This is a genomic window from Rhodobacter viridis (assembly GCF_003217355.1).
Taxonomy (GTDB): Bacteria; Pseudomonadota; Alphaproteobacteria; order Rhodobacterales; family Rhodobacteraceae; genus Rhodobacter; species Rhodobacter viridis.
The window spans coordinates 1-54,706 of the sequence record NZ_QJTK01000016.1 but is presented as its reverse complement, the minus strand read 5'-3'; the positions used below and the strand labels follow the sequence as shown (position 1 = coordinate 54,706).

Here is a 54,706-nt window from a genome sequence, read left to right as displayed (position 1 = left end):
TCGCACGACGATCGCCTATCTGTGCTCGCCCGCCAATCCGCAGGGCTCGGTCGCCTCGCGCGACTATCTGGCCCGGCTGCTGGCGCTGGCGGAAAAGCATGATTTCCGGCTGTTCTCGGATGAATGCTATTCGGAACTCTGGCGCACGGCCCCGCCGCCCGGCGCGATCGAAGTGGCCGCCGAGATCGGCACTGACCCCGAGCGTGTAGTGATCTTCCATTCGCTGTCAAAACGCTCGAACCTGCCTGGTCTGCGCTCGGGCTTCTGCGCCGGTGGCCCCGAGGCGATGAAGCGCATTCGTCAGCTGCGCGCCTATGCCGGCGCGCCTCTGCCGCAGCCGATTCAACGCGTCTCGGAACGCGCCTGGGCCGACGAGACGCATGTGATCGAAAACCGCGCGCTTTACGCGGAGAAATACGCCGATGCCGCGGAAATCTTCAGCGGTGTCAACAGCTTCCGTTTGCCAGAGGGCGGCTTCTTCCTGTGGCTGCCGGTCGAGAACGGCGAGGAAGCGGCATTGAAGCTTTGGACCGAAACCGGGGTGCGCGTCCTGCCGGGGGCCTATCTGGCCCGCGATGTGGATGGCGAAAACCCCGGCAAGGGCTATATCCGGGTGGCTCTGGTCGCCCCAAGAGAAGAAACGCGGCGCGGGCTGATCAAGCTGCGCGACTGCCTGTTCACGTAAGGAGGGTTCAGCATGGCATCCTTTCAAGCTCGGCAACGCGAACCGCTGCTCGACCAGGACACGCAAGCCGTTCTGGAACGCCGCGGGCGCGAGCTTCTGGGTGTGGTCTTCCTCGTGCTCGCCGTGGCGACGACGCTGATGCTGGCCTCCTATTCGCCCGAGGACCCGAGCTGGATGGCGGTTTCCGACGCGCCGGTGCAGAACTGGTTGGGCCGGATCGGGGCGGGGATCGCCTCGCCGCTGATCGTGATCGTCGGTCGCGGCGCCTGGCTTTTGCCGGTGTCGCTGGCGATCTGGGGCGTGCGCCATGTTCTGCATCGCGGCGAAGACCGCGTGACGGGGCGGATGGTTTTCCTGCCGATCGCGATCGCGGTTGCGGCGGTCTATGCGGCGCTGCTGGTGCCGGGGGCCGAATGGGGCCGTGCCTATGGTCTGGGCGGCAATTTCGGCGACATGATCGCGGGCTCGCTTTTGGGGCTTTCGCCGGTCGAAGGCTCGATCGGGCTGAAGCTGATGACCGTTGTGATGGCGCTGATGACACTGCTGATCACGCTTTTCGTCACCGGTTTCGACCGGGCCGAACTGCGCGCCGCCGGACGCTTCATGCTGCTTGGAACCGTGTCCAGCTATGCGGCGGCGATGACCGCGCTGGGCAAGGGTGCCTCGGCTTCGGTGCGGATGGCGCGGGATGCGGCCGAGACGGCGCGCGAACGTCGGGCCTCTGCGGCGGCTTTTGCGCAGCAGCAGGCGGCGTGGCAGGCGCAGCAGGATTGGCAGTCGGCGCAGGACCGCCCCGCGCCGCAGCGAGCCGATATCGTGCGGGCCGCCGTGGCCTCGCGCGTGCGGCGGGCAGCCGAGCCCGAGCCCGAATATCAATATGACGACTACGACACTTACGCCCCCGAGGCGGAACTGGTCGAGCCGATGCAGGCCTGGCAGATGCCCGAGGCCGAGGCCCCGTCGCAAGACCGGATCAAGGCCCGTATCCTGCAGGCGGTGAAGACCCGCGCGACCGTGCCCACCTCGGCGCCGATGCCCGCCGCGGCTGCAGCGCCGATGGCTGCGCCGCAGATGCGCGCCGAGCCCGGCCTTTATGCGCCGCGCATGGTCGCTGAACCCGTCTATGCGCCGCAGCCCGAGGCGCCGGTCGATCCGGCTCCGGCCTCGGTTCTGGCGGCGGTTTCGGCCCGGCTGGCTCGTGGCCCGAAGACCCCGGCTGCCCCGCTGAAGCGGGTGGAGCCGCCGCTGCAGGCGCGTCCGCGTTACATGCCCGGCACCGCCTCGGCGGCCCCGCCGGTCACCGCCCCGTTGATGGCCGTGCCGCCCGTGATGGCGCCGCCGATGCAGGCGCCGCAGGAACCGGACTGGTCGCAGCCGATGATGTCCATGCGCCCCGTCGAAGAGGTGACGGTCGAAGAAACCTGGGAAGAGGAGGCTTTCGAGCGCAACGTCTTCTCCGATCTCGGCGAGGATCAGCCGCAGCCCGCGCCGATGCCGAAGATCTCGGCGCAGCGGGCCATGGTTGCCCCGCCCGCGCCCGAGCGTCGCGTCGTGGCCCCCACGCGCAAGCCCGTCACCCCCTCGAAACAGGCGATCGCCGAGGAACAGCCGACCCTGCGCTTCGATGCGCCGGAAAAGCCCGCCTATGAGGTGCCGCCGCTCAGCCTGCTGACCAACCCGGGCACGATCCAGCGCCACCAACTTTCGGATGATGCGCTGGAAGAAAACGCCCGGATGCTGGAAAGCGTGCTCGATGATTATGGCGTCAAGGGCGAGATCGTCTCGGTTCGGCCCGGTCCGGTCGTCACCATGTACGAGCTGGAACCGGCGCCGGGGCTGAAGGCGAGCCGCGTGATCGGTCTGGCCGATGACATCGCGCGCTCGATGTCGGCGCTTTCTGCCCGCGTCTCGACCGTTCCGGGCCGCTCGGTGATCGGGATCGAACTGCCGAATGCGCATCGCGAAAAAGTCGTGCTGCGGGAAATCCTCTCGGCGCGCGATTTCGGCGACAGCAACATGCGGCTGCCGCTGGCGCTCGGCAAGGACATCGCGGGCGAGGCCGTGGTGGCGAACCTGGCGAAGATGCCCCACCTGCTGATCGCCGGGACGACCGGCTCGGGCAAGTCGGTGGCGATCAACACGATGATCCTGTCGCTGCTTTACAAGCTCTCGCCCGAGGAATGCCGTCTGATCATGATCGACCCGAAGATGCTGGAACTCAGCGTCTATGACGGCATCCCGCATCTGCTGTCACCCGTCGTCACCGACCCGAAAAAGGCCGTCGTGGCGCTGAAATGGGTCGTCGGCGAGATGGAGGAACGCTACCGCCGCATGTCGAAGATGGGCGTGCGCAACATCGAGGGCTACAACGGCCGCGTCCGCGAAGCGATGGACCGGGGCGAACTTTTCAAGCGCACCGTGCAGACCGGCTTTGACGAGGAGACCGGCGAACCCGTCTTCGAGACCGAGGAATTCCAGCCGCGGCCCTTCCCCTATATCGTCGTCATCGTCGACGAGATGGCCGATCTGATGATGGTCGCGGGCAAGGAAATCGAAGCCTGCATCCAGCGTCTGGCGCAGATGGCGCGGGCCTCGGGCATTCACCTGATCATGGCGACGCAGCGTCCCTCGGTGGACGTGATCACCGGCACGATCAAGGCGAACTTCCCGACCCGGATTTCGTTCCAGGTGACCTCGAAGATCGACAGCCGCACCATTCTGGGCGAGCAGGGCGCCGAACAGCTGCTGGGCATGGGCGACATGCTCTACATGGGCGCCGGGTCGCGCATCACCCGGATCCACGGGCCCTTCGTCTCGGATGAGGAAGTCGAGGAAATCGTCAGCCATCTGAAGAGCTTCGGGCCGCCCGAATACATGTCGGGCGTGGTCGAGGGGCCGGACGAGGAAGCGGCGTCCGACATCGATGCGGTGCTGGGCCTTGGCGGTGGAGCCAACGATGCGGAAGATGCGCTTTACGATACGGCGGTGGCGATCGTGATCAAGGACCGCAAGTGCTCGACCTCCTACATCCAGCGCAAGCTGGGCATCGGCTACAACAAGGCCGCGCGACTGGTGGAACAGATGGAAGAGCAGGGCGTGGTCACGCCCGCCAACCATGTGGGCAAGCGCGAAATCCTCGTGCCCGAACACTGAGGGCGCAGGAAAGTGATGCCGGCCCCGCGCGATGTGACCCGCGCGGGGCTTTTTCTTTGCCCGATCTGCGGTAAGTTTGCGCCATGACCCTGATGCGTTACGCCCTTGCACCCGTCCTCATGCTTGCCCTTGCCGCCCCGGCCTGGGCGGACAAGATCCCGCTGGCCGATATCTCGGCCTATCTCAACGGGCTGACGACCGCCGAGGCGCAGTTCACTCAGGTGAATTCGGACGGCTCGAAAGCGACCGGCAAGCTTTACATCAAGCGCCCCGGCCGGATGCGGTTCGAATATGCGAATGACGATACGCTGGTCTTGGCCTCGGGCGGGCAGGTGGCGATCTTCGATCCGAAATCGAACCAGATCGCCGAGCAATATCCGCTCAAGCGCACGCCGCTGAACCTGATCCTGGCCGACAAGATCGACCTTGGACAGGCGAAAATGGTCGTCGGGCATGAGGAAGATGGCGCCAATACCGCGGTGGTGGCGCAAGACCCGGAGCACCCGGAATATGGCTCGATCCGGCTTCTGTTCTCGGCCAATCCGGTGGCGCTGCGGCAATGGGTGATCACCGATGATGCCGGTCAGAAGACGGCGGTGATCCTTGATCAGCTGAAACCCGGTGTCGATCCGGGCTCGCTGATGTTCTCGATTTCGGCAGAGACGGACGCGCGGAAGAAGTGATTCGTGCTCAGCCGCCGCAGGAATTCAGCTGAGCGCGATACATCTCGGCGCGGGCGGCGACCTTGTCGGCGACGGCCAGAAGCCAGCCCTTGTCGTTGTAGCTGCCATTGGCATAGCCGCTGCGGCCCTCGTGATAGGCGAGATATTGCGCCCGCGCGTCCCATTTCGAGATGCCGAGCTTGTCGGACGAGCCGTCCATGTACCAGCCCATGAAGTCGGTCGCATCGGTGATCCGGGTGCGCTTTGCGCCCCAGGAGTTGGTCTCGCGTTTGTAGTCTTCCCAGGTTGAATCGAGCGCCTGACTGAAGCCATAGGCCGAGCTTTGCCGCCCGATCGGGATCACGCCAAGCGCATAGCGGTGCGGGGTCTTGGCATTGGGGATGAACTTGGATTCCTGATGGATCGTCGCCATTTGCACATGCACCGGCACGCCCCAGCGCCGTTCGGCGCGACGCATGGCCTTGAAATAGGCGGGCTTTTCGCGCTCCAGCAGGCAGGCGTTGTCAAGATTGCGCGGCGCTTTGCCCCCGCCGCCACAGGAGGCAACGGCCACGAGGACGGCCAACATCAGGATTTTTTTCATGTCTGCTCTGCCCGCTCGGCTTTGTTTTGCGACATTCTAGGAAATTTCGGCCCGCAACGAAAGCGAAACCGTGTCGCGATGCCGTGAGAACTGTTGGGCGTGAATCCACAGATTGTTTCTTGTCCGGTGCAGGGGTGCACATGGACAGACCCTGCCTGAAGGTTTAGAATTTATGACCGGGGGTTACCATGCAGACCACGCTTGCCAAATATCACATCGGCCAGATTGTTCGGCACCGCAAGCACCCGTTCCGAGGTGTCGTATTTGACGTGGACGCGATGTTTTCCAACACGGACGCCTGGTACGAGGCGATTCCCGAGGAGAGCCGCCCCGCGAAGGATCAGCCCTTCTATCATCTCCTGGCCGAAAACGATCAGACCTATTACGTCGCCTATGTGTCGGAGCAGAACCTTGTTGCCGACAATTCGGGCGAGCCGGTCGATCACCCCGATCTGAGCGACCTTTTCGGGGATTTCGAGGACGGTCGTTACCCGCTGCAGTTCCAGCTCAACTGACGTTGCCCGGTTTCAGCGGCAGCCGGAACGCCAGCAGGTTGCGACCGTTTTCACGGTGGTAGCCCAGATCCTCCACCAGATCGCGGATCAGGAACCAGCCAAAGCCGCCTTCGGGCAGGGTATCGGGTTCGGGACGCCGGGAATCGTCGATGCCGAGGTCGAGGCAGGAATGCGGCAGTTCCACCCCGTCATCGCTGATCGAGCAACTCAGCCCGCGGTGGTCGCGCACCAGCGACAGGGTGATCGTGCCATGCCCGCTGTCGCCATAGCCATGCTCGACGATGTTGTTGAGCACTTCCGCCAGAACCAGTTCCAGCGTGCCCGCCTCTTCTTGCGACAATTGCCGCAGGAACCGCGCCAGCGCCGTGCGCAGCGCAAAGCGAACCGACAGGGCATCGGCTTCGAAGGAATGGTGAAAGATCTTCGGCTCCGGCCTTGGTGTCTCGGTCGACGCGCGATTGGGTTGCGAACGATCAGCCAACATGGCGCAGCCCCGCCCGAAGTGCCGCTTCGACGTTCTCATGCATGGCAAAGACGGAATCCATGCGTGTCAGCCGGAACACCCGTTCGACATTCGGCGTCAGCGCCGCCAGTTCCAGCCGCCGGTCCGGCGCCAGAGATTTCATCACCGCCACAACCGCCCCCAGCCCGGAACTGTCGAGGAATTCCACTTGCGACATGTCCAGCACCACCCGCCCCCCCGGCTGGGTGGTGACTTCGCGCATGCGTTCCTTGAACCGGATCGCGATCGCGGCGTCGAGGCGTTCCTCGTTCACCGAAACGACCAGTGCGCCTCCGCGTGATTCCGCATAAAGATTCATCTTGCCTCTCCGGCCTCGAAGGATTTGCGTCAGCCTAAGGGCGAAAGCTTACCAATCCGTATCTGGCGGAAAGAATGAAGGAAGACCCATGACCTTTGATCCCGCGACGCTCGCACGCACCATCAAAGCCCTGACAGAGGGGGAAACCGACGAGGTGGCGTTGATGGCCACGCTCGCGTGCGAAATTCACCATGCCGATGACCGCTTCGACTGGACCGGCTTTTATCGCGTCACCGAACCGGGCGTACTCAAGATCGGCCCCTATCAAGGGGGGCATGGATGCCTTGTGATTCCGTTCACGCGCGGCGTCTGCGGCGCCTGTGCGCGCGAAGGCCGTACCCAGCTTGTCCCCGATGTCGAGGCCTTTCCGGGCCATATCGCCTGCTCCTCCTCGACCAGGTCCGAGCTGGTGATTCCGGTCTTCGGCGCAGGCGGGCGGCTGATCGGCGTGCTCGACATCGACAGCGATCAACCCGATGCCTTCACCGAGGCGGATGCAAAAGCGCTTGAAGCGATCCTTGCCGAAGTCTTCGGCACGCTCTGAAGCTTGACGCCGCGACCGCTCCGCGCCATGCCGGGCCGATGACCGAGCACCTTTATTCCCCGCCCGCGGAGCCGCCGCGCATTCTTCATGCCGATCACGAGATCCTCGTGGTCGACAAGCAATCCGGGCTGCTTTCGGTGCCGGGCAAGGGGGATCACAAGGCCGATTGTCTGATCGAGCGGCTGAAGGGCGCCTTTCCACAGGTGCTTCTGGTGCATCGGCTCGACGGTGACACCTCGGGGGTGATGGTCTTTGCGCTGACCGCGCATGCGCAGCGGCATCTGGGGCTGCAATTCGAGAACCGGCAGACGAAGAAGCACTATCTGGCGCGGCTCTGGGGGCATCTGGAGCCGAAGGCGGGCCGGGTCGACCTGCCGCTCTGCGTCGACTGGCCGAACCGGCCGAAGCAGCATGTGGATCATGAAAACGGCAAGCCCGCGCAGACCGACTGGAAGGTGCTGCGCCACGATCCCGATGGCACGACGCGGGTGCGGCTCAATCCGCTGACCGGGCGCAGCCATCAGCTGCGGGTGCACATGCTGGAACTGGGGCACCCGATCCTGGGCGATCCCTTTTACGCCACCGGCCCCGCGCGCGATTTTCCGCGGCTGATGCTGCATGCCGAGAGCCTGCGGCTGCGTCACCCGGATGGCGGGCAGTTCATGACCTTCACCGCGCCCTGTCCGTTCTGACGCCGGACATGAAAAAGGCGGCGGGAGTGGACCGCCGCCTTTTTGATCTGTCGCGAGGCTCAGGCCTCGGTCGTGTCGGCCGCCGGGACGGGAGCCGGAACTTCGCGCGGCTCGCGGGGCGGACGCCCGATCACTTCGCGCAGCGCGTCGAGTTCGATGAAGTTGTCGGCCTGACGGCGCAGTTCATCCGCGATCATCGGCGGCTGGCTGCGGATCGTCGAAACGACCGAGACCCGCACGCCCATGCGCTGCAGCGCTTCGACGAGCGGGCGGAAATCGCCGTCGCCCGAGAACAGCACCGCATGGTCGAGCCGCGGCGCGAGTTCCATCGCGTTCACCGCCAGTTCGATGTCCATGTTGCCCTTGACCTTACGCCGACCCATCGAGTCGGTGTATTCCTTGGCGGGCTTTGTCACCATCGCGTAACCGTTGTAGTGTAGCCAGTCCACGAGCGGCCGGATCGGCGAGTATTCCTCGTTCTCCAGCAGTGCCGTGTAGTAGAACGCCCGAACCAGCTTGCCGCGACGCTCGAATTCCTGACGGAGCAGTTTGTAGTCGATGTCGAAGCCGAGCGCTTTCGCCGCGGCGTAGAGGTTGGACCCGTCGATGAAAAGGGCCAGCCTTTCGTCCTTGTAAAACATTATAAGTCCTTTCGTCGTGGCTCCGCGGCGCGGCGTCCGGAGTGGTTGACGGGGAAAAATAATTTTACCCAATACGCCGCAAGAACCAGTTCAGCAGCGCTTTCTACCAAGCGCGGGGAGGCCGAGATATCTGTCTTTATGGATAGTACCACATTTTTGATAGCGCTAGGGGCGAATCTTGCAACGATGGCAGGCAAACCTCCGCAATCTCTGGTTGCGGCGCTCAAAATGTTGCCCGCGGAGGGGATTCGGCTGCGCGCACTCAGCCGATTCTGGCGCTCCCCGGCTTTCCCGGCTGGAGCGGGGCCTGATTACGTCAATGCCTGTGCCGTGGTTTCCGCCGAAATGCCCGCCGAAGCCATGCTGGAGGCCCTGCACCGAATCGAGGCGCGGCTCGGACGGCAGCGCGACAAGCGCTGGGCGTCGCGCGGGATCGACCTTGACCTGCTCGGCAACGGCGAGTTGATCCGCCCCGATCCCGGCACGGAAGCCGCCTGGCGCAGCCTGCCGCTCGAGACCCAGATGCAGCGCGCGCCCGAGACGCTGATCCTGCCGCATCCGCGTCTGGCCGACCGGGCTTTCGTGCTGATTCCCCTTGCCGAGATCGCGCCTTTGTGGCGTCATCCCGCCATCGGAAAGACGGTTTCCGAAATGCTCGCTGACCTCGACGCGGCCGAAAAAGCTGCACTCGTGCCGTTTTCTGCTCCATTCGACGGGCAGGGCGGCTTGTAAAGGCCCCGGGAAGGGGCTAGATGGGGGGTTCACACCTCCCCCTTCGTCTGGAGTTGCCGATGGCCCGCGTGACGGTTGAAGATTGCGTTGACAAGGTTCCGAACCGCTTCGAGCTGGTGATGCTTGCTGCCCACCGCGCCCGTGAGGTTGCGGCCGGGGCGCCGATCACCATCGAGCGTGACAACGACAAGAACCCGGTGGTCGCGCTGCGCGAAATCGCCGAGGAAACTCAGCTTGCCGACGATCTGCGCGAGCGTCTGATCGAAAGCAACCAGACCCAGATCGAGGTCGACGAGCCGGAAGAAGACGCGATGGCGCTTCTGATGTCGGGCGAGATCGACCGCCCGCGTGTCGATGACATGGACGAAGAACGCATGCTGCGCGCGCTGATGGATGCGCAGGGTCGCGACTGAACGAGGGTAACGAGCGCGGATGATCGATGTCGAAGACCTGATCGCGCTCGTTCGCAACTACAATCCTCGCTGCAACGCCGATCTGATCCGTCGCGCCTATGCCTATGGGCTGAAGATGCACGACGGGCAGTTCCGCCACTCGGGCGAGCCCTATTTCACCCATCCCGTTGCCGTTGCCGCGATCCTGACAGAACAGCGGCTGGACGATGCCACCATCGTCACCGCGCTCTTGCATGACACGATCGAAGACACGCGCTCGACCTTTACCGAGGTCGAGGGGCTTTTCGGCACCGAAGTCGCGGAACTGGTCGATGGCGTCACCAAGCTGACCAACCTGCAACTGGGTTCTTCGGCCAGCAAGCAGGCCGAGAATTTCCGCAAGCTCTTCATGGCGATGTCGAAGGATCTGCGGGTCATTCTGGTGAAGCTGGCCGACCGGCTGCACAACATGCGCACGATCAAGAGCATGCGGCCCGAGAAGCAGGCGCAGAAGGCCCGCGAGACGATGGAGATCTTCGCGCCGCTCGCAGGCCGGATGGGCATGCAGTGGATGCGTGAGGAACTGGAAGACCTTGCCTTCAAGGTGATCAACCCCGAGGCGCGCACCTCGATCATCCGCCGCTTCGTCTCCTTGCAAAAGGAATCGGGCGATGTGATTTCGCAGATCACCGCCGATATCCGCAACGAGCTGGAAAAGTCCGGCATCGAGGCCGATGTCTTTGGCCGCGCCAAGCGCCCCTATTCGATCTGGCGGAAGATGGAGGAGAAAAGCCTCACCTTCTCGCGGCTGTCCGACATCTACGGTTTTCGCGTCATCACCCGTTCGGTTCCCGATTGCTATGCCGTGCTCGGGCTCATTCACCAGCGCTGGCGCTCGGTCCCCGGTCGGTTCAAGGATTACATCAGCCAGCCGAAGACGAACGGCTATCGTTCGATCCACACCACGGTGTCGGGCCGCGATGGCAAGCGGGTCGAGGTGCAGATCCGCACCCGGCAGATGCATGAAGTCGCCGAAGCCGGGGTGGCCGCGCATTGGTCCTATCGCGATGGCGAACGGGCGCTGAACCCCTCTGCCGTCGATCCGGCGAAATGGCTCGCCTCGCTCACCGAACGCTTCGCCGAGGGCGATCACGACGAATTCCTCGAGAACGTCAAACTCGAGATGTATTCCGATCAGGTGTTCTGCTTCTCGCCCAAGGGCGATGTGATCAAGCTGCCGAAAGGCGCGACGCCGATCGATTTCGCCTATGCGATCCACACCCGGATCGGCAATTCCTGCGTTGGTGCCAAGGTTGACGGCATTCGCGTGCCGCTCTGGACGCGGCTGAAGAATGGCCAGTCGGTCGAGGTGATCACCGCGGCCGGGCAGCGCCCGCAGGCGACCTGGCTCGATATCGTCGCCACCGGTCGCGCCAAGGCCTCGATCCGCAAGAGCTTGCGCGAGGAAGACCGGACCCGCTTCGTGAAGCTGGGGGCGGAACTGGCCCGCGTCGCCTTTGAACATGTCGGCCGCAAGGTCTCGGACAAGGCGTTGCGCACCGCGGCCAAGACCCTTGGTCTGCCCGACGAGACCGAGGTTCTGGCCCGTCTCGGCTCGGCCGAGCTGACGGCGCGTGAAGTGGTCGAAGCGCTGTACCCGGAACTGGCCGCCCGTGGTCCCGAGACGGTCGATCCCGGTCGCGCGGTGATCGGGCTTGCCGCGGATCAGACCTTCCACCGCGCCAAATGTTGCCAGCCCCTGCCGGGCGAGCGCATCGTCGGCATCACCTATCGCGGTCAGGGCGTGGTGATCCATGCCATCGACTGCCCCGCGCTCGAAGAGTTCGAAGAGCAGCCGGCGCGCTGGGTCGACCTGCACTGGCACGAGGGCAGCCACCCGCCAGTCTATTCCGTCGCGCTGAAAATCACGATCTCGAACGACGCCGGGGTGCTGGGACATATCTGCACGTTGATCGGCGCCCAGAAAGCCAATATCTCCGACCTCAATTTCATCGATCGCAAACCGGACTTTTACTCGCTTGTCGTAGAAGTCGAGTTGCGTGACGCGGAACATCTGCACCGGCTGCTGACGGCCCTTGAAGCCGAGACCGATGTGGCGCAGGTGCAGCGCTGGCGCGATCTTTCGCGCAGACCCTGAGGGAACGGAAGGCAAGACGTGGTTTTCAAACGGCGGGAGAAGCGGACCTGGGGACAGTCCACGCGGGATCTGTTCTGGCCGCGCAGTGGCTGGGGTCGGTCGGTCAGCTATATCCGGCATCGGCTGAACCGTTTGCCCGATCAGCCGCACCGGATCGCCCGGGGCGTCTTTGCCGGGATTTTCATCTCGTTCACGCCGCTTTACGGCATCCATCTGATCGGCGCGGCGCTGTTGGCACGGCTCTTGCGCGGCAATGTGCTGGCCTCGCTCTTTGCCTCGCTCGTCGGCAATCCGCTGACGTTTCCGGTGATCGCGGTGGTGGCGATCAAGCTTGGCCATCTGATGCTGGGCCAGACCGCCGATCCGATGCTGGCCGATGGCCTGATCCAGATCTTCGCCGAGGCGCTGGCCGATGTTCGTCACAACCTGATCGCCGCCTTCACTGTCGAGGAGACGCATTGGGCGGGCATGGCCGATTTCTTCCGCGGCATCTTCTGGCCCTATCTTCTGGGCGGTCTGCTGCCCGGCCTCGCCTCGGGGCTCGCGGGCTATTACATCTCGCTGCCGCTGGTGACCGCCTATCAGACCCGCCGCCGTCAGCGCATGAAGGAGCGCTCGGCCAAGCTGCGGGCCAAGCGGGCGCAGGCGGCCGAGGCGGCTGATCACGTCCCGGATAACGGCTGAGCGGCATCTTCCCTCGGACGTCGTGCTTCGTCATAGTGATGCCATCTGACCGGAGGTTCCCATGACCCGTTCCCTGCGCCTTGGCGTGAACATCGACCACGTCGCCACCGTCCGCAACGCCCGCGGATCGGCCTATCCGAGCCCGCTGCGCGCGGCGCTGATGGCCGAGGCGGCCGGGGCCGACGGCATCACCGCGCATCTGCGCGAAGACCGCCGCCACATCCGCGACAGCGACATGGCGGAACTGAAGGCGAATCTGAAGATCCCGCTGAATTTCGAAATGGCGACCACGGCCGAGATGCAGCGCATCGCGCTCGCCACCCGGCCGCATGCGGTCTGTCTTGTGCCGGAAAAGCGGCAGGAGCGCACGACCGAGGGCGGCCTCGATGTCGCGGGCGATCAGGCCCGGCTGACCGCCTATATCGCGCCCTTGCGGCAGGCTGGCGCGCGGGTGTCGATGTTTGTCGGCCCGGATCTGCGGCAGATCGAGGCCTCGGCCGCGATCGGCGCGGCGGTGGTCGAACTGCACACCGGCCATTACTGCGATCTGCATTACGAGGGCCGCTTTGCCGAACGCGATGCGGAACTCAAGGCGCTCGAAAAGGCCGCGACGCTGGCCGCCAGCCTTGGGCTTGAAGTGCATGCGGGCCACGGGCTGACCTATGAAACCGTCGCACCCGTCGCGGCGATCCCCGAGATCAAGGAGCTGAACATCGGTCATTTCCTGATGGCCGAGGCGCTCTTCATCGGGCTCGAAGCCTCGATCGCCGAAATGCGCCGCCTGATGGACGAAGCCCGCCGCTGAGTCTCGATACCGGAGCCCGTCATGCCGATTCTGCGCTACGCCCTGATCGTGATCCTGATGACGCTGATCGTCTCGGGCATTGCGGTGCTTCTGGAAACCTATGCCCAGATCCGGCTCGGCATGGTCGGCGGCGGGGCGATCCCCGTCTTCATGACCGCGTTGATCGAGGGGCAGCTTTTCTGCAAGCGCACGGGCGGCCTGCCCGACCGTGGGCAGACATTGCGCTTTGCCGGGATGGCGACGGCGATCAACCTGATGCTGCTCGGCCCGGCTCTGGTGCTGATCTCGCTTGGCGATCCCGCCCTGCTGACGATGCTGCGGGGCTTCGATGCGGTGCTCTGGTCGGTCATCCTGGGCGCGGTTGTCGTCATCACCTTCCCGGCCTCGTATTTCTTCTACCGTCAGGGGGCGGCGAGCCAGCACCGCGCGATGGCGCGGCAGAAGGCCCGGCAGGGCGGGGCGAAATGATCCTCGGCATCGGCTCGGATCTGGCCAATATCGAGCGCATCGCCGGTACGCTTGCGCGCTTTGGCGACCGGTTCCGCCAGCGCGTCTTCACCGAGACCGAGATCGCCAAGGCCGAACACCGCGCCGATGTCGCGGGCACCTATGCCAAACGCTGGGCCGCGAAAGAGGCCTGTTCGAAGGCGCTCGGCACCGGGCTCGCCATGGGCATCTCGTGGAAGGACATGTCGGTGACGAACCTGCCGACGGGTCAGCCGGTGATGCATCTGACCGGCTGGGCGGCGGATCGGCTGGCGGCAATGACGCCGCCCGGCCATCGGGCCGTCGTGCATGTGACGCTGACCGACGATCACCCCTGGGCGCAGGCCTTCGTCGTCATCGAAGCCCGCCCCATTTCCCCCACGATTCCTTGACTTGGACCCGACATCGGGCCAAGGAAGGCTTGGTTTAAACAAGAGGCAGAGCATGGCCAGCAAATCCGAAGGCGGTATCGGCGAAATGGCCCGGACGCTGTTCTGGGCGCTTATCATCGCGGGCGTCTTCCGCACGCTGTTCTTTCAGCCGTTCTGGATCCCGTCGGGCTCGATGAAGGATACGCTGCTGATCGGCGACTTCCTCTTCGTCAACAAGATGGCCTATGGCTATTCGCGCTATTCCTGCCCCTTCTCCAGCGCCGATTTCTCGCCCTGCCCGATCGAGGGCCGCATTCTGGGTGGCGAACCGCAGCGCGGTGACGTGGTGGTGTTCCGCCATCCGATCAAGAACGTCGATTTCATCAAGCGCCTGATCGGCCTGCCGGGCGACCGGATTCAGGTCGTCAACGGCGTGCTGCAGATCAACGGCGCCCCGGTCAAACTGGAAGACGCGGGCACCTTCTCGGAAGTGTTCGAGCCGCAGGGGCCGGAAAAGCGCTATCCGCTGTGCCGCAACGAACCGGTCGGCGAGGGTGGCGATTGCCAGTCGCAGCGCTTCTTTGAAACGCTGCCGAATGGCGTGCGCCACTCGATCCTGAATACCTTCGACGGCGCGCGGGCCGACAATACCCCGGTCTTCGTCGTGCCCGAAGGGCAGTATTTCATGATGGGCGACAACCGCGACAATTCCGAGGACAGCCGCTTCCCGCAAAGTATCGGCGGCGTCGGCTTCGTTCCGGCGGAAAATCTGGTCGGCCGCGCCGATCGGGTGATGTTCTCCTCGGCGGGCAATTCGCTGTTCTTCTTCTGGACCTGGCGGGCGGACCGCTTCTTCAAGGGGATCGAATGAAAGTCGCGGCAGACCTCTCTGCCTTCATGGACCGGCTCGGGCATCGTTTCACGACGCCCGAGCTTCTCGTTCGGGCGCTGACGCATTCCTCGCTCGGCTCGCCCACCCGGCCCGACAACCAACGGCTGGAGTTTCTGGGGGACCGGGTACTCGGCCTCTCGATGGCCGAGGCGCTGTTTCACGCGGATGATCGCGCTTCCGAAGGGCAGCTTGCGCCGCGGTTCAACGCGCTCGTGCGCAAGGAAACCTGTGCCGCCGTCGCCCGCGACATCGACCTTGGCGCGGTGCTGAAGCTGGGCCGGTCGGAAATGATGTCGGGCGGGCGGCGCAAGGAAGCGCTCTTGGGCGATGCGATGGAGGCGGTGATTGCCGCCGTCTATCTCGATGCCGGGTTCGAGGTGGCGCGGGCGCTGGTGCTGCGGCTTTGGGCCGGGCGGATCAGCGCGGTCGATCACGATGCCCGCGATCCGAAGACGGCGCTGCAGGAATGGGCGCAGGCCCGCGGCCTGCCGCCGCCGCGCTATGAAACACTGGGGCGCGAAGGCCCCGACCACGCGCCGCAATTCCGCATCGCCGTGGTGCTCGCCTCGGGCGAGACGGAAGAAGCAAAAGCCGGGTCGAAACGCAACGCGGAACAAGCCGCAGCGAAGGCCCTTCTGGAACGGTTGGAGAGAGGCGCATGACCGAAGAAACGCACGCCGGATTCGTGGCGCTGATCGGCGAGCCGAATGCAGGAAAATCGACGCTGCTCAATCGCATGGTGGGGGCCAAGGTCTCGATCGTCACCCACAAGGTGCAGACCACCCGCGCCCGCATCCGCGGCGTCTGCATGGCGGGGCAGGCGCAGCTTGTCTTCGTCGACACCCCCGGCATCTTCCGCCCGCGCCGCAGGCTGGACCGCGCCATGGTCTCGGCCGCCTGGGGCGGGGCTGCGGATGCCGATATCGTCGTTCTGCTGATCGAGGCGCATCGCGGCCTGACCGAAGGCGCGAAAGCGATCATCGAGGCCTTGAAAGCGCGCGAGGGCTCGCAGCCGGTGGCGCTGGCCATCAACAAGATCGACCGCGTCAAGGCCGAACGCCTGCTGGCCTTGGCCGAGGAAATGAACGGGGCCTTCCCCTTTGCCAAGACCTTCATGATCTCGGCCGAAAAGGGCTATGGCGTCGATGACCTGCGCGACTGGCTGGCGTCGCAAATGCCCGCGGGCCCGTGGTTCTACCCCGAGGATCAGATCGCCGATCTGCCGATGCGGATGATCGCGGCGGAAATCACCCGCGAGAAACTGACCCTGCGCCTGCACGAGGAACTGCCCTATCAGCTGACGGTCGAGACCGAACGCTGGGAAGAAAAGCCCGACGGATCGGCCCGGATCGACCAGATCATCTACGTCAGCCGTGACGGTCACAAGGGCATCGTCCTTGGCAAGGGCGGCGAGACGATCAAGGCGATCTCCACCGCCGCGCGCGCCGAAATGGCCGAATTCATGGGGCGCCCGATCCATCTCTTCCTGCAGGTGAAGCTGCGCGAGAACTGGCAGGAAGAGGCCGAGCGCTACACGGAAATGGGGCTCGACTTCAAGGACGGCGACTGAGGATGCAACCGCGTCTGCGTGCCGAACTTTGGGTGCGTGCCTATCTCAAGCGGCTGGAGTTGAACAATATTCCCGCCTTCATCGCGGCGCGCGGTCAACCTGACAGTGGCGCCGTGATGGTCAAATGCGCGACGCTCGACGGGCTGGCGAAGCTCTACACCCGGACCTTCGATTTTGAGGCCGATTGCGACGTCTGGTCGGTCCTCACCGAAGGCCCCGAGGCCGAAGTGGATGCCTCGATCCGCAAGCAGCGCAGCTTCGACCCCGATCTCTGGGTGGTCGAACTTGAAGCCCGGCACGGCCGTACACTGCTCGATGAAGACGGCCTCAAGGACTGAGCCCGCCTTTCCCTTTTATCTTGCCTCAAATATCCTGCGGGGGCCCGGGGGTGCAAAACCCCCGGCCTTCTTCACGGGCACCATGGACTGGCAAGACAGCGGCACCATCCTTTCGATCCGCCTGCATGGCGAAAGCTCGGCGATCGTCGAGGTGTTCACCGCCACGCATGGCCGGCATCTGGGCGTCGTCCGGGGCGGCGCCTCGCGCAAGATGGCGGCGACGCTCATGCCCGGCTCGCATGTGGCGCTGAGCTGGCGGGCACGGCTCGAAGACCACCTTGGCAGCTTCACCGTCGAACCGCTCGCCTCGCGCGCAGGCGCGCTGTCAGACCGCCTCGCGCTGATGGGGCTCAATTCCGTCTGCGCACTGCTCTCCTTCGTGCTGGCCGAACGCGAACCTCATCCGCGCCTATACGCCGCCACCGAACCGTTGTTCACCGTGATCGGGCAAGCGGCCGAGGGCTGGGTGGTCGATTATCTGATCTGGGAAACCGCGCTGCTCGACGACCTCGGTTTCGGCCTCGACCTCAGCCGCTGCGCCGTCACCGGCACGCGCGATGATCTGGCCTTTGTCTCGCCACGCACGGGCCGCGCGGTCAGCCGCAAGGGCGCGGGCGACTGGGCGCCGAAACTGCTGCCCTTGCCGCTGTGCCTGCTGGGGCAGGGGCCTGCGACCTGGGCGGAAATCGGGCAGGGCTTGACCCTGACCGGCCATTTCCTGACCCGCTTCGCCGAGGAGCACAGCCGCAAGGCCCTGCCCGAGGCCCGTCGCCGTCTGATCGAGGCGATCGCCCGTCAGGGCTGAGGCCGCTCGTCCAGCTTCAGTTGCAGGAACAGCAGATCGAGCCAGCGGCCGAATTTCTGCCCGACCTGCGGCATCAGCCCCACGGCGGTGAAGCCGAGCCGTTGGTGCAGCACGATCGAGGCGCGGTTTTCGGCCTCGATTGCCGCGACCATCACATGCAGCCCCTGCGCCTGGGCGCGGTAGATCAGCGCTTTGAGCAGCGCCGCGCCGCGCCCGCCGCCGCGCAGATCGGCGCGGACATAGACCGAATGCTCGACCGTGCCGCGATAGCCGTCAAAGGCGCGGAACGGGCCGTAGCTCGCATAACCGACGACCTTTGCCCCTTCCTCCAGCACCAGCACCGGGAAGCCCGCCTTCTGCCGGGCCTCCATCCATTCGATGCGGTTGAGCGCATTCACCTCGACCTCGTTCCAGATCGCCGTCGTCGTGCGCACGGCGTCATTGTAGATCGTGGCGATCGCTTGCGCATCGTCGGGGCTGGCGTCGCGGATCATCGGGCACTCCTGAAGAAAACGGGGCCCGAAGGCCCCGCGTCACCGTTTCGAAACGCGCTCAGCCCAGCAGGCGGCGGGCGATCACCTGCGCCTGAATTTCCGCCGCGCCCTCGAAGATGTTGAGGATGCGGGCGTCGCACAGGATGCGGCTGATGGTGTATTCCAGTGCGAAGCCGTTGCCGCCGTGGATCTGCAGCGCATTGTCCGAGGCCGCCCAGGCGACGCGGGCGCCGAGCAGTTTCGCCATCCCGGCTTCGACGTCGCAGCGATGGCCGTGATCCTTTTCCCAAGCCGAGAAATAGGTCAGCTGCCGCGCGATCATGATTTCGACGGCCATCATCGCGAGCTTGCCACCGACGCGGGGGAACTCGATCAGCGACTTGCCGAATTGCTTGCGGTCGATCGCATAGCGCATGCCGATTTCGCAGGCGGCCTGCGCCACGCCGACGGCGCGGGCGGCGGTCTGGATGCGCGCCGATTCAAAGGTCTCCATCAGCTGCTTGAAGCCGCGGCCGGTCTCGCCGCCCAGCAGGTTCTCGCCCTTGACCCGGAAGCCGTCGAAGCCGAGCTCATATTCCTTCATGCCGCGATATCCCAGCACCTCGATCTCGCCGCCGGTCATGCCGGGGGTGGGGAAGGGGTTTTCGTCGGTGCCCGGGGTCTTTTCGGCCAGGAACATCGACAGGCCGCGCCAGTCGGTGGTGTCGGGCTCGGTCCGCGCCAGAAGCGTCATCACATGGGTGCGCTGGGCGTGGGTGATCCAGGTCTTGTTGCCGGTGATCACCCAGTCGTCGCCCTCCTTCACCGCGCGGGTGCGCAGGCTGCCAAGGTCCGAGCCGGTGTTCGGTTCGGTGAAAACGGCGGTCGACAGGATCTGACCCGAGGCGAGGCCGGGCAGCCATTTCTGTTTCTGCTCCTCGGTGCCCCCGCACAGGATCAGTTCCGCCGCGATTTCCGAGCGCGTGCCCAGCGAGCCGACGCCGATATAGCCGCGCGACAGTTCCTCGGTCACGACCACCATCGAGGCTTTCGACAGGCCCAGCCCGCCGTATTCCTCGGGGATCGTCAGGCCGAACACGCCAAGGTCCGCCAGTTCCTCGATGATCTCCATCGGGATCAGCTCGTCCTTCAGGTGCCATTCGTGGGCGTTCGGGATCACCCGTTCCTCGGCGTAGCGGTGGAATTGCTCGCGGATCATCTCGAGCTCTTCATCCAGCCCCGAGGTGCCGAAAAGGGCCCGGCCGTGGTTGTCCTGCATGCAGGCCACCAGCGCCATCCGCGCCGCATCGGTGTTGCCCTTGGTCATCAGCGTGCGGGCGGCCTCCGAGGGGGTCCAGCTCACGCCAAGGTCGGACAGACGCGCGGTTTCGATCTGGCTCATCGGGATGCCGCCAGCGATCTGGTTCAGATATTCGCCAAAGCCGATCTGCAGGATCAGGCTCTCCATCCGCCCGAAAGCGCCCGCCTCGGCCACCCGTCCGGCCCAGCCGCGCAGCTGGATCAGCGACTGGTTGTAGGTCGCCAGCCAGGCCAGCGCATGGGCGGTGAACTGGTCCTCTTCCAGCGCGGCATTCGAGACCTTGCCGCCGCGGCTCACTTTCGCCTTCAGCGCCTCGGTCGCCTCGGCGGTCAGGGCGGCGATCTCGGGAAGCGTCGCTTCGGTCAGCGCAAGCAGGTCGGCAAGAAGGATCGTATCGGTCATGTCAGCCCCATCGACGCCGGGATTCGGCGGTTTTCTGCAGTCGCAGCCTGCTTAGGCATTTTGCAACTGCAGCGCAATAATAATTCGCGAAGGGCGCAGGGCAAGACCGAATGTGTCGTGACGAAATTGCGCCGCTCAGGCCGCCACGGTGCTGCGCCGTTGCCGCCGCCCGGCCGCCAGCGCTTGTGCCTCAAAGGGGGCAAGCGGGCGACGGGCGGGGAAAGCATGCACCGGCAGATCCATCCGCGCGACGAGATCGGCAAGACAAGTGGTCCGCGCCAGCGCCGGATTGCGGGCGAGCCGCCCGATGCTCAGGCTTTCGACGCGGCAGCCATCGGCGATCAGCAGATGATGGCCCTGAAGCAGCAGCCCGTGCCAGGTCAGCACGCAGGGCCGGTCGGGTTGCTGGGCGCTGATCCCGTCCACCAGATGATGCACCGGCACCAGAACTTCGTCTTCGCCGAAGAGGTATTCGACCGCCGCGCCACGCATCGCCACCCGATGCTGCGGCGAGAGCCACAGATCGCGGGTTTCCCCGAAAGAGGGCGCGCAGAGCCGCACCGGGCGCATGCTGCCAAGCGCGGGCAGGGCGATCCGGCCCGACCACAACAGCGGTTGCGGTCCGGCATCGACGGTCATCACCAGATCCCCGGCCTTCAGGCTGGCGGCGGGGCGTTCGCCCTCGGGCGTCGCGATCGGGGTCGCGGGAGCGAAACAGGCGCTCGGCCCGACCGGCTGAATGTGGCTCCCAAAGGCCAGCCATTCGACGCGCGGCCCGATCTGCGCCGGGCTGCGGCCCTTGGCGAGCGCGGACAACTCGGCCCGTGACAGGGCCATTGCACCTTGACCCACGCGCTGGCGCAGTTGCCCGCCGTCGATCGCTTCCAGCGTCAGCCGGGTTTCATCAAGCTTGCAGTCCCAGCTGAAGCACAGCCGCATCCGCCCGCCCGCCTGACAATCGGCCGAGATGTCCAGCGTCAGCGCCTGCACCGCCGCACCTTGCCGCTGCACGAGGTTCAGCACCCCCTGCGCATCAAGCGAGATCGACAGGAACCAGGTCCAGCCGGTCTGATCGCCCAGATGCAGCAGCGGCATCGGCCCGGTCTCGCCCTGCATCAGCGCGAATTCGAGCATCAGGCTGCCTCGGCCCAGAAGCGCGGGCAAAGCGCGTTCCGAAAGCCGCACCGGCCCGCGACCGGGCAGATGCGCCGCAAACCAACCATGTTCCAGCATCATCGCCCCCTCAGATCACCAGCTTGCGCATCATCTGCGACTCCAGGGTGCGCAGCATCCGCGGCGCCCCCGGTTCGGCGGTGACGGGTTGGGTGTCGCCCGGTGTCGGGCGCGGACCGGGGCGGAAACATTCCACCGCCATCCCTTCGGCAAAGATCATGTGCGAGGCGTCGAAGACGATGCGGACATAGTCCACCGCGCCGCCGGGAACCCGCGAGACCATCTCGCCATCGACGAGGGTGCGGGCGGCGACCAGAACTTCGGCCTCGCCAAACAGCACTTCCAGAACCGGATCCCGCACCAGAACGCGCTGGTTCGGGGCAACCAGCACTTCGCGTTCGGCACCATGCGCTCCGGCGGCAAAGCGGATCGGCGCCTGCGCCCGCAGCGCGGGCAGGCGCATCCGCTCGATGCGCACGATCGGCTGCGCGCCGGCATCCTGCGTTTCGACCATGTCGCCGGCTTTCAGCGTTTCGACCCGGCGCAGACCGGCGAGCGTCGAGATCCGCGTGCCCGCGACGAAGCCTTCGTGCAGCTTCGGGCGCTCGACCAGCGGTTCGAGATCCTTCACCGGTCCCATGCGCTCGCGCAGCGCCGAAACCATCGGACCCTCTCCGAAAATCGACCGCGCGATCTGCACCGCGGTCACCGAGGGATCCAGTCCCAGAACTCTGCCAAACGCCATCTCTTGCCCCATTCACCTGCGGGCAAAACATCATCGAGCCGGGAAACTCCCGTCCGTCTCGGCCATCCGGCCTGTCTGGGGGTGGGCGATTCTGCCCTGCTCGTGTGCCCTGCCTCGGGTCGTCTTGATTTTGTTCAACCGTAAGTCAGCTTAACCCCGCTTGGAAACGAAATTTTCCGTGAGGCGGGGTGATCGAAGCGGAGGTGACCCGGGCGCAACACCCAGGGTTGAGGCCCGCGTCCTCGGGCATTGCACGGGGGGGAAAGCGGGGCTAATCCAAGGCATCGCACAGGAGCAACCGATGACCCTCGACCCCGTTCAACTCACCGCCGATCTGATCCGCTGCCCTTCGGTCACGCCCGTCGACGGCGGCGCGCTGGTGTTGCTGGAACGGGTGCTGTCGGCGGCGGGTTTTGCCTGCACGCGGGTCGATCGCAACGGCACGCCAAACCTGTTTGCGCGCTGGGGCGCGAAGGGGGTGAAGACCTTCGGCTTCAACGGCCATACCGATGTCGTGCCGGTGGGCGATGCGGCCGCCTGGACGCAGGACCCGTTTTCCGGCGCGGTGATCGACGGGGTGCTGTGGGGGCGCGGCGCCACCGACATGAAATCCGGCGTCGCGGCCTTTGTCGCCGCCGCCGTCGATTTCGTCACCACGACCCCGCCCGAGGGCGCCATCATCCTGACCATCACCGGCGACGAGGAAGGCCCGGGCAAGGATGGCACCGTCGCGCTTCTCGACTGGATGGCGGCCGAGGGCGAGGCGATGTCGGTTTGTCTCGTGGGCGAGCCGACCTGCCCCGAGCGGCTTGGCGACATGATGAAGATCGGCCGTCGCGGCTCGATGACCTTCTATATCGAGGTCGAGGGGGTGCAGGGCCATTCCGCCTATCCGCACCGGGCGAAAAACCCGCTGCACGCGCTCGTTGACCTGCTGGGCCGGATGACGGCCGAGCCGCTTGACCGCGGCACCGAGCATTTCGAGGCCTCGACGTTGCAGATCACCACGATCGATTGCGGCAACCCCGCGAACAACGTGATCCCGGCGAAGGCGCGGGCGACGGTGAACATCCGCTTCAACGATGCCCATAGTTCGACGAAGATCGAGACTTGGGCCCGCGGTCTGATCGCCGAGATCGAAGCCGAGACCGGCACAAGCGTGACGCTTTGCACCGAGGTCTCGGGCGAAAGCTTCCTGACCCCGCCCGGCGAATTCGTGGCGATGGTCAGCCGCGCGGTGGTCTCGGAAACCGGCCTTGTCCCGGTGCTCTCCACCTCGGGCGGCACGTCGGATGCGCGCTTCGTCAAGAACCATTGCCCGGTTCTGGAATTCGGTCTGGTCGGCAAGACCATGCATCAGGTCGACGAACGGATCGAGGTCGAGCAGATCACCCGGCTGAAGGCGATCTACGCCCGCTGTCTGCGCGATTACTTCGCATGAAGATCGTCGCGACCACCGATCTGACCGCCGTTCATGCGCTGCGCCGCGCGGTCTTCATCGAGGAACAGGGCGTTTCCGAGGCCGAGGAATGGGATGATCTCGACGCGCAGGCGATCCATCTGCTGGCGCTGGAGGGCGACACGCCGCTTGGCACGGCCCGGTTGTTCGTTGCGGGGCCCGAGGGCAAGATCGGCCGCGTCTGCGTCGATCGCGCGGCGCGCGGCACCGGGCTTGGCAAGGCGCTGATCCGCGAGGGCTGCACGCGGCTTGCGGCGCAGGGCTGTGCCCGCGTGACCTTGGGCGCGCAGGTGCAGGCGATGCCCTTTTACGAAAGTCTTGGCTTTCGTGTCTGCGGCCCGGTCTATGACGATGCCGGCATTCCGCACCGCGAAATGGAAAAGGCGCTGCTTTCCGGATCGTGAAGCTTTGCGAAAAATGCGGTCAAGCTTCGAATTCGAAGTTTTCGAAGTCTATCTTTAATCTATTGGGTTGAATCATCCGGGCTGGCAAAGGCTTCGACGAGGCGTCCATGTCTGGGGATCTGGCGCAGCTGCGCATCATGTTCGACGGGTTTCCCGGCGCGGCTTTCGTCTTGTCCCGAACGGCGCAGGTGCTCTGGGCCAATGCCGAAGCGCATCGCTGTTACGGAGAGTCCGATTTCGGACCCGAGCTGATCTCTCGCCCGGTCGCGGAGGTGCTGCCTTGCGAGCTTGGTGCCCGCATCACCCGCATTGTCGATGCCGGGCGCGCTGTCGGGGCCGGGATGTCGCAGCGATTCCGGGTCGATCTGGAGAGCGACGAAGAGACCCCGCCCTGTGCCGATGTCACGCTCTGGCCCATTGCCGGCGCGCAGCCCGAGCAGCTCTGGGCGCTGCAGATCCTCGAGACGGTGCCGCGGCTTGGCAAGGAATGCGGGGCGATGCCGGGGGCCTTACGCTGCGCCGCCTCCGGCGCGCGCAAGGACTTCGATCTGGTGCGCGATCGCGCGCTGGAACGTGCCGACATCCTGCGGATCTCGACCGAGAACAGCAATGTCGTGCCGTGGTATCGCTTCCCTGAACGCGGGGTGGGGCGGATCAGCCCGCATCTGTCGACGATGCTTGGCTACCCCGCCGATTTCCACATCGACCTGCCGGTTTTGAACAGCCTGATCCATCCCGAGGATCTGTCGCGGGTTGCCGAGGAATTCCATGATCTGATGGCGGGCAAGATCGACGCCTTCTGCCATGATTTACGCCTCAAGCGGGCCGATGGCGGCTGGACCTGGATCACTTCGCGCGGGCGGCTCGTGGATCGGGCCGAACAGGGCCTGCCCGCGATGATCTGTGGCAGCCTGACCGATATCAGCGAACGCAAGGCGCAGGAGGCCCGGCTTGCCGAAGCTCTCGCCGAGGCCGAGGCCGCCCGTGCTGCGGCGCAGGCGACGGCCGACACCCTGACCACGGCGCTGATCTGCGGGGAAACGGCCGTCTGGTCGGTCTGCGCCGCGCTCGGCGAAGCCTGGATGCCCGACGAATGCTATCGACATATGGGGTATGAACCGGGGGACTTCGTCCCGAACGACGCGGGTTGGCGCAGCCTGCTCCATCCCGACGATCTGCCCGAGGCCATCGCCAAGATGGAGGATCTGATTTTCGATCGCGCGCCGGTGTTCACCTCAGAGCATCGGTTGCGCCACAAGGACGGCAGCTATCACTGGTATCGCACCGTCGCGCGCAAGATCGACCGTTCCGACCGCGGCCTGCCGTTCCTGGTCAGCGGCGGTTTCACCCGCATCGATGAGGCGAAGGCGATCGAGGCGCGGCTTTCCGCGGCGCTCGACGAGGCGCAAAAGCTGCGCGACCGGGCCGAGGAGCGCGGAGAACTGCTGCGCACCTCCGGGCTCTGCGCGGGGGTCGGCCATTTCAGCGCCAGCCCGGATCTTGACGAAGGCTGGACCCCGGACGAGACCTACCGGCTTTTCGATCTTGACCCGGGGGCCTTCCCGTCGACCGACGCCGGCTGGCGCAGCCGGATCCATCCCGAAGATCTGCCCGGGGCCGTCGTTGCGATGGAGCGGTTGAAGGCGGGCGAGACCGACATTTACAACCATGAGCACCGCTGCCTTCATGCCGATGGCAGCTATCATTGGTATCGCGCGGTCGCCCGCCGTGTCGATCGCTCCGACAAGGGGCTGCCCTATCTGCTGGCGGGGGCGATCATCTCCATCGACCAGTCGAAGGAAAACGAGCGGCGTCTGGCGGAAGAGGCCGACAAGGCCCACAAAGCGCGCGCGCGACTGGATACCCTGGCCGACAATGCGCCCGGGGCGCTGTTCGAATATCGCCGCAATGCCGACGGCTCGATCTTCATGCCCTATTTCAGCGCCAAGTTCCCGACCATGCTCGGCGTCTCGCGCGCGGCCATCGAGCGCCGCGGCGAGACGGTGTTTCAGAATGTTCCGAAGGACACCTGTCACGAGCTTTTGGAGCGGATCGAGCGGTCACGAACCGATGGCGCGCCCTTCGAGGCGCGGTTCCCGGTCGATCTGCCCGATGTGGGGCGGCGCTGGTTGACCGTCTCGTCCCTTCCTTTCGCGCAGGAAGACGGGGCGACGCTCTGGTTTGGCACGATCTTCGATGTCACCGAACAGGTGCGGATGACGCAGCAGACCGAAATCGCCGCCGAAGCGGTGCGCCGTGCGCATGACCGCATGGTGACGATGGCCGAGAACTCGCCCGGCGCGATTTTCGAATGGCAGCGCGAACTGGACGGGCATTTCAAGTTCAACTTCATCTCCGCGGCGCTTCCCGGCCTGCTCGGTGTCTCGCGCGAGGCGCTGGAGGCCGACGGCGCCACCGTCTTCACCCATATCCCGGCCGACGACATCCCGCAGGTCAAAGCCGCGGTCATGCAATCGGTCGAGACCCTGACCCGGTTCGAGATCCTGCATCGCATCACCCATCACGCGCGCGGCTTGCGCTGGCTGCATGTCTCGGCCAGCCCCTTCCCGCAGGAAGACGGCACCATCATCTGGTACGGCAATGCGATGGATGTGACCGAGCGGATCGAGGCCAAGCGCCGCGAGGAGCAGACCGCCGAGGCGATGCACGAGGTGCATGAACGTCTGGCCTCGATTGCCTCGATCGCGCCGGTCGGGCTTTACGAATTCCGCCGCTTCCCCGATGGCAGTGCCTCTTTCCCCTATGCGAGCCCCTATCTCGAGGATCTTCTGGGAATCGAATTCGGGCTGTTCTCGCAATCGATCGCGGTCGAGGATCTGTTTGCCAACGTGCAATTCGACGAGCTGCCGGATTTCCTGACCGGGCAGGGGGCGGGCCCCTCCAATCTCGACCTGTGGAACCAGCGTTTTCGCGTCAAGCACCCGACGCGCGGGGATATCTGGCTGGCCAACTCGGCCACCTCCAAGGGGCAGCCCGATGGTTCGGTGGTCTGGACCGGGGCGCTGCATGACGTCACGGCCGATGTCGCGCGCGAAGCTGAATTGCGCCGCGCGCATCGGCTGGCCGAGGAAATGCGGGCCGAGAACGAACGCCAGGCGCTGCATGACGGGCTGACCGGCCTGCCGAACCGACGCAGCTACGACAATGTTCTGGCCAAGCGCATTTCCGAAGCGGCGGCCGGCGGGCCGCAGGAATGCGTGCTGATCCGCGTCGATCTCGATCACTTCAAGCATGTCAATGACACGCTCGGTCACGAGGCCGGGGACATGGTGCTGCAACGGGTGGCCGACGTGCTGCGCGCGGAACTGCGCGGCGGCGATTTCGCGGCGCGGATCGGCGGCGACGAATTTTCGATCATCCTCTCGCCGGGGCAGTCCGGCAGCCATGCGCGCGAGGTGGTCGAGCGGATGCAGGCGCGCCTCTCCGAACCGCTGATGTTCGAGGGGCGGCAATGCCGGTTCGGCGCCTCTTTCGGGATTGCCGAGACCGAGGATATCGCCGGGATGGGCACCGAGATCCAGCTTTTCGCCGATGCCGCGCTTTACCGCGCGAAAGAGGGCGGGCGGAGCCGGATGGAGTTCTTCACCCCCGAGTTGCGCCAGAACATCCTGTTCGACCGCAAGCTGGCGGGTGAAATTCAGGAGGGGCTCGAGCGCGACGAGTTCATTCCCTTCTTCCAGTCGCAGGTGGCGTCGTCGGATGGGCGGCTGACCGGGGTCGAAACGCTTTTGCGCTGGCGTCACCCCGAACGCGGCCTGCTGGCGCCGGATGCCTTCATGCATGTGGCGCAGCAGTTGCGGCTGGTGCCGGAGATCGACCGGGTGATGATGGAGAAATCGGGCGAGGCGCTGGCCTTCTGGCGGGCGCAGGGGCTGCATGTGCCGAAGATCAGCTTCAACGTCTCGGCCGGGCGGATGCATGATCCCGATGTGGTGCGCGCGGCGCGGGCGATTTCCGATGGCGAGACCAAGGTGACCTTCGAACTGCTGGAATCGATTCTGGTCGAGGAGGAAAGCGAGGTGTTCCGTTTCCACCTTGATGCGATCCGCGATGCGGGGATCGAGATCGAGATCGACGATTTCGGCTCGGGTCATGCCTCGATCATCGGGCTGATGCAGATCGCGCCCTCGGCGCTGAAGATCGATCAGCGCATCGTCGCCCCGGTGGCGCGGGATCCGCGGTCAAAGAACCTTGTGCGGGCCATCGTCGAGATCGCCGAGACGCTGGGCATCGCGACGGTCGCCGAGGGGGTCGAGACCCGGGCGCAGGCCGATATCCTGCGCGATCTGGGCTGCGACGTGCTGCAGGGCTATCTGTTCTCGATGCCGCTTTCGGCCGAGGATTTCGCGCGGTTCTGCACGCTGGAGGCGCGCCGCGCCTGAGCCGCCCTTGTCGCGGGCAGCGGGCCGCCGCATAGTCGGCCCATGTCCAGCCTGCGCCGCCCCCCGCCTGCCCATCCGTTCCATGTCATGGCAAAGCCCATCGGGCCGCGCTGCAATCTGGCCTGCGACTACTGCTATTACCTTGAAAAAGAAGCGATGTTTCCGGTGGGCCATCGCTTCCGGATGGACGATGCGGTGCTTGGCCGGTTTGTCGCCGATTACATCGCCAGCCAATCTGCGGCGGGCCTGCGCGAGATTTCCTTTGCCTGGCAAGGGGGCGAGCCGATGCTGATGGGGCTGGAGTGGTTTCGCCGCCTCGTCGCGTTGCAAACCCGGCTCTGCCCGCCCGGGTATCGGATCTCGAACCTGATCCAGACGAATGGCACGCTGATCTCCGAGGCCTGGGCCAGCTTCTTTGCCGAGCAGGATTTTCTCGTCGGTCTCAGCCTCGATGGTCCGCCCGACATGCATGATGCGGCGCGGCCCGACCGGCGCGGGCGGCCGTCGTCGTCGTCGGTGTTGCGCGGGCTTGACCGGCTGCAGCGGGCCGGGGTCAGGGTCAATCTGCTGACCGTGGTCTCGCAGGCCAATGTCGCCGATCCGGTGGCGGTCTATCGCTATCTGGCGGGACTTGGCCCGGAATTCCTGCAATTCATCCCGGCGCATGAACGCCTCCTGCCCGACGGCCGCCGCGCAGGCGCCCCCGGGCGCGGCGACAAGGGGGCGGTTCTGGCGCCCTTTTGCATCACCGGGGCGGAGTATGGCCGCTTTCTCTGCGCGATTTTCGACGATTGGATCGCCCGCGATGTCGGCCGCATCTTCGTGCAGCATTTCGACGAGATGCTGGGCCTGCTGCTCGGTGAACCCGCGGGGCTGTGCGTCTTTGCCGAGACCTGCGGCACGGCGCTGGCGCTGGAACAGGACGGCGGGCTTTTCGCCTGCGATCACTATGTCTACCCCGAGTTTCGTCTGGGCAACATCAAGGCGCGGCCCGTGGGCGAGCTGGCCGCGCTGCCGAAAGCGCGGAGCTTCGGCAAGGACAAGCAGGCGGGGCTTTGCGCCACCTGCCGCGCCTGCGACTGGCGCTTTGCATGCAACGGCGGCTGCCCGAAACATCGCACCGCCCCCGAGCCGGGCGGGCCGGGCCGGATCAACCATTTCTGCGACGGCTACCGGATGTTTCTGAGCCATGCCGCGCCCAGCCTGCGCCGCATGGGCGCGCTGATCACCTCGGGCCGCCCCGCCGCGGCGATCATGGCCGAGCCCCGCTGAACCGCTCAAATGCCCGAGGTATTTCCCCGTGCTGACAAGGTTTCCTTCATCCCCGCGCGCGATCCTGTGCCGGGGACCGATCCAGAAGGACCAGTGTGATGATTTCCGCCATTTCCGCCGCGCCGCCGCGCGCGCAATCGCAAGATACCTCCTCGGCCACGACCGGCAGTGCCGTGGTCTTTTCCCTCGACGACGCCGAGGCGGCGCGCGAAACCGCCCTTGGCCTCGCGCAAAACTGGGCGCCCGACGCGCAATTCAGCGTGCTTCGCGAAAGTCTGGGGCAATTGCGTGCCTATGAGGCGGGCGAGACGGACAATCTGACGCTGGGCGGCAATAGGGTCACAGTTGCTGATCATGTGTCCACGGAAGGCCGCTTTACTGTTTTTGGTGCGATCGCGGTGACAATCAACGGCGAAGACAGCACCGCCATCCTCACACCGGATATGTTGCAAGACGAACTCGACCTGATGCGAAACTTGATGAGCATGATCCGCGCGGCAGCCGATATTGCGGCGCACATGGCCGAGGGCATCCGGCAGACCCTTGCCGACATGAACCGAGCCGATGATCCCGGGCAATATGATGCCTATGCGCAGATCCTTGCGGGGCAGGAGCGTGAAGCGACGGACGCTCGTATTCAGGCCGATACCGTTGCCGCAGATTGGGGCCCGAAGATGGACCTGCTGGATCAGGTCATCGATGCGATGTGGGATCTGATTCCGGGGGCCGAACGCCCCGACGCCGGTACCGCGACCGCCGTGGCCGACACCCCGGTTTCGACGGCTGCCGAAACCACCGAAACCGGCGCCGCCAGTCAGTCGGATTCGCAGTCCGAGGCCGATCGCAAGAAAGCCGCACGGCTGGCGGCGCAGGCGATGGATGAAACCTGGGAACGGGTGAAGGAGTTGCTGCGCCACATGGAGCCGGTCGAGGCAGCGCCCGGCTCGGAAGCGGCCGCCCGCGCCTGGGATGCCGCCCGCGCGGCGATCAAGGCGACAGCTATCCCGCAGGCATCAACCTGAACTCAACCCCGCCTCGGCCCGTAGCCAGGACCAGAGCGCTTCGGCGGCGGCATCCCGCGGGCCGGTCGCGACCAGAAAATAGCCCCGCTCCGGGCTGGAAAGTTCCGGCCCGGCCTCGACCAGCTGATCGCGGGCCAGAAGCCGGTCGACCAGCCCGCGCCAGCCAAGTGCCACCCCTTGACCGGCGAGCGCCGCCTCGATCACCAGCGCATAGGTGTTGAAACGCAGATCCCCCCGCTCGGCATGGGGATCGCGGGCGAGCGTCAGCGCGCGCAGGTAAGATGGCCAGTCGAACCAGACCGCCCCCGGCTCGGCATCCAGATGAATGAGCGGCGCATCGGGCAAGACCCCCGCGGGCAGACCGGCGCGCAGGGCGGGGGCACAGACCGGCACCACCGCCTCGGGCATGATCTGCACCGCCTCGGCTCCCAGTTCGGCGCGGTTGGCAAAGACCACCGCCATCTCGCCCTCGGCCCGGACCCCGGCGTGCTGCAGCGCGACGATCTGCAATTCAAGCTCGGGGTGGGCGGCGCGGAACAGATGCAGCCGCGGCATCAGCCAAAGCGAGGAAAAGGCGTAATCGGTGAACAGCCGCAACGCCTTGCGCCGGGGTTGCGGGCGCAACTCCTCGGCCAAGGCATCGACCTGGGTGACGGCGCGGGCGAGAATGTCGTAAAGCGCCCGCCCCTCGGCGGTCAGATCCACCCCGCGGGCCTTGCGCAGCAGCAGGGCCACGCCGAACTCCCCCTCGGCGCGGCGGATCTGATAGCTGACGGCGGGCTGGGTGATATTCAACCGTGCGGCCGCCTCGGACAGGCTGCCCGCCCGCCCGACCTCGACGAAAACCCGCATCCAACCGAGATCGACACGCCGCATCAGGCATAAACCTTCTTTATTGCAGGCATTCAGAAATTGCCCCTGTACAGGACAAACTGTCTCACCTTTCATAAGCGAATAAAATAGCTGACAGGGAGCCAGCATGATCCTCTCCATCGCCTGCCGCACGGGGCTTTCCGTTGCACTCCTGTTGTCCAGCGCCGCGATGGCGCTGGCCGATGACGCCTCCTGCTCGGCGATCCGGCTCTCGGACCCGGGCTGGACCGACATCACCGCGACGAATGCCGTCGCCTCGGTGGTGCTGAGCGGCCTTGGCTACGCGCCCGAGGTGAAGACGCTCTCGGTGCCGATCGGCTATGAATCGATGAAGAACGGCGAAATCGACGTGTTTCTGGGCAACTGGATGCCGGCGCAGCAGCATTTCATCGACGATCTGACCAAGGCCGATGCGGTCGAGCATATCACGCAGAACCTGACCGGGGCGAAGTTCACGCTCGCCGTGCCGACGGCCGAGGCGGGCAAGGGCGTGAAGGATTTCGCCGATCTGGCCGCGCATGGCGATGATTTCGACCACAAGATCTATGGCATCGAGCCGGGCGCGCCCGCCAATGCCAATATCCAGAAGATGATCGACACCGATGATTTCGGCCTGAAGGACTGGGAATTGGTTGAATCGGGCGAGCAGGCGATGCTGGCGCAGGTTGATCGCGCGGTGAAAGAGGGCAAGGGGATCGTCTTCCTCGCCTGGGCGCCGCATCCGATGAACGCCAATTTCGACCTGACCTATCTCTCGGGCGGCGACGCCTATTTCGGGCCGGATTTCGGTGGCGCGACCGTGCACACGCTGGCCCGCAAGGGCTGGACCGGATCTTGCCCGAATGCGGGCAAGCTGTTCTCGAACCTTGTGTTCGAGGTCGGCATGGAGAACGAGCTGATGGGCTCGATCCTTGGCGGCACCGATGCCAAGGTTGCAGCGACCGACTGGATCAAGGCGCATCCCGAGGTGCTTGGCCCGTGGCTTGACGGTGTGACGACGCTCGACGGCAAGCCGGGCGATGCGGCGGTCAAGGCCGCGCTGGGACTTTAAGGACGCGCCGGACCATGGACACCCGCCCGAATATCCTTGTCATCATGGTGGATCAGGCCAACGGGACGCTGTTCCCCGACGGTCCGGCCCCGTTCCTGCACACGCCGAACCTGAAGCGTCTGGCAAAGCGGTCCGTCCGCTTTGCCAACACCTATACGGCCAGCCCCTTGTGTGCGCCCGCCCGCGCGTCCTTCATGTCGGGGCAATTGCCCAGTCGCACGCGGGTCTATGACAATGCGGCCGAATTCGCCTCGGACATTCCGACCTTCGCGCATCACCTGCGCCGGGCGGGCTATGCGACGACCCTGTCGGGCAAGATGCATTTCGTGGGCCCCGATCAGCTGCACGGCTTCGAGGAGCGGCTGACGACCGACATTTACCCCGCCGATTTCGGCTGGACGCCGGATTACACCAAGCCCGGCGAGCGGATCGACTGGTGGTATCACAACCTTGGCTCGGTCACCGGGGCGGGCGTGGCCGAGATCACCAACCAGATGGAATATGATGACGAGGTTGCGTATCACGCGATGCGCAAACTTTACGACCTGTCACGGCGGCAGGATGACCGGCCGTGGTGTCTGACGGTCTCCTTCACCCATCCGCACGACCCCTATGTGGCGCGCAAGCGGTTCTGGGATCTGTACGAGGAAAGCCCGGCACTGGACCCCAGCGTTCCAGAGCTTCCGTTTGAGGATCAGGACCCGCAATCGAAGCGTATCTTGGAATCCTGTGATTTCAGAAATTTCGAAATCACGTCTGAAATGATCCGCCGCGCCCGTCAGGGGTATTTTGCCTCTGTCAGTTACATCGATGAAAAGATTGGCGAAATCCTTGACGTTCTGGAGCGCGGACGGATGGCGGAGAATACCATCATCGTCTTCGTCTCGGATCATGGCGACATGCTGGGCGAGCGCGGCCTGTGGTTCAAGATGAACTTCTTCGAAGGCGCGTCGCGGGTGCCGATGATGATTGCGGCGCCGGGCTGGAAACCCGGGCGGATCGATACGCCGGTCTCGACGCTCGACATCACGCCGACGCTCGCGGCGCTGGCCGGGATCGATATTTCCACGCTTGCACGCTGGACCGACGGGGTCGATCTGGCTCCGGTGGCGAAAGGCGCGGGCCGGGCTGCGGTGCCGATGGAATATGCGGCCGAGTCGACGATCGCGCCGATGGTCTGTCTGCGCGAGGGGCGCTACAAGCTGATGCTCTGCGACGCCGATCCGCCGATGCTTTACGACCTCGAAGCCGATCCGCAGGAATTGGTGAACCTTGCCAGTGCGCCCGAGCATGCCGAGACGCTGGCGCGGCTGACCGAACAGGCGATGGCGCGTTGGGATCTGGGCGCCTTCGACGCGGCGGTGCGCGAAAGTCAGGCACGGCGCTGGGCGGTTTATGACGCGCTGCGCAACGGGGCCTATTTCCCCTGGGATTACCAGCCGCTGCAAAAGGCGTCCGAGCGCTACATGCGCAACCACATGGACCTGAACGTGCTGGAAGAAAACCAGCGCTATCCGCGCGGCGAGTGAAACGGTAGGGCTGCCCGCACTGGGCAGCCCTTCAGTGCTTGAAGCGACGCACCAGCGTCCAGATCCCCAGCAGAACCCCCATCTGGATCGCATTCGTCACGAGGCCGATCAGCGCGGCGACGATGAACCAGACATTGCCATTCGGCAAAATCAGCGGGATCAGCAGCGCCACCAGCACAAGCCCGGCGGCCAGTGTCGGGATCTTGCTCAGCCGGTCTTCCAGCCGCGGTTGCAAGCCGATCACCGCGGCCAGAAGCAGGATGCGCAGCGGATCACCGATCTGGGTGATGAAAATGTCGATTAGTCCCAATGCTCTCCTCCCTGTGAGCCAGACCGTGCGACATTAGGCGCCGCTGTCGCTTTCGCCAAGGATTTTTCCGGGTCAGGCTTTCGCATCCGTTGCCGCAGTGACCGAGAGCCGGGCACCATCCAGCGTGCGCGCGGCGCCCTTGCGGGCATCGCCCAGCACGATGGCTTCGCTGCGCAGCATCGAGCGGCTCCGCGCATCGCAAGGGCACCAGCCCGAGGCATCAACCAGACCCGCGGTGCGGGCAATTGTACCCGCCACATGCGGCGGCACGAAGTTGATCACATCGGCCGTCAGACGCCCGGCATCGGTCTCGATCCGGCCAGCATGGGCATCGACGGCGCGAACGGTGGCGCCCTGCGCCGCGGTGACCCAGGCCACCTGCGCATCCAGACCCTGCAACCGTTTCGCCATCGCGAAGGATTGCGCCAGCGCCGGGGTCGGGGTCGCATCCAGAACCGTCAGCCGCGCCGCCGGGCGGGTGGCGGCGAGGTGGCGGCTCAGCACCAGGGCGCGGTTCAGCGCCACCTGCGGATGGCTCAGGTCCGCGGGCAGGCGCAGCACGACATGACCGGCCTCGGGCAGGGCGGCGAGTTGCGCCGCCAGCCGCCGGGCCTCGCGCGGGTTGCCCCAGGCGGCGGGCATCGTGTAGCGGGCCTCGGCATCCAGCCCCTCGATCGCTTCCGGCCGCGCGCTGGTGCCCGGGGCGAGATAGAGCCGATCAAAGGCGGCATCGCGGCCCGAGAAGAGCGAAAGCCGCCCCGCGGTCCAATCCACATCGACCACATCGTCGAGCATCACCTCGATGCCCTGCGCCTTCAGCTGGGCCAGTGTCGCCTCGGTCCGCGGCGCGGTGAAGGCGGCCGCGGCTGCATCGCTGGCTTCGCGGGCCAGTCGGGTCGGATCGCGTTCAAGCAGCGCCACCCGCAGCGTCGGATGGGCGGCCCGCAGGGCAAGCGCGGCCTGCGCCCCGGCCGGACCGGCGCCAATGATCACGGTGCGATCCGCGGGCGAAAGGGCAAGGCCGACCCCGCCCACCGCGGCAACGGCAGAGGTGGCGAAGAGACCGAGGGTGAATTGGCGACGGGTCAGACGGGTCATCGGAAGTCTCCTGACGGAAGGGGGACCGGGCGGTCAGCTTCTCTTTTCCAGCAATTCGGCTTCGGGATAGATCGGGCGGTAGATCTCGACCCGGTCCCCTTCCTTCAGCGCCTTTTCGAGCGGGCAGATCTGGCCGAAGATGCCGATCTTTTGCGTGCTCAGGTCGATTTCGGGGAATTGGTCGAGCAGGCCCGATTTCTCGATCGCGTCGCGCGCCGTGGCGGTTTCCGGCACATCGACATGTTTCCAGACCTGCACGGTCGGCTTGGCATAGGCGACACCCACGATCATGCTTGTTCCTCCGGTTTGGGTTGCAGCACGCCCGCGGCGGTGAAGACGCGCTCGGTGCGGATCTTGCGGATTTCCTGTTCGATCGTCGGCTTGCGGGCGTCGATCAGGCGCTTGAGCGCGAAAAGTCCGCCCACCACCAGAAAGCCGCCCGGCGGCAGGATCATGATCAGAAAGCCCGGGTATTCGGGGAAGACCGTCATTTCCATGAAGGCGAAATGCGGACCAAGCAGCAGCGAGGCCTGGGCAAAAAGCGTCCCCGAACCAAGGATTTCGCGGATCGCCCCCACCACCACCAGCGCCAGGGTGAAGCCGGTCCCCATCATCAGACCGTCAAGCGCCGAGGCCAGAACGCCGAAACGTGAGGCAAAGGCCTCGGCCCGGCCGAGGATGGCGCAGTTCGTCACGATCAGCGCGATGAAAAGGCCGAGCACCTTGTGCAGATCGTGCAGAAAGGCGTTCAGCGCCAGATCGACGACGGTCACGATGGCGGCGATGATCAGGATGAAGGCGGGGATGCGGATTTCCGGGGCGATGGTCTTGCGCAGCGCGGAAATCACCACGTTCGACAGGATCAGCACCACGGTCGTCGCCAGCCCCATGCCGAGCCCGTTCGTCGCCGTGCCGGTGATGGCGAGCGTCGGGCACAGCGCCAGCATCTGGCCCGTCACGATGTTCTTGTCCCACAATCCGTCGCGGGCGATCTTGGCGTAACTGTCCGACATGGGCGCCTCCTCAGGATTTCGCGGGCAGGGGGGCGGTCAGCGCCGCCTTGTTGCGATCGAAGAAATTCAGGCCGCGGTAGATCGTCTTCACCACGGCGCGCGGCGTGATCGTGGCCCCCGAGAACTGGTCAAACACACCACCGTCACGTTTTACCTTCCAGTTCTCGGGGCTTGGGTCTTGCAGCGACTTGCCGGCAAAACCCAAGATCCAGTCGCCCTTGGCCACTTCGATCTTGTCGCCAAGACCGGGCGTCTCGGTATGCGACAGCACGCGGACACCGAGCAGCGTGCCATCGGGGGCGATGCCCAGAAGCACATGGATCAGACCGCTGTAGCCCGGGCCGGACATCTCGAAGGCAAGGCCGGTCACCGTGCCGGATTTGGTCGCGACATAGACCGAAACCGCGCCTTCCTCGGCATCGGTGATCGGGCGCAGCGAGGCGGCCAGATCGTTGTCGTGCAGATCGCGCGGGATCACCTGTTCCAGCGAGGCCGCCAGATCTTCGGCGCCACGGGCCGCGATCGGGGCCGAAGTGCTGTCATTGGCAATCGCGAGCAATACGGCGGTGGCGAGCGAGAAGAGCGCGAGCATGATCCCGTGTGCGAGGGGCGAGGCCTTGAACCACGGCAGTTGCGGCTTTTCGGGGGGGGGCGTGCCGGTCATTTCTGCGCTCCCTTCGCGGGTTTGCCTGCGCCAAGCGGTTTGCCGGTGCGCGAGCGCCCGAAGATCCGCGGCCGGATATAGGTTTCGATGAGCGGGGTGACCGAGTTCATCAGAAGCACCGCGAAGGCAACGCCCTCGGGGAAGGCGCCAAAGGTGCGGATCACGAAGACCAGCGTGCCGATGCCGATGCCATAGACCCATTTGCCTGCGGCGGTGACGGGCGAGGTGACGTAATCGGTCGCGATGAAGAAGGCACAGAGCATCGTCGAGCCCGAGGTCAGATGCAGGATCGGCGGCGCGAAGCGGTCAGGCGCGAAGAAGGAACAGATCGCCGACAGGGCGGTGAGCGTGCCCAGCACCGCGAGCGGGATGGTGGGCGTGATGATCCGGGTGACGAGCAGCAAAAGCCCCCCAAGCGCCACGAGCACCGTCGAGGTCTCGCCCAGGCTGCCCGGCACGAGGCCGATCAGTCGGCTTTTCAGATCGGCCAGTTGCGGGACGATCTCGCCCATGGTTGCCCCGGCGCCGATCTGGCTCTTGATGTGGCTCAGCGTCGAAGCGCTTGAGACCGCGTCGAACTCCTGCGAACCGAGGAAGGTGATCGAGAGCCCGTGCAGGAACGAGGGGCCCTCGAACAGTCCGACCGGGGCGACCCAGGTGGTCATCTGCACCGGCAGCGCGACGACGAGCATGGCGCGGGCGACCATCGCGGGGTTGAACAGGTTCTGCCCCAGCCCGCCGAACAGCTGCTTGGCGATGACGATGGCGATGAAGGCGCCGATCGTGCCCACCCACCAGGGCGCATAGGGCGGCAGCGTCATGGCGACGAGCCAGCCCGACAGGATCGCCGAGCCGTCGGTGGCAAAGGGCCAGATCGGCTTTTTCGCGATCCAGAGGCAGGCGACCTCGAACAGCCAGGCCGAGATGACCGTGGTCAGGAACAGGAAGATCGCGGGCCAGCCGAATTCGTAAAGCCCGAAGGCCGTGGCCGGGGTCAGCGCCGCGACCACCGTCAGCATCGTCCGCGAGACGGTGAACAGCGTATGGGTGTGCGGGCCCGCAACGGGCATGTGCATGGTCACGGCGTGGCCTCCCCTTGGATGGCGGAACCTGTCGCGGGCGGCGGCATTTCGGACGCGGCGGCCGCTTCTTCGGCTTTCTTCTTCGCGGCCATCTCGGCCTTGCGCTTCAGCATCATCTGTTTTTTCGCTTCGGCGATCGCCTCTTCGCGGGCCTTGCGGGCGGCGGCGAGACGCTTGGTTTCTTCCTGCTGGTGCTTGCGGCCTTGCCGTTCGGCGAGCTTGCCGCGCGCGTAGTCGAAGGCCTGAAGCAGCGGGATGCCCGAGGGGCAGGCATAGGCGCAGGAGCCGCAGGACATGCAGTCCATCAGCCCGACCTTGGCCGCGCCCTCGAGATCGCCCGCCTGGATCTTCGCGTTCAGGTCAAAGGGCGTCAGGCCATTGGCGCAGGCGCCGACGCAGGATCCGCAACGAATGCAGGGCATCTGGTCGCTTTTCCGGGTTTCCGAGACCGTCATCGCCAGCACGCCGCAGGTACCCTTGACCACCGGCACGCGCAGGCTGGCGACCGGATGGCCCATCATCGGCCCGCCCAGGATCACGCGGTCGATCTCGCCCACAAAACCGCCGCAGAAGTCGATGATGTCGGAGATCGGTGTCCCGATCAGCACCTTGACGTTCGAGGGCCGCGCGACGCCTCGCCCCGAGACGGTGATGACGCGCGAGATCAGCGGCTCGCCATAGCGCACGGCCAGGTGGACGGCATGGGCCGTGCCGACGTTGTAGACCAGAACGCCCATTTCCGCGGTGCGGGCGCGGGCGGGGACTTCCTTGCCGGTGACGGCCAGCACCAGATGCTTGGCCGAACCCATCGGATATTGCGCGGGCACGACCTTGACCGAGAACGGGATGCCCAGCGCGAATTTGAACCGGCGCAGCGCGGTGATCGCATCGGGCTTGTTCGATTCAATGCCGACGATGATCTGTTTCACCCCGATCGCACGGCCCATGATCCCGGCGCCATCGACGATTTCTTCGGCGTTTTCGCGCATCAGCCGGTCATCGCAGGTCAGATAGGGCTCGCATTCCGCGCCATTGAGCAAGAGCGTATCAACCGCATGGCGCTTGCGCTGATTGAGCTTCACCGCCGCCGGGAAGGCCGCGCCGCCCAGACCGACGATCCCCGCCAGTTCGATATGCGCGGCGATCTCGTCCGGGTCGGCCATCTCGGGGCGCAGACGCGGCAGGTGCGGGCCCCATTTGTCCTCGCCATCCGGGCGGATGGTGATCGTCGGCACCGGCAACCCCGAGGGGTGCGGCGCGGTAAAGGCGCCCAGCGCAATCACCCGCCCCGAGGTCGGCGCATGGATATTGGCCGACATCGTGCCGCGGGCCTTGCCGATCAGCTGGCCTTTCAGGACGTAATCATCGCGCTGCACCAAGGGCTCCGCCATCGCGCCGGAATGCTGTTGCAGCGGTACGCGCAGCAATTGCGGGATCGGCATGCGCAGCGTTTCCGCCTCGGAGGTCAGCGCCTTGCGGTATTCCGGATGAACGCCGCCGCGCACCGTGCCCCATGTCGAGGGTTTCAGAAGATTCGAAAGCGACAGAAAGCTCATGCTGCTTGCTCCGCGGTTTGCGGCTTGGCTTGCCCGCCGAAGGCGACGTCGGGCTTGTCCCAGAACCAGTTGTTGAGGGTTTTCGGCTTCACCCGGGCGACGATCGCCTCGGTCGGGCAGACCTCGATGCAGGCGTCGCAGCCGATGCAGGCATCCATCACGACAGTGTGGATCTGCTTGGCGCCACCGATGATCGCATCGGTCGGGCAGCGCTTGAAGCACTTCTGACAGCCGGTGCAATGATCCTCGAAGACGAAGGCCACCATCGGCTCGATTTCGGCGATCGGACCGGCCTGGGCGCCCTCCTCGACGGTGACGATTTCGGCCAAGGCCAGCGCCACATCACGCCCGCCCGGGGTGCAGGCGGTCACCGGGGCGTTGCCCTCGGCCATCGCCTCGGCCAGACCGTTGCAGCCGGGAAAGCCGCAGGCGCCGCAATTGGTGCCGGGCAGGATCTTGGCGATCTCCTCGACGATCGGCGGGGTCTCGACGTGGAACTTGCGGGCGGCGGCGCCGAGCAGATAGCCCAGCCCGAGCCCGAGGGCCGACATGGAGGCGGCGGCTGTGATCATGGCAGGTCTCCTTTCGACGATCAGACGTGCACGAGCCCGGCAAAGCCCATGAAGGCGAGCCCCAGAAGTCCGCCCGAGATGAAGGCGATGGGGGTGCCCGCGAAGGCGGCGGGAACCGAAAGCTGGGCCAGCCGCTCGCGCATGCCGGCGAAGATCACCAGAACGAGGGTGAAGCCGACCGAGGCGCCAAAGCCGCTCAGCGTGCTCATCGCAAGGCTCAGATGGCCCTGGATATACATCAGCGGCAGGCCAAGGACGGCGCAGTTGGTGGTGATCAGCGGCAGATAGATCCCCAAGGCCTTGTGCAGGTCCGGGGTGACCTTGCGCATCACCGTCTCGATGAACTGCACGATCGCGGCGATGACCAGGATCATGCTCAGGATGCGCAGGAACTGCAGATCGAGCGGTTCGAGGATCAGCGCCTCGACCAGCCAGCAGGCGGCCGAGGCGACGGTGATCACGAAGGTGGTGGCCAGCCCCATGCCGATCGCGGCGTCGGTCTTGCGCGACACGCCCATGAACGGGCACAGCCCGAGGAATTTGACCAGCACCACGTTGTTCACGAGCGCGGTGCTCAAGAGGACGAGAAGGAAGTCTTGCATCGGTCTCCCCGGTTGGCTGTGCCCCCGCATCAGGGATCGGGCGAAGGGCTTCATCGGGGATCAAGCAAGGGTCGTGCCAAGCGGGCGGATCGGGCGCCTTCGCGCCCCCGCGTGCCCGCCCGCGCGTGCGGTCGCGCGCGCATCCGCCCCCGCGCCCGCGATAATAATGTGAGCGCCCCCGCCGCAGCTGCGAAGAACGCCGGTTTGCACGAGAAATCGGTGCGATCACGGCTTGGAGAGGGTGTTTTTCCAGTATTTCCGCCTGTTTCGCCGGAATGTCGGTTTCCCGACAATTTGTCGGAGCCGCCCCGCGATCTCTGTCGTCTTGCGGCCCCACGCCCCTGTTTCACCGGGATTTACGACTTGGCACGTCCCTTGCTGCATCTCCTGTGCGGGCTGCCCGCGACCACAGGAGTATGCCTTGTCCGTTCCACCCTTCACCATTCGCCCGGCTGCGCCCCGCCTTGAAGGCCCCTCGGGGCCGGTCCTGGTGGCGCCCGGCGTGCATTGGGTGGGGGCGCTCGATCCGGGGCTGCGCAGCTTCGACGTGATCCTGAAGACGGCGAACGGCACGACCTACAATTCCTATGCCGTGCGCGGCTCCGAGGGCGTGGCGGTGATCGACACGGTGAAGGCCGAATTCGCCGACGAGTTCTTTGCCCGGCTCGAGGCCGTCGCCCGCTATGACGAGATCCGGCTGATCGTTCTGAACCATCTCGAGCCCGACCACACCGGCGCCGTGCCCGAACTTCTGCGCCGCGCGCCGCAGGCGCAGGTGCGGCTCAGCCCCCGCGGCCTGCCGATGCTGCGCGCGCTTCTGAAGGACGAGTTCGAGCTTTACGACATCAAGGGCGTCACCACCGGGCAATCGGTCAGCCTGGGCGATCGCAGCCTGCAATTCTACACCACGCCCTTCGTGCATTGGCCCGACACGCAATGCACCTGGCTTGCCAGGGAGCGGGTGCTGTTCACCTGCGATCTGTTCGGCAGCCATTATTGCGACGGGCGGCTTTTCAACGACCTCGTCGGCGATTTCCGGTTTTCGTTCGAATATTACTTCGACCGGATCATGCGCCCCTTCCGCAGCTTCGTGGCGCAAGCGATCGACCTGATCGAGCCCCTGGATTTCGGCATCATCGCGCCTGCGCATGGCCCGATCCTGCGTTCGCACCCGCGCGATTACCTGACCCATACGCGGCGGCTGATTTCCTCGCGCCTCGCCTCGGAAACCGGCAGCGAAAAGACCCTGCTGATCTTCTACGTTTCGGCCTACGGCGCCACCGCGCAACTGGCGCAGGCGATTCATGATGGCGCCGCCGAAAGCCCCGAAGTGCGGGTTTCTCTGTTCGATCTGGAGGGCGGCGAGATCGCCCCCTTCCTTGATCTGATCGAAGAGGCCGACGGCATCGCGCTTGGCACGCCGACGATCAATGGCGATGCGGTGCGCACGATCTGGGAGATGCTGGCGGCGCTCGTTGACATTGAAACCCGCGGCAAGCTGGGGGCGGCCTTTGGCTCCTACGGCTGGTCGGGCGAGGCGGTGCGGCTTGTCGAAAACCGCCTGCAGGGGCTGAAAATGCGTCTGCCCGAACCGGGGTTGCGGATCAAGCTGCACCCCTCCGCGGCGGAACTGGAAGAGGGTCGCGCTTTCGGGCGGCGGCTTGCGGATCACCTGACCGGCCGGGCCGCGCCCCGCGAGGTCGACTTTGCCGAAATCGCGGCGCGCTGAAGAACAAGAAAGGACGGATTATGGACAAGGCCACACTGACGTTCACCGATGTCTCGATCACGGTCAACGTGCCGACCGGAACCCGCATCATCGAGATGTCGGAGAAGGTCGGCTCGGGCATCACCTACGGCTGCCGCGAGGGCGAATGCGGTACCTGCATGACGCATATTCTCGAAGGCGCCGAAAACCTGTCGGAACCGACCGCGTTCGAAATCCGGGTGCTGGAGGAAAACCTCGGCGGCAAGGACGACCGTCTGGCCTGCCAATGCCGGGTGCTCGGCGGTGCCGTCAAGGTCCGCCCCGCCTGAGAAAACGAAACGAAGCCAAGCCATTTGCCAGGAAAGGAAACCAGCCATGGCCATGAAGATCGATCCCGAACTCTGCACCTCCTGTGGCGACTGCGAACCGGTCTGCCCGACCAACGCGATCTCTCCGAAGAAAGGCGTCTATGTGATCAACGCCGACACCTGCACCGAATGCGAAGGCGAGCATGACCTGCCGCAATGCGTCAACGCCTGCATGACCGACAACTGCATCAACCCGGTGGCGTAAGATGACGGGCTGCTGCGACGACGGTCTTGCGACCGGCTCGCGCGATCTGCGCGAAAGGCTGCGGGTGGTCGCGGTCAAGGGCGAAAGCCTCGTCGTCGCGGCAGACCGGGCTTCGGCCTGTGCCGCCTGTGCCGAGGCGAAAGGCTGCGGTACCAAGGCGCTTCTTTCGATGAGCCGCACCGATCTGATGACGATCGACCGGCCACCGGGGCTCGCCGTCGCGGCGGGCGACGCGGTCGAGGTGGCGATCTCCGGCAACAGCTTCCTTGCGGGCATCGGGCTTGCCTATCTGCTGCCCGCCGTCGCTTTTGTCATCGCCCTTTCCGGCGCAACCGGGGCTGGGCTTTCGGATGGCGCCTCGGCACTGGTGGCGCTGATCGTGCTGGTGCTGTCGTTCCTGCCGGTGATCTTCGTCGAGCGCCAGGCGCGGCTGACACGGGCGTTGAAGGTGCTCGACGTGATCCCGGGCGGGTGCCGATGACGCGCCGCTCAACCGCGCTTCGGGCCGGTCTTGCCCTTGTGGCCGGTCTCGCGCTTGCGGGCGGGGTCCGGGTTCTGAACGCGCCCGCGCCCGACATCCGCGAAACCTTTTACGTTTTCGGCACGCTTCTCGAGGTCGAAACCCATGGCGTGGCCGAACCGCAGGCCCGTCAGGCGATGGCCCGCGTTGGCGCGCATCTGCGCCAGATGCACCGCGATTGGCATGCCTGGAACCCGGGCGAGCTGGAAAGCCTGAATGCCGCCATCGCGGTCGGGCAGAGCTTCGAGGTCGATCCGGGTCTGGCGAAACTTTTGCAGCAGGGCAGGGAGCTTGCCTGCCGCTCGAACGGGCTTTTCGATCCCGCCGTGGGCGGGATGGTCGAGGCCTGGGGCTTTCACGCCGACACGCCCCCCACAGGCGATCCGCCCGCCGATGCGGTGGTGGCGACGCTTCTGGCGGGTCATCCGAAAATGACCGATCTGACGATCCGCGGCACCACGGTCCGATCCTCGAACCCTGCGGTGCAACTCGACCTTGGCGCCTATGCCAAGGGCGCGGCGCTTGATCTGGCCGAGGAAGACCTGAGTGCCGAAGGCATCACCGATGCCGTGCTGAACGCGGGTGGCGGCGTGCAGGTTCTGGGCGATCACGGGTCGCGGCCCTGGCGGGTGGCGATCCGCGATCCCTTTGAATGGGGCGTCGTCGGCGCGGTGTCGCTGCGCCCGGGCGAGGCCTTGCACACCTCTGGCAATTACGAGCGCTATTTCGACAAGGGCGGCATCCGATTTTCCCACATCATCGACCCGCGCACGGCCCGGCCGATGCAGGGGGTGGTGTCGGTCTCGGTCCTGTCGAACAATGGCGCGCTGTCGGATGCTGCGGCCACGGCGCTTTGTGTGGCGGGAGAAAAGGACTGGCCACGGATCGCCGCGCAGATGGGGGTCAGCGCCGTTCTGATGATTGCCGATGACGGCTCGATGGTCGCCACGCCCGAAATGATGGCGCGACTCGAAGCCGTCGAGGGTGGTTTTCCCGCGCCGATAACGGTCGTCGATCTGCCCAAGGATGTGGCAATCCCCTCCTGCCCCGAGAGGTGAACGCCCTTTGGCACGCGCTTTGCCGCCGCCGCCCTGTCACAGTCTGGATTTGGAACGATTCCATATTGCGGTGCGGCGACGATCACGCTACCCCCTCGGACCGAGATTTCCGCGGGGTCACTTCCCCGCTTGACCGAAGACAGGAGTGAGAGATGAAGACCAACAGCAAACTGCCCGAAGTCACCTTCCACACCCGCGTGCGCGACGAAAGCGTGGGCGGCCCGAACCCCTACCGCTGGCAGGATGTCACCACCGCCGATTACTTCGCGGGCAAGCGGGTGATCCTGTTCTCGCTGCCGGGCGCTTTCACGCCCACCTGCTCGACCTACCAGCTGCCGGGCTTCGAAAAGGGCTTCCCGGAATTTGCCGCGCAAGGCATCGATGAGATCTATTGCCTCTCGGTCAACGACAGCTTCGTGATGAACCAATGGGCCAAGGCGCAGGGCCTGCAGAACGTCAAGGTCATCCCGGATGGCTCGGGCGAGTTCACCCGCCGCATGGGCATGCTCGTGCGCAAGGACAACCTCGGTTTCGGTCTGCGCTCGTGGCGCTATGCGGCGATCGTCGATAACGGCGTCATCGAGGCCTGGTTCGAAGAGCCCGGCCTGATGGACAACTGCCCCGAGGATCCCTATGGCGTTTCGAGCCCGGAAAACGTGCTGGCCTGGCTGAAGACCGCGAAAGCCGCCTGAGCCCTCCGACAGATCTTGCGAAAGCCCCGCCCCTCCGGCGGGGCTTTTGTTTTGCGCGGTCAGGCTCCGACAATTTGTCGGATATGCTCCAAACCGGTCCCGAACCGTGCAAGAACCGGGCCGTTTCGCTTGGCACGTTGCTTGCTTGATCTCTCGTAACAGGGGGATGCACCATGTCCGAAGCCTTGAAGTCGAAAATCGCCGATGTCCTGAACGAGCCGGGCTGCGCCACCAACTCGACCAAGACCGATGTTCTGCGCAAGAAGGGCTGCACCAAGCAGCTGACGCCCGGGGCGGCGGCCGGTGGCTGCGCCTTTGACGGGGCGATGATCGCGCTGCAACCGATCGTCGATGTCGCCCATGTCGTCCATGCCCCCGCCGCCTGCTGGTCGAACGGCTGGGACAACCGCTCCTCGGCCTCCTCGGGGTCGGAGCTGTTCCGCAAGGGCTTCACCACCGATCTTTCGGAAATCGACATCGTCATGGGGCATGGCGAGAAAAAGCTTTATCGCGCCATCCGCGAGGTGATCGAGGCGGAAGCCCCCGCCGCCGTTTTCGTCTATGCGACCTGCGTGACGGCGCTGATCGGTGACGACCTTGATGCCGTCTGCAAGGCGGCGACGGCGAAATGGGGCACGCCCTGCATTCCGGTCAATGTGCCGGGTTTTGCGGGCTCGAAAAACCTTGGCAACAAGCTGGGCGGCGAGGCGCTGCTCGACCACGTCATCGGCACGATGGAGCCGGAAACGACGACGCCCTATGACGTCAACATCATCGGCGATTACAACCTGTCGGGCGAGCTGTGGCAGGTGAAGCCGCTTCTGGACAAGCTTGGCATCCGCATTCTGGGCTCGATCGCCGGGGATGCGCGCTACAAGCAGGTGGCGATGGCGCATCGGGCCAAGGTGACGATGCTGGTCTGCTCGCAGGCGCTGATCAATGTCGCGCGCAAGATGCAGGATCGCTACGGCATCCCCTATTTCGAGGGCTCATTCTACGGCATCTTGGACACCTCGCAATCGCTGCGCACGATGTGCCGGATGCTGGTGGAGCAGGGTGCGCCGAAAGAGCTGCTGAACCGCTGCGAGGTGCTGATCGCCAAGGAAGAGGCGAAGGTCTGGGCGGCGCTGAAACCGTTTCGCCCCAAGGTCGAAGGCCGCCGCGTGCTGCTTTACACCGGCGGGCACAAGACGTGGTCGGTCGTCTCGGCGCTGCAGGAGCTGGGGATGGAGGTCGTCGGCACCTCGATGCGCAAGGCCACCGACAATGACCGCGACCGGGTGGTCGAGATCATGGGCGATGACAAGCACATGTATGAAAACATGGCCCCGCGCGAGATGTATCAGATGCTGAAGGACGCGAAGGCCGATGTGCTTCTGTCCGGCGGCCGCTCGCAATTCGTCGCGCTGAAGGCGCTCGTGCCCTGGGTCGATGTGAACCAGGAAAAGCACGAACCCTATGCGGGCTATATGGGGATGGTAGATCTCGTGCGCGCCATCGATCGTTCGGTGAACAACCCGATGTGGGCGGATCTGCGCGACCCGGCGCCCTGGGAGACGCCGCTCACCGGATCGGTGCTGCCCGCGCCCTCGGGCGCCTGCCCGGTGACGGGGATTGCCGCGCCGAGGAGCCAGGCGCCGGTGCTGGTGCCGCAACAGGCTCCGGCCGCCGCGGTGGCGCCTGCGCCAAGCCCGGAACTGGCGGCGATGACCAATTCCAACACCGATTTCGAGGATTGCTGAGATGGCCGTGCTGATCCACCCCCGCCGTGCGCTCTCGACCAATCCGCTGAAGACCTCGGCCCCCCTTGGCGCGGCCATGGCCTATCTGGGCATCGAGGGCGCCGTGCCGCTTTTCCACGGCGCGCAGGGCTGCACCGCCTTCGGCATGGTCCACCTTGTGCGCCATTTCAAGGAAGCCGTGCCGCTGCAAACCACCGCGATGAACGAGGTCTCGACGATCCTTGGCGGCGGCGAGCAGATCGAGGAAGCGATCGACAACATCCGCAAGCGGGCGAAACCGAAGTTCATCGGCATCGCCTCGACCGCGCTGACCGAAACCCGGGGCGAGGATATCGCGGGCGAACTGCGCGCGATGAAGGCCCGCCGCCCGGATTGGGCTGGCACCGAGGTCGTCTATGCCGCCACCCCGGATTTCGACGGCGGTCAGCAGGATGGCTGGGCGAAAGCGGTCGAGGCGATCGTTTCTGCGCTCGTCCCCGTCACGCCCGAGCGCGACCCCGACCTGCGGCTTGTGACCGTGCTGGTGCCAAGTTCCTTCACCACCTCGGAGATCGACGAGGCGGTGCGGATGATCCGCTCCTTCGGTCTCGATCCGATCGTGCTGCCGGACCTCTCCACCTCGCTCGACGGGCATCTGTCGGACGACTGGTCGGGTCATTCGCTCGGCGGCACGTCACTGGCCGACATCGCCCGCATTCCCCGCTCCGCCTGCACGCTCGCGCTGGGCGAGCAGATGCGCGGCGCGGCGCAGATCATCGAGGATCGGGCGCTGGTGCCCTATCGCGTGTTCCAGAGCCTGACTGGCCTGAAGGCGGTCGATGCCTTTGTCCGCGTGCTGATGGAACTGTCGGGAATGCAGGACCCGCCGCCCTCGATCAAGCGCGACCGGGCGCGGATGATGGATGCGGCGCTCGACGCGCATTTCTTCACCGGCGGCTTGCGGGTGGCCATCGCCGCCGACCCCGATCTGATGTTTTCGCTCTCCACCGCGCTCGCGTCGATGGGGGCCGAGATCGTCGCCGCCGTCACGACGACCCAGCATTCCGCGCTGATCGAGAAAATGCCCTGTGCCGAGGTGATCCTGGGCGATCTGGGCGATTTCGAACGCGCCGCGCGACAGGCCGAGGCGCAGATCCTGATCACCCACAGCCACGGCCGCCATGCCGCCGAGGCGCTGAACCTGCCGCTGGTCCGCGCCGGTTTCCCGATCTTCGACCGCATCGGCGCGCAGGATACCTGCCGCGTCGGCTATCGCGGCACCCGCGCCTTCTTCTTCGAAATCGCCAATGCGATGCAGGCGATTCCCCATAGTCCCCGCCCCGAGGATTTCGGGGCTGCCCCCATCCCAGAGGAGTTTGACCATGTCCCGCACCCTGCGCCTTGTTGAACCGGCAGGCCCCGCGCCGGGCGAAAAGCCGCTGCGCGTGGCCATCGCCTCGAATGATCTTGAAAGGCTCGACGCCCATTTCGGCTCGGCCCGGCAGATCGCTGTCTATGAGGTCTGGAAGACCGGCGCCCGCTTCGTCGAGGTGCATCAGTTCTCCAATTCGACCGACCAGAAGGGCCGACATGATGATCTGGAGGACCGGATCGGGCCGAAGCTCGAGGCGCTTTCGGGCTGCACGCTGGTCTTTGCGCTGGCCGTCGGTGGCCCGTCCGCCGCGCGGATGGTGCGGGCGGGGATGCACCCGATCAAGCGCAAGGAGCCCGAGCCGATCTCGGCCGTGATCGAGCAGGTGCAGGTGATGCTGAACGGCAACCCGCCGCCCTTCCTGCGCAAGGTTCTGGGCACGCATGTCAAACCCGATTTCACCGCCGATTTCGACGAGGAGGAAACCGCCTGATGACCCAGACCCTGGAAGAAGCCCGCGGAGGCGAGATGGTGGAAAGCCCGTTTCTGGCGCAGCTTGTCGCGGTGATCCGCGCCGAGGACAGCCACGGGCTCTGGGACGACAAGACGAATTCGGAAATCCTGCGCGAGTTCATCGTCACTGCCGAGGAACGCCGGTCGATGCCGATCATCGGCGACCCCGACCCGGAGCTGATCTGGCGGATGACCAAGTTCTATGACGCCATCGGCCTGCAGGTCGAAAAGCGCACCGGCGTGATGGCGAGCCAGATGCAGAAGATGCACCACGAGGGTTTTGGCCGCGTCGTCCTGATCGCGGGCAAGCTCGTCGTCGTCTCGAAACACCTGCGCGACGTGCATCGTTTCGGCTTCGAGACCTGGGCGAAACTCGCCGAGGCGGGCGAGAAGCTGGTCGAAGGCGCCGTCGCCACGATCGAAGAATTCCCCGAAGCGGCGAGGGCCTGAGATGACGCTCGAAGAGTTGGAAGCCAAGGTCAAGAAGCTGTCGCTGCGCGCCACCGATGCCAAGATGAACCTGCACGACCTGTCGGAAGAACTGCCGACCGACTGGCAGAAAATCCCCGAGGTGGCCGAGGCGACCTATCAGATCTTCAAGGACCTGGACGAAGCCCGCAAGGCGCTCAAAGCCGCCAAGCAAGCATAACAAGGACAAAGCGATGCCGACTGTTGCCTATACCCGCGGAGGCGCGGAATACACGCCCGTTTACCTGATGAAGATCGACGAGCAGAAATGCATCGGCTGCGGCCGTTGCTTCAAGGTCTGCGGCCGCGATGTGATGAGCCTGCACGGGCTGACCGAAGATGGTCAGGTCGTCGCGCCGGGCACCGATGAATGGGACGAGGTCGAGGACGAAATCGTCAAGAAAGTCATGGCGCTGACCGGGGCCGACAATTGCATCGGCTGTGGCGCCTGTGCGCGGGTCTGCCCGTCGGAGTGCCAGACCCATGCTGCACTTTCCTGATCCCTTCGCGACAGACCCGGGGCCGATGATCCCGGCCGAGGCCATCGGCTTCATCCTGGCCCATGGCTTGCGCGAATGCGCTTCGGGGCTTGGGCCGCTGACGGTGCGGCTCGGGCTCTCGGGCGCGGATCTGGCGGCCCTGCGTGATCGCTTCGCGCCGGGCCTTGATCTGCCCGATCTTGACCTGCCGCGTCCCGTGGCCGGTCCCGATCAGCAGGCGATCGAGACGCTGATCCTGTGGCGGGCGGGCGTCATTACGCCCGAGGCCCGTTGGCTTGCCGCGATCCTGGCGCGGCGGTCGATGGAAAACCGTCATCTGTGGGAAGACCTTGGCCTGCCCTCGCGTCCGGCGCTGAGTGCGATGATCCGGCATTTCCTGCCCGGCCTTGCCGCCGCCAATTCCCAGAACATGCGCTGGAAGAAATTCTTCTACCGGCAGATCTGCTCGGACGCGGCGTTTTCGCTGTGCCTCTCGCCCTCTTGCGACGCGTGCGACGAACGGGCCGCCTGCTTTGCCCCCGATTGATCCGGCCCGGCTTCTGGCCGGGGCCGAGGGCGCCCGGTCCGACCCCGCCGCCAGCGCCGAGGTGATCTTGCGCGCGCTCGACACCGCGCCCGAGGATCTGGAGGTGCGGTTGGCCGCCTATCGCTTCTATTTCTTCACCCATGATTACTCTGCCGCCGTGCCGCAGGCCGAGGCGGTGCTGCGTCTGGCGGCGCTGAGACTCAATCTGCCACCCGATCCGGCGCTGGTGTGCCGGGACGACGCCGATTTCACTGCGCATGACTTCGCGCCGGGGCTTTATCTGCAGGCGCTGATCGGGCTGGGCTATTCGGCCGCGCGATCTGGTCAGCGCGATCTGGCCCGGCAGGTGCTGGCCAAAGCCGCCGAACTTGACCCGACCGACCGCTTCGGCGGCGCCTGGCTTCTGGCCCGCGTCGAGGCGGGCGAGGAGGACGCCGACTAGGGGATGCGACAATCTCTGTCGGGAATCCCTCAATGTCGGCCCGAAACTAGCATCCGCGTCACCGATCCCGGCCCGAAGCTTGCTGATTTCACCCCGGCCGGTTGGCACGCTTCTTGCTGCATCCCTGATGAACTCATCACACGGGAGAGCGCCATGATCGAGATCACCCAACCCGCCCGGGAAGCCATCAAGGCCGCCATCGACGGCGCCGGTCAACCTGTTGCCGGGCTGCGCCTGATGGTGCAGTCGGGCGGCTGCGCCGGGCTGAAATACGGCATGGCGCTGGAGCTGGAAGCCCAACCCGACGATGCCAGCCTGACTTTTGGCGAGGTCACGGTGCTGATCGACCCGCTCACCCGCGAACATATCGAGGGCACGAAGATCGATTTCGTCAGCAACCTCGAAGGCGCCGGGTTCACCTTCGAGAACCCGAACGCCAAGAACGCCTGCGGCTGTGGCAAATCCTTCTGCTGAGGGGAAAGCGATGCGCGACATGCAAGACGACGACACCAAGTCTCCCGCGCCGCCCCCTGCTGCCGCGGCCGCCGCGCGACGGGCGGCGGGGCAGGCCGCCCCCGATGCCACCGCGCTGCGCGAGCGCTTCACCAAGGTGGCCGCGGTTGAAACCCCCGAAGCGGCCGCCGATCCTGCCGCCGACGAGGTGACCCGCATCCTTGCCCTGATCGACGAGATGCGCCCGACCTTCCGCCGCGACGGTGGCGATATCGAGCTTGTCCGGGTCGAGGGCAACAAGGTCGTCGTGCATCTGTCCGGCGCCTGCGCGGGCTGCATGCTGGCGGGCCAGACCCTGTTCGGCGTGCAAAAGCGCATCACCGACGTTCTTGGCCGCCCCTTCCGCGTCATCCCCGACATCCGGCATTGATCATGACCCAACCTGCCATCTACCTCGACAACAATGCCACCACCCGGGTCTACCCCGAGGCGGTGGCGGCGATGCTGCCCTATTTCACCGAACATTACGGCAATGCCTCTTCGGGCCACGGCTTCGGGGCGCAGGCGGGGGTGGGGCTGCGCAAGGCCCGGATCGCGGTGGCGGGGCTGATCGACGCCACCTCGGAGCAGGAAATCATCTTCACCTCCGGCGGGACTGAGGCGAACACCACGGCCATTCGCTCGGCGCTGGCGGTGCAGGAGGGACGGCGCGAGATCGTCATCTCTGCGGTCGAGCATCCGGCGGTGCTGATGCTCGCGGCCGATCTGGAAAAGACCGAAGGCATCACGGTGCATCGCATTCCGGTCGACACCCTCGGGCGGCTTGATCGTGCGGCCTATGCGGCGGCGCTGTCGGACCGGGTTGCCGTCGTCTCGATGCTCTGGGCGAACAACGAAACCGGCACGATTTTCCCGGTGGCGCAACTGGCGGCCGAGGCGCATGCGGTCGGCGCGCTGTTTCACACCGATGCGGTGCAGGTGGTGGGCAAGCTGCCGATCTCGGTGCAGGACACCGTGATCGACATGCTCTCGCTCTCCGGCCACAAGTTCCACGGGCCGAAGGGGGCAGGGGCGCTTTACCTGCGCAAGGGCGTGCCCTTCCGCCCGCTCTTTCGCGGCGGCAAGCAGGAACGCAGCCGTCGGGCGGGCACGGAAAACGTGCCCTCGCTGGTCGGCATGGGCGTCGCGGCCGAAATCACCGCGGCGCGGATGGAGGCCGATCTCTCCCGCATCGCGACGCTGCGCGACTGGCTGGAGGCGGGTCTGCTGAAACTCGGTGGCGTCATGGTGCTGGGTGATCCCGCGCATCGGCTGGCCAACACCTGCACCGTCGCCTTCGACCGGATCGACGGCGAGGCGGTGCTGACGAAACTCGCCCGTCTCGGCATCGCGGTCTCGACCGGCTCGGCCTGTGCCTCGGGCGCGATCGAGCCGAGCCATGTCACAAGGGCGATGGCCGTGCCCTTCACCTCGGCGCATGGGGTGGTGCGGTTCTCGCTCTCTTCCGAAACGACGGCGGCGGAAATTTCCCGCGTGCTGGCCGTCCTGCCCGAGATCCTGGCCGAACTGCGCCCCGTCCCCGTCGCTGACCCCGTAACCGCCTGAAGGGAAAAGATCATGCTCCGCTTTCCCGACCCCACCCGCAGCCTTGCGCTTTGCGACACCACCCTGCGCGACGGCGAACAGACCGCCGGGGTGGCCTTTTCGCTTGCCGAAAAGAAGGCCATCGCCCGCGCGCTCGACCGCGCCGGGGTGGCGGAAATCGAGGTCGGCATCGCCGCGATGGGCTGGGCCGAGGTTGCCGAGATCCGCGCCGTCGTCGCCGAAATCGCCCACGCGACGCCCGTCGTCTGGTGCCGGTTGCGGATGACGGATCTCGACATGGCGCAAAAGACCGGGGTGAAGCGGGTGCATTTCGCCGTACCGACCTCGACCGCGCAGCTGGAGGGCAAGCTGCGCGTCGATCGCGACTGGATCCTGCGCGAGACCGCGGCGCTCGTCTATTGCGCCACCGATCGCGGCTTGCAGGTCTCGGTGGGCGCCGAGGATGCGAGCCGCACCGATCCCGAGTTTCTGATCCGTCTGGCCGAGGTCGCCGCCGCCGCCGGGGCCATCCGCTTTCGCATCGCCGATACGCTTGGCCTGCTCGATCCGCTCGGCGCGTTTCGCCTTGTCGCGCAGCTTTCGGCGCGGATTTCCCTGCCGATCGAGATGCACGCCCATAATGATTTCGGCATGGCGACGGCGAACACGATCATGGCCGCCCATGCCGGGGCCACGCATCTGTCCGTCACCGTGAACGGGCTGGGCGAGCGCGCGGGCAATGCCGCGCTCGAAGAGGTCGGCGCGGCGCTCGAGGCGGGCAATATCGACACCGGCCTTGATCTTTGCGCGCTGCCCGAGCTTTCCGCCGTCGTCGCCAAGGCCTCGGGCCGGGCGCTGCCGCCGCAAAAGCCGATTACCGGCGAGATGGTCTTCGCGCATGAATCCGGAATCCATGTCGATGCGATCCTGAAGCGTGCCGACACTTACGAAGACCCCCGCTGCGCCCCCGCCCGCTTCGGCCGCGAGCGCCAGATCGTGATCGGCAAGCATTCGGGCGCCGCCGGTCTGCGCGCGGCCCTGCTCGAGGCGGGCCTGCCCGCGACCGACACCGTGCTGGACCGGCTGAAACCGATGCTGCGCGCCCATGCCGTGCGGGTGAAACGCCCCGCCAGTTCCGATGACCTGCGCCGCATGGTGGCGCGGCTCGACCGCCTGCCACCCCAAGCCTGACCCCGGGAGACACCGATGACGACCGAAAGCCCGACCTTGACCGCCCTGGCCAAACTCTCCTCGGCCGAGGAGATCTTCGCCTTCCTCGGCATCGAGCCAATCCGCGAGGTGCTGAACTCTTCGCGGCTGCACATCATGAAACGCTTCGGCGCCTATCTGCGCGAAACCGACATGACCGGCCTCAGCGAAGAGGCGATCCTGACCCATGCCCGCGATGCGCTGACCCGGGCGCAGGGGGATTTCGTCGCCTCGAGCCCGCTCAAGGAAAAGGTCTTCAAGGTCTTCGAGACTCAGGCCGCGAAACAGAAAGCCCGCTTCGTCGGTCTTGAAACCCTGAAAGTGATCAAATCCTGACGTCCTGCAACCTGCCAGATTTTCCGGCCCCCGGGTCGGCAATGCCGCATAATTGCGCAATCGACCCGGTGCCTACGCAAAAATGAACCGAAATTGCCTGCCGGGCACGTCCTCGGGATGTGCCTTTCCCCGTGTGCGGTCTATGATGATCTGCAGAAGTCCCGACTGCTGCGGGCGTCGCGCGAGTCCCATGATCCGGGTCGTCCGCTGCAGGATATTCCTTCTTGCAAGGGGGTGACTGCATGACCGATCAACAATCCCGCCCCGGCTCGCCCGACCATCCCCGCCGCCGCTCGACCCAGTCGATTGCCGACCGTCTGGCTTTGGACGCGCTTTACGAGATCGCGAAGACGTTTGCGTCGGCGCCCGATCCGGTGGCGGAGGTGCCGCAGATTTTCAACGTGCTCTCGTCCTTCCTCGACCTGCGGCACGGGGTGCTGGCGCTGCTCGCCGAACC

Annotated in this window: 61 protein-coding genes and 2 pseudogenes (1 of these 63 cut by a window edge); 45 read left to right on the top strand and 18 right to left on the bottom strand. The window is 65.6% G+C overall.

What is annotated here, in order from left to right:
* The 3 genes from C8J30_RS15845 to C8J30_RS15835 all read left to right on the top strand — a co-directional run.
* Positions 1-685, top strand: partial view of an aminotransferase class I/II-fold pyridoxal phosphate-dependent enzyme gene (locus C8J30_RS15845; RefSeq protein WP_110806835.1) — the 3' portion only. It extends 494 nt beyond the left edge of the window; 685 of the gene's 1,179 nt are visible here — the last part of the coding sequence; its start codon lies beyond the left edge, outside the window; its stop codon occupies positions 683-685.
* A gap of 12 nt (positions 686-697) precedes the next feature.
* On the top strand, positions 698-3,838 hold the full coding sequence (locus tag C8J30_RS15840) for a DNA translocase FtsK (protein WP_110806816.1): 3,141 nt from the start codon (positions 698-700) through the stop codon (positions 3,836-3,838).
* An 83-nt stretch (positions 3,839-3,921) separates the two neighbouring features.
* The gene (locus tag C8J30_RS15835; RefSeq protein WP_110806815.1) at positions 3,922-4,521 is read left to right on the top strand and encodes a LolA family protein; all 600 of its coding nucleotides are present in this window, start codon (positions 3,922-3,924) and stop codon (positions 4,519-4,521) included.
* Between the two features lie 7 nt (positions 4,522-4,528).
* Here the strand turns inward: C8J30_RS15835 and C8J30_RS15830 are convergent, their stop codons facing one another.
* Positions 4,529-5,104 carry a transglycosylase SLT domain-containing protein gene (locus C8J30_RS15830; RefSeq protein WP_110806814.1) on the bottom strand — a complete coding sequence of 192 codons (576 nt, stop codon included), beginning with the start codon at positions 5,102-5,104 and terminating at the stop codon, positions 4,529-4,531.
* 188 nt (positions 5,105-5,292) lie between these two features.
* Between C8J30_RS15830 and hspQ the strand changes: the two genes are divergently transcribed.
* Positions 5,293-5,619 carry a heat shock protein HspQ gene (hspQ, locus tag C8J30_RS15825; protein WP_110806813.1) on the top strand — a complete coding sequence of 109 codons (327 nt, stop codon included), beginning with the start codon at positions 5,293-5,295 and terminating at the stop codon, positions 5,617-5,619.
* Here hspQ and C8J30_RS15820 read toward each other — a convergent pair.
* Together C8J30_RS15820 and C8J30_RS15815 are read right to left on the bottom strand one after the other, a co-directional pair.
* Entirely contained in the window at positions 5,612-6,103 is a 492-nt protein-coding gene (locus C8J30_RS15820; protein ID WP_181420914.1) for an ATP-binding protein, read from the bottom strand. The two genes, hspQ and C8J30_RS15820, sit on opposite strands and share 8 nt — an antisense overlap.
* Positions 6,093-6,440, bottom strand: coding sequence for an STAS domain-containing protein (locus tag C8J30_RS15815; protein ID WP_110806811.1), 348 nt, complete (start codon positions 6,438-6,440; stop codon positions 6,093-6,095). Before C8J30_RS15815 ends, C8J30_RS15820 begins: the two co-directional genes overlap by 11 nt.
* Positions 6,441-6,528: 88 nt before the next feature.
* Between C8J30_RS15815 and C8J30_RS15810 the strand changes: the two genes are divergently transcribed.
* Together C8J30_RS15810 and C8J30_RS15805 are read left to right on the top strand one after the other, a co-directional pair.
* Positions 6,529-6,984, top strand: coding sequence for a GAF domain-containing protein (locus tag C8J30_RS15810; RefSeq protein ID WP_110806810.1), 456 nt, complete (start codon positions 6,529-6,531; stop codon positions 6,982-6,984).
* Positions 6,985-7,022: 38 nt separating this feature from the next.
* A complete protein-coding gene (locus C8J30_RS15805) occupies positions 7,023-7,676 on the top strand; it encodes a pseudouridine synthase (protein ID WP_110806809.1) in 654 nt (217 codons plus the stop codon).
* A 59-nt stretch (positions 7,677-7,735) separates the two neighbouring features.
* Here the strand turns inward: C8J30_RS15805 and C8J30_RS15800 are convergent, their stop codons facing one another.
* Entirely contained in the window at positions 7,736-8,317 is a 582-nt protein-coding gene (locus tag C8J30_RS15800; RefSeq protein ID WP_110806808.1) for a LabA-like NYN domain-containing protein, read from the bottom strand.
* Positions 8,318-8,362: 45 nt separating this feature from the next.
* Between C8J30_RS15800 and folK the strand changes: the two genes are divergently transcribed.
* From folK to recO, 12 genes are all read left to right on the top strand, one after another.
* Positions 8,363-9,049, top strand: a complete 687-nt coding sequence (gene folK / locus C8J30_RS15795) for a 2-amino-4-hydroxy-6-hydroxymethyldihydropteridine diphosphokinase (protein WP_245909862.1) — start codon at positions 8,363-8,365, stop codon at positions 9,047-9,049.
* Between the two features lie 59 nt (positions 9,050-9,108).
* The gene (gene rpoZ, locus C8J30_RS15790; RefSeq protein WP_110806806.1) at positions 9,109-9,462 is read left to right on the top strand and encodes a DNA-directed RNA polymerase subunit omega; all 354 of its coding nucleotides are present in this window, start codon (positions 9,109-9,111) and stop codon (positions 9,460-9,462) included.
* A gap of 19 nt (positions 9,463-9,481) precedes the next feature.
* A complete protein-coding gene (locus C8J30_RS15785; protein WP_110806805.1) occupies positions 9,482-11,599 on the top strand; it encodes a RelA/SpoT family protein in 2,118 nt (705 codons plus the stop codon).
* 18 nt (positions 11,600-11,617) lie between these two features.
* A complete protein-coding gene (locus C8J30_RS15780) occupies positions 11,618-12,283 on the top strand; it encodes a DUF2062 domain-containing protein (RefSeq protein ID WP_110806804.1) in 666 nt (221 codons plus the stop codon).
* A gap of 61 nt (positions 12,284-12,344) precedes the next feature.
* Positions 12,345-13,088, top strand: a complete 744-nt coding sequence (locus tag C8J30_RS15775; RefSeq protein WP_110806803.1) for a pyridoxine 5'-phosphate synthase — start codon at positions 12,345-12,347, stop codon at positions 13,086-13,088.
* Between the two features lie 21 nt (positions 13,089-13,109).
* Positions 13,110-13,556 (top strand): ABZJ_00895 family protein, encoded by a 447-nt coding sequence (locus C8J30_RS15770; RefSeq protein WP_110806802.1) that lies wholly within the window; start codon positions 13,110-13,112, stop codon positions 13,554-13,556.
* A complete protein-coding gene (acpS, locus tag C8J30_RS15765; RefSeq protein WP_110806801.1) occupies positions 13,553-13,966 on the top strand; it encodes a holo-ACP synthase in 414 nt (137 codons plus the stop codon). The genes C8J30_RS15770 and acpS overlap by 4 nt, the downstream gene beginning before the upstream one ends.
* A 52-nt stretch (positions 13,967-14,018) precedes the next feature.
* Positions 14,019-14,816, top strand: a complete 798-nt coding sequence (lepB, locus tag C8J30_RS15760) for a signal peptidase I (protein WP_110806800.1) — start codon at positions 14,019-14,021, stop codon at positions 14,814-14,816.
* Positions 14,813-15,499, top strand: coding sequence for a ribonuclease III (rnc, locus tag C8J30_RS15755; RefSeq protein ID WP_110806799.1), 687 nt, complete (start codon positions 14,813-14,815; stop codon positions 15,497-15,499). The genes lepB and rnc overlap by 4 nt, the downstream gene beginning before the upstream one ends.
* Positions 15,496-16,407: a GTPase Era gene (era, locus tag C8J30_RS15750; RefSeq protein ID WP_110806798.1), complete on the top strand. Its 912-nt coding sequence runs from the start codon at positions 15,496-15,498 to the stop codon at positions 16,405-16,407. The genes rnc and era overlap by 4 nt, the downstream gene beginning before the upstream one ends.
* A 2-nt stretch (positions 16,408-16,409) precedes the next feature.
* On the top strand, positions 16,410-16,745 hold the full coding sequence (locus C8J30_RS15745) for a DUF1491 family protein (RefSeq protein ID WP_110806797.1): 336 nt from the start codon (positions 16,410-16,412) through the stop codon (positions 16,743-16,745).
* Between the two features lie 82 nt (positions 16,746-16,827).
* Positions 16,828-17,550 carry a DNA repair protein RecO gene (gene recO, locus C8J30_RS15740; protein ID WP_110806796.1) on the top strand — a complete coding sequence of 241 codons (723 nt, stop codon included), beginning with the start codon at positions 16,828-16,830 and terminating at the stop codon, positions 17,548-17,550.
* Here recO and C8J30_RS15735 read toward each other — a convergent pair.
* The 4 genes from C8J30_RS15735 to C8J30_RS15720 all read right to left on the bottom strand — a co-directional run bounded on the left by C8J30_RS15735 (position 17,541) and on the right by C8J30_RS15720 (position 21,664).
* A complete protein-coding gene (locus C8J30_RS15735; RefSeq protein WP_110806795.1) occupies positions 17,541-18,044 on the bottom strand; it encodes a GNAT family N-acetyltransferase in 504 nt (167 codons plus the stop codon). The two genes, recO and C8J30_RS15735, sit on opposite strands and share 10 nt — an antisense overlap.
* A gap of 58 nt (positions 18,045-18,102) precedes the next feature.
* Positions 18,103-19,746 carry an acyl-CoA dehydrogenase family protein gene (locus tag C8J30_RS15730; RefSeq protein ID WP_110806794.1) on the bottom strand — a complete coding sequence of 548 codons (1,644 nt, stop codon included), beginning with the start codon at positions 19,744-19,746 and terminating at the stop codon, positions 18,103-18,105.
* Between the two features lie 135 nt (positions 19,747-19,881).
* Positions 19,882-20,979 carry a Hint domain-containing protein gene (locus C8J30_RS15725; RefSeq protein WP_181420913.1) on the bottom strand — a complete coding sequence of 366 codons (1,098 nt, stop codon included), beginning with the start codon at positions 20,977-20,979 and terminating at the stop codon, positions 19,882-19,884.
* A gap of 10 nt (positions 20,980-20,989) precedes the next feature.
* The gene (locus C8J30_RS15720; protein ID WP_181420912.1) at positions 20,990-21,664 is read right to left on the bottom strand and encodes a Hint domain-containing protein; all 675 of its coding nucleotides are present in this window, start codon (positions 21,662-21,664) and stop codon (positions 20,990-20,992) included.
* A 301-nt stretch (positions 21,665-21,965) separates the two neighbouring features.
* Here C8J30_RS15720 and dapE point away from each other — a divergent pair, with 301 nt between their 5' ends.
* From dapE to C8J30_RS15695, 5 genes are all read left to right on the top strand, one after another.
* Entirely contained in the window at positions 21,966-23,105 is a 1,140-nt protein-coding gene (gene dapE, locus C8J30_RS15715) for a succinyl-diaminopimelate desuccinylase (protein WP_110806791.1), read from the top strand.
* On the top strand, positions 23,102-23,527 hold the full coding sequence (locus tag C8J30_RS15710; protein WP_110806790.1) for a GNAT family N-acetyltransferase: 426 nt from the start codon (positions 23,102-23,104) through the stop codon (positions 23,525-23,527). The genes dapE and C8J30_RS15710 overlap by 4 nt, the downstream gene beginning before the upstream one ends.
* A gap of 107 nt (positions 23,528-23,634) precedes the next feature.
* Complete coding sequence (locus C8J30_RS15705) at positions 23,635-27,930, top strand: PAS domain-containing protein (RefSeq protein WP_110806789.1); 4,296 nt, start codon at positions 23,635-23,637, stop codon at positions 27,928-27,930.
* A gap of 87 nt (positions 27,931-28,017) precedes the next feature.
* On the top strand, positions 28,018-29,202 hold the full coding sequence (locus C8J30_RS15700) for an anaerobic sulfatase maturase (protein ID WP_245909860.1): 1,185 nt from the start codon (positions 28,018-28,020) through the stop codon (positions 29,200-29,202).
* 98 nt (positions 29,203-29,300) lie between these two features.
* Positions 29,301-30,224 carry a hypothetical protein gene (locus C8J30_RS15695; protein WP_110806787.1) on the top strand — a complete coding sequence of 308 codons (924 nt, stop codon included), beginning with the start codon at positions 29,301-29,303 and terminating at the stop codon, positions 30,222-30,224.
* Here the strand turns inward: C8J30_RS15695 and C8J30_RS15690 are convergent.
* Complete coding sequence (locus C8J30_RS15690) at positions 30,216-31,100, bottom strand: choline sulfate utilization transcriptional regulator (protein ID WP_110806786.1); 885 nt, start codon at positions 31,098-31,100, stop codon at positions 30,216-30,218. The two genes, C8J30_RS15695 and C8J30_RS15690, sit on opposite strands and share 9 nt — an antisense overlap.
* A gap of 103 nt (positions 31,101-31,203) precedes the next feature.
* Between C8J30_RS15690 and C8J30_RS15685 the strand changes: the two genes are divergently transcribed.
* On the top strand, positions 31,204-32,148 hold the full coding sequence (locus tag C8J30_RS15685; protein WP_110806785.1) for a choline ABC transporter substrate-binding protein: 945 nt from the start codon (positions 31,204-31,206) through the stop codon (positions 32,146-32,148).
* 14 nt (positions 32,149-32,162) lie between these two features.
* Entirely contained in the window at positions 32,163-33,677 is a 1,515-nt protein-coding gene (gene betC, locus C8J30_RS15680; protein ID WP_110806784.1) for a choline-sulfatase, read from the top strand.
* 31 nt (positions 33,678-33,708) lie between these two features.
* Here the strand turns inward: betC and C8J30_RS15675 are convergent, their stop codons facing one another.
* The 9 genes from C8J30_RS15675 to rsxA form a co-directional block, all read right to left on the bottom strand.
* Complete coding sequence (locus C8J30_RS15675) at positions 33,709-33,987, bottom strand: hypothetical protein (RefSeq protein ID WP_110806783.1); 279 nt, start codon at positions 33,985-33,987, stop codon at positions 33,709-33,711.
* A gap of 72 nt (positions 33,988-34,059) precedes the next feature.
* Positions 34,060-35,085 (bottom strand): FAD-dependent oxidoreductase, encoded by a 1,026-nt coding sequence (locus C8J30_RS15670; protein WP_110806782.1) that lies wholly within the window; start codon positions 35,083-35,085, stop codon positions 34,060-34,062.
* Between the two features lie 33 nt (positions 35,086-35,118).
* Complete coding sequence (locus tag C8J30_RS15665; protein ID WP_110806781.1) at positions 35,119-35,376, bottom strand: RnfH family protein; 258 nt, start codon at positions 35,374-35,376, stop codon at positions 35,119-35,121.
* Positions 35,373-36,098: an electron transport complex subunit E gene (locus C8J30_RS15660; RefSeq protein ID WP_110806780.1), complete on the bottom strand. Its 726-nt coding sequence runs from the start codon at positions 36,096-36,098 to the stop codon at positions 35,373-35,375. Before C8J30_RS15660 ends, C8J30_RS15665 begins: the two co-directional genes overlap by 4 nt.
* Positions 36,099-36,108: 10 nt before the next feature.
* Positions 36,109-36,762, bottom strand: a complete 654-nt coding sequence (rsxG, locus tag C8J30_RS15655; protein WP_110806779.1) for an electron transport complex subunit RsxG — start codon at positions 36,760-36,762, stop codon at positions 36,109-36,111.
* Positions 36,759-37,838: an RnfABCDGE type electron transport complex subunit D gene (locus C8J30_RS15650; protein ID WP_245909864.1), complete on the bottom strand. Its 1,080-nt coding sequence runs from the start codon at positions 37,836-37,838 to the stop codon at positions 36,759-36,761. Before C8J30_RS15650 ends, rsxG begins: the two co-directional genes overlap by 4 nt.
* A gap of 2 nt (positions 37,839-37,840) precedes the next feature.
* Positions 37,841-39,400, bottom strand: a complete 1,560-nt coding sequence (gene rsxC / locus C8J30_RS15645; RefSeq protein ID WP_110806777.1) for an electron transport complex subunit RsxC — start codon at positions 39,398-39,400, stop codon at positions 37,841-37,843.
* Positions 39,397-39,972: an RnfABCDGE type electron transport complex subunit B gene (locus tag C8J30_RS15640; RefSeq protein WP_110806776.1), complete on the bottom strand. Its 576-nt coding sequence runs from the start codon at positions 39,970-39,972 to the stop codon at positions 39,397-39,399. The genes rsxC and C8J30_RS15640 overlap by 4 nt, the downstream gene beginning before the upstream one ends.
* A gap of 20 nt (positions 39,973-39,992) precedes the next feature.
* Positions 39,993-40,574 carry an electron transport complex subunit RsxA gene (gene rsxA, locus C8J30_RS15635; protein ID WP_110806775.1) on the bottom strand — a complete coding sequence of 194 codons (582 nt, stop codon included), beginning with the start codon at positions 40,572-40,574 and terminating at the stop codon, positions 39,993-39,995.
* A gap of 421 nt (positions 40,575-40,995) precedes the next feature.
* Between rsxA and C8J30_RS15630 the strand changes: the two genes are divergently transcribed.
* From C8J30_RS15630 to C8J30_RS15535, 20 genes and pseudogenes are all read left to right on the top strand, one after another.
* Complete coding sequence (locus C8J30_RS15630) at positions 40,996-42,303, top strand: FprA family A-type flavoprotein (RefSeq protein ID WP_110806774.1); 1,308 nt, start codon at positions 40,996-40,998, stop codon at positions 42,301-42,303.
* Positions 42,304-42,323: 20 nt separating this feature from the next.
* Positions 42,324-42,611, top strand: a complete 288-nt coding sequence (gene fdxC, locus C8J30_RS15625; RefSeq protein ID WP_110806773.1) for a ferredoxin FdxC — start codon at positions 42,324-42,326, stop codon at positions 42,609-42,611.
* A gap of 46 nt (positions 42,612-42,657) precedes the next feature.
* Positions 42,658-42,855 carry a ferredoxin FdxN gene (gene fdxN / locus C8J30_RS15620; RefSeq protein ID WP_110806772.1) on the top strand — a complete coding sequence of 66 codons (198 nt, stop codon included), beginning with the start codon at positions 42,658-42,660 and terminating at the stop codon, positions 42,853-42,855.
* Between the two features lies 1 nt (position 42,856).
* The gene (locus tag C8J30_RS15615; RefSeq protein ID WP_110806771.1) at positions 42,857-43,336 is read left to right on the top strand and encodes a SoxR reducing system RseC family protein; all 480 of its coding nucleotides are present in this window, start codon (positions 42,857-42,859) and stop codon (positions 43,334-43,336) included.
* On the top strand, positions 43,333-44,433 hold the full coding sequence (locus tag C8J30_RS15610; RefSeq protein ID WP_110806770.1) for an FAD:protein FMN transferase: 1,101 nt from the start codon (positions 43,333-43,335) through the stop codon (positions 44,431-44,433). Before C8J30_RS15615 ends, C8J30_RS15610 begins: the two co-directional genes overlap by 4 nt.
* Before the next feature lie 152 nt (positions 44,434-44,585).
* Complete coding sequence (locus C8J30_RS15605; RefSeq protein ID WP_110806769.1) at positions 44,586-45,125, top strand: peroxiredoxin; 540 nt, start codon at positions 44,586-44,588, stop codon at positions 45,123-45,125.
* A 173-nt stretch (positions 45,126-45,298) separates the two neighbouring features.
* The gene (gene nifE / locus C8J30_RS15600; RefSeq protein ID WP_110806768.1) at positions 45,299-46,867 is read left to right on the top strand and encodes a nitrogenase iron-molybdenum cofactor biosynthesis protein NifE; all 1,569 of its coding nucleotides are present in this window, start codon (positions 45,299-45,301) and stop codon (positions 46,865-46,867) included.
* 1 nt (position 46,868) lies between these two features.
* Positions 46,869-48,254, top strand: a complete 1,386-nt coding sequence (gene nifN, locus C8J30_RS15595; protein ID WP_110806767.1) for a nitrogenase iron-molybdenum cofactor biosynthesis protein NifN — start codon at positions 46,869-46,871, stop codon at positions 48,252-48,254.
* A complete protein-coding gene (gene nifX / locus C8J30_RS15590) occupies positions 48,229-48,711 on the top strand; it encodes a nitrogen fixation protein NifX (protein ID WP_110806766.1) in 483 nt (160 codons plus the stop codon). Before nifN ends, nifX begins: the two co-directional genes overlap by 26 nt.
* A complete protein-coding gene (locus tag C8J30_RS15585) occupies positions 48,711-49,181 on the top strand; it encodes a NifX-associated nitrogen fixation protein (protein WP_110806765.1) in 471 nt (156 codons plus the stop codon). Before nifX ends, C8J30_RS15585 begins: the two co-directional genes overlap by 1 nt.
* Position 49,182: 1 nt before the next feature.
* On the top strand, positions 49,183-49,380 hold the full coding sequence (locus C8J30_RS15580; protein WP_110806764.1) for a CCE_0567 family metalloprotein: 198 nt from the start codon (positions 49,183-49,185) through the stop codon (positions 49,378-49,380).
* Positions 49,313-49,699, top strand: a pseudogene (gene fdxB, locus C8J30_RS15575) (ferredoxin III, nif-specific); the annotation flags it as partial. The gene C8J30_RS15580 and the pseudogene fdxB, both read left to right, overlap by 68 nt.
* Positions 49,683-50,225: a nitrogen fixation protein NifQ gene (locus C8J30_RS15570; protein WP_110806762.1), complete on the top strand. Its 543-nt coding sequence runs from the start codon at positions 49,683-49,685 to the stop codon at positions 50,223-50,225. The pseudogene fdxB and the gene C8J30_RS15570, both read left to right, overlap by 17 nt.
* Positions 50,212-50,667, top strand: coding sequence for a hypothetical protein (locus C8J30_RS15565; protein ID WP_110806761.1), 456 nt, complete (start codon positions 50,212-50,214; stop codon positions 50,665-50,667). Before C8J30_RS15570 ends, C8J30_RS15565 begins: the two co-directional genes overlap by 14 nt.
* Positions 50,668-50,820: 153 nt before the next feature.
* The gene (locus C8J30_RS15560) at positions 50,821-51,141 is read left to right on the top strand and encodes an iron-sulfur cluster assembly accessory protein (RefSeq protein ID WP_110806760.1); all 321 of its coding nucleotides are present in this window, start codon (positions 50,821-50,823) and stop codon (positions 51,139-51,141) included.
* 10 nt (positions 51,142-51,151) lie between these two features.
* A complete protein-coding gene (locus C8J30_RS15555; RefSeq protein ID WP_110806759.1) occupies positions 51,152-51,550 on the top strand; it encodes a NifU family protein in 399 nt (132 codons plus the stop codon).
* 2 nt (positions 51,551-51,552) lie between these two features.
* Positions 51,553-52,725 (top strand): aminotransferase class V-fold PLP-dependent enzyme, encoded by a 1,173-nt coding sequence (locus tag C8J30_RS15550; protein WP_110806758.1) that lies wholly within the window; start codon positions 51,553-51,555, stop codon positions 52,723-52,725.
* Between the two features lie 12 nt (positions 52,726-52,737).
* Positions 52,738-53,895, top strand: coding sequence for a homocitrate synthase (gene nifV / locus C8J30_RS15545; RefSeq protein ID WP_110806757.1), 1,158 nt, complete (start codon positions 52,738-52,740; stop codon positions 53,893-53,895).
* A gap of 15 nt (positions 53,896-53,910) precedes the next feature.
* On the top strand, positions 53,911-54,249 hold the full coding sequence (gene nifW, locus C8J30_RS15540) for a nitrogenase stabilizing/protective protein NifW (RefSeq protein WP_110806756.1): 339 nt from the start codon (positions 53,911-53,913) through the stop codon (positions 54,247-54,249).
* 242 nt (positions 54,250-54,491) lie between these two features.
* Positions 54,492-54,706: pseudogene (locus C8J30_RS15535) on the top strand (nif-specific transcriptional activator NifA); the annotation flags it as partial.

Bases quoted from the DNA above. Each gene is read 5' to 3' on its own strand.
- rsxA (WP_110806775.1), bottom strand. From the start codon at position 40,574: ATGCAAGACTTCCTTCTCGTCCTCTTGAGCACCGCGCTCGTGAACAAC.
- rsxC (WP_110806777.1), bottom strand. From the start codon at position 39,400: ATGAGCTTTCTGTCGCTTTCGAATCTTCTGAAACCCTCGACATGGGGC.
- C8J30_RS15730 (WP_110806794.1), bottom strand. From the start codon at position 19,746: ATGACCGATACGATCCTTCTTGCCGACCTGCTTGCGCTGACCGAAGCG.
- C8J30_RS15665 (WP_110806781.1), bottom strand. From the start codon at position 35,376: ATGATCGTGGGTGTCGCCTATGCCAAGCCGACCGTGCAGGTCTGGAAA.
- C8J30_RS15720 (WP_181420912.1), bottom strand. From the start codon at position 21,664: ATGGCGTTTGGCAGAGTTCTGGGACTGGATCCCTCGGTGACCGCGGTG.
- C8J30_RS15605 (WP_110806769.1), top strand. From the start codon at position 44,586: ATGAAGACCAACAGCAAACTGCCCGAAGTCACCTTCCACACCCGCGTG.
- C8J30_RS15835 (WP_110806815.1), top strand. From the start codon at position 3,922: ATGACCCTGATGCGTTACGCCCTTGCACCCGTCCTCATGCTTGCCCTT.
- C8J30_RS15805 (WP_110806809.1), top strand. From the start codon at position 7,023: ATGACCGAGCACCTTTATTCCCCGCCCGCGGAGCCGCCGCGCATTCTT.
- C8J30_RS15770 (WP_110806802.1), top strand. From the start codon at position 13,110: ATGCCGATTCTGCGCTACGCCCTGATCGTGATCCTGATGACGCTGATC.
- fdxC (WP_110806773.1), top strand. From the start codon at position 42,324: ATGGACAAGGCCACACTGACGTTCACCGATGTCTCGATCACGGTCAAC.
- C8J30_RS15640 (WP_110806776.1), bottom strand. From the start codon at position 39,972: ATGATCACAGCCGCCGCCTCCATGTCGGCCCTCGGGCTCGGGCTGGGC.
- C8J30_RS15560 (WP_110806760.1), top strand. From the start codon at position 50,821: ATGATCGAGATCACCCAACCCGCCCGGGAAGCCATCAAGGCCGCCATC.
- hspQ (WP_110806813.1), top strand. From the start codon at position 5,293: ATGCAGACCACGCTTGCCAAATATCACATCGGCCAGATTGTTCGGCAC.
- nifE (WP_110806768.1), top strand. From the start codon at position 45,299: ATGTCCGAAGCCTTGAAGTCGAAAATCGCCGATGTCCTGAACGAGCCG.
- nifW (WP_110806756.1), top strand. From the start codon at position 53,911: ATGACGACCGAAAGCCCGACCTTGACCGCCCTGGCCAAACTCTCCTCG.
- rnc (WP_110806799.1), top strand. From the start codon at position 14,813: ATGAAAGTCGCGGCAGACCTCTCTGCCTTCATGGACCGGCTCGGGCAT.
- acpS (WP_110806801.1), top strand. From the start codon at position 13,553: ATGATCCTCGGCATCGGCTCGGATCTGGCCAATATCGAGCGCATCGCC.
- C8J30_RS15830 (WP_110806814.1), bottom strand. From the start codon at position 5,104: ATGAAAAAAATCCTGATGTTGGCCGTCCTCGTGGCCGTTGCCTCCTGT.
- C8J30_RS15585 (WP_110806765.1), top strand. From the start codon at position 48,711: ATGACCCAGACCCTGGAAGAAGCCCGCGGAGGCGAGATGGTGGAAAGC.
- fdxN (WP_110806772.1), top strand. From the start codon at position 42,658: ATGGCCATGAAGATCGATCCCGAACTCTGCACCTCCTGTGGCGACTGC.
- C8J30_RS15710 (WP_110806790.1), top strand. From the start codon at position 23,102: ATGAAGATCGTCGCGACCACCGATCTGACCGCCGTTCATGCGCTGCGC.
- dapE (WP_110806791.1), top strand. From the start codon at position 21,966: ATGACCCTCGACCCCGTTCAACTCACCGCCGATCTGATCCGCTGCCCT.
- C8J30_RS15705 (WP_110806789.1), top strand. From the start codon at position 23,635: ATGTCTGGGGATCTGGCGCAGCTGCGCATCATGTTCGACGGGTTTCCC.
- nifN (WP_110806767.1), top strand. From the start codon at position 46,869: ATGGCCGTGCTGATCCACCCCCGCCGTGCGCTCTCGACCAATCCGCTG.
- C8J30_RS15695 (WP_110806787.1), top strand. From the start codon at position 29,301: ATGATTTCCGCCATTTCCGCCGCGCCGCCGCGCGCGCAATCGCAAGAT.
- C8J30_RS15820 (WP_181420914.1), bottom strand. From the start codon at position 6,103: ATGTTGGCTGATCGTTCGCAACCCAATCGCGCGTCGACCGAGACACCA.
- nifV (WP_110806757.1), top strand. From the start codon at position 52,738: ATGCTCCGCTTTCCCGACCCCACCCGCAGCCTTGCGCTTTGCGACACC.
- betC (WP_110806784.1), top strand. From the start codon at position 32,163: ATGGACACCCGCCCGAATATCCTTGTCATCATGGTGGATCAGGCCAAC.
- C8J30_RS15555 (WP_110806759.1), top strand. From the start codon at position 51,152: ATGCGCGACATGCAAGACGACGACACCAAGTCTCCCGCGCCGCCCCCT.
- C8J30_RS15660 (WP_110806780.1), bottom strand. From the start codon at position 36,098: ATGTCGGACAGTTACGCCAAGATCGCCCGCGACGGATTGTGGGACAAG.
- era (WP_110806798.1), top strand. From the start codon at position 15,496: ATGACCGAAGAAACGCACGCCGGATTCGTGGCGCTGATCGGCGAGCCG.
- C8J30_RS15800 (WP_110806808.1), bottom strand. From the start codon at position 8,317: ATGTTTTACAAGGACGAAAGGCTGGCCCTTTTCATCGACGGGTCCAAC.
- rsxG (WP_110806779.1), bottom strand. From the start codon at position 36,762: ATGACCGGCACGCCCCCCCCCGAAAAGCCGCAACTGCCGTGGTTCAAG.
- C8J30_RS15550 (WP_110806758.1), top strand. From the start codon at position 51,553: ATGACCCAACCTGCCATCTACCTCGACAACAATGCCACCACCCGGGTC.
- C8J30_RS15840 (WP_110806816.1), top strand. From the start codon at position 698: ATGGCATCCTTTCAAGCTCGGCAACGCGAACCGCTGCTCGACCAGGAC.
- C8J30_RS15650 (WP_245909864.1), bottom strand. From the start codon at position 37,838: ATGCACATGCCCGTTGCGGGCCCGCACACCCATACGCTGTTCACCGTC.
- C8J30_RS15610 (WP_110806770.1), top strand. From the start codon at position 43,333: ATGACGCGCCGCTCAACCGCGCTTCGGGCCGGTCTTGCCCTTGTGGCC.
- C8J30_RS15570 (WP_110806762.1), top strand. From the start codon at position 49,683: ATGCTGCACTTTCCTGATCCCTTCGCGACAGACCCGGGGCCGATGATC.
- C8J30_RS15815 (WP_110806811.1), bottom strand. From the start codon at position 6,440: ATGAATCTTTATGCGGAATCACGCGGAGGCGCACTGGTCGTTTCGGTG.
- C8J30_RS15785 (WP_110806805.1), top strand. From the start codon at position 9,482: ATGATCGATGTCGAAGACCTGATCGCGCTCGTTCGCAACTACAATCCT.
- C8J30_RS15745 (WP_110806797.1), top strand. From the start codon at position 16,410: ATGCAACCGCGTCTGCGTGCCGAACTTTGGGTGCGTGCCTATCTCAAG.
- nifX (WP_110806766.1), top strand. From the start codon at position 48,229: ATGTCCCGCACCCTGCGCCTTGTTGAACCGGCAGGCCCCGCGCCGGGC.
- C8J30_RS15735 (WP_110806795.1), bottom strand. From the start codon at position 18,044: ATGATCCGCGACGCCAGCCCCGACGATGCGCAAGCGATCGCCACGATC.
- C8J30_RS15670 (WP_110806782.1), bottom strand. From the start codon at position 35,085: ATGACCCGTCTGACCCGTCGCCAATTCACCCTCGGTCTCTTCGCCACC.
- C8J30_RS15580 (WP_110806764.1), top strand. From the start codon at position 49,183: ATGACGCTCGAAGAGTTGGAAGCCAAGGTCAAGAAGCTGTCGCTGCGC.
- C8J30_RS15685 (WP_110806785.1), top strand. From the start codon at position 31,204: ATGATCCTCTCCATCGCCTGCCGCACGGGGCTTTCCGTTGCACTCCTG.
- C8J30_RS15700 (WP_245909860.1), top strand. From the start codon at position 28,018: ATGGCAAAGCCCATCGGGCCGCGCTGCAATCTGGCCTGCGACTACTGC.
- C8J30_RS15775 (WP_110806803.1), top strand. From the start codon at position 12,345: ATGACCCGTTCCCTGCGCCTTGGCGTGAACATCGACCACGTCGCCACC.
- C8J30_RS15810 (WP_110806810.1), top strand. From the start codon at position 6,529: ATGACCTTTGATCCCGCGACGCTCGCACGCACCATCAAAGCCCTGACA.
- rpoZ (WP_110806806.1), top strand. From the start codon at position 9,109: ATGGCCCGCGTGACGGTTGAAGATTGCGTTGACAAGGTTCCGAACCGC.
- C8J30_RS15690 (WP_110806786.1), bottom strand. From the start codon at position 31,100: ATGCGGCGTGTCGATCTCGGTTGGATGCGGGTTTTCGTCGAGGTCGGG.
- C8J30_RS15725 (WP_181420913.1), bottom strand. From the start codon at position 20,979: ATGCTGGAACATGGTTGGTTTGCGGCGCATCTGCCCGGTCGCGGGCCG.
- C8J30_RS15615 (WP_110806771.1), top strand. From the start codon at position 42,857: ATGACGGGCTGCTGCGACGACGGTCTTGCGACCGGCTCGCGCGATCTG.
- lepB (WP_110806800.1), top strand. From the start codon at position 14,019: ATGGCCAGCAAATCCGAAGGCGGTATCGGCGAAATGGCCCGGACGCTG.
- recO (WP_110806796.1), top strand. From the start codon at position 16,828: ATGGACTGGCAAGACAGCGGCACCATCCTTTCGATCCGCCTGCATGGC.